This is a genomic window from Myroides oncorhynchi (genome assembly GCF_020905415.1).
GTDB lineage: Bacteria > Bacteroidota > Bacteroidia > Flavobacteriales > Flavobacteriaceae > Flavobacterium > Flavobacterium oncorhynchi_A.
The window spans coordinates 4,068,745-4,126,415 of sequence record NZ_JAJJMP010000001.1 but is presented as its reverse complement, the minus strand read 5'-3'; the positions used below and the strand labels follow the sequence as shown (position 1 = coordinate 4,126,415).

45 protein-coding genes and 1 pseudogene (2 of these 46 only partly in view) are annotated in these 57,671 nt (G+C 33.5%); 29 read left to right on the top strand and 17 right to left on the bottom strand.

The window, feature by feature from the left end; translation table 11 throughout:
• The 3 genes in view from LNQ81_RS18005 to LNQ81_RS17995 are tightly spaced (at most 28 nt apart) and all read right to left on the bottom strand, a layout consistent with a single transcriptional unit that may run on beyond the window.
• Window positions 1-432 carry the beginning of an ABC transporter permease gene (locus LNQ81_RS18005; RefSeq protein WP_229949161.1) on the bottom strand. It extends 645 nt beyond the left edge of the window, so only the first 432 of its 1,077 coding nucleotides appear in the window; it begins with the start codon at window positions 430-432; its stop codon lies beyond the left edge, outside the window.
• A 12-nt stretch (window positions 433-444) separates the two neighbouring features.
• Entirely contained in the window at window positions 445-1,545 is a 1,101-nt protein-coding gene (locus LNQ81_RS18000; protein WP_229949159.1) for a BT_3928 family protein, read from the bottom strand.
• 28 nt (window positions 1,546-1,573) lie between these two features.
• Window positions 1,574-2,119, bottom strand: coding sequence for a DUF1599 domain-containing protein (locus LNQ81_RS17995; RefSeq protein ID WP_229949158.1), 546 nt, complete (start codon window positions 2,117-2,119; stop codon window positions 1,574-1,576).
• Window positions 2,120-2,244: 125 nt separating this feature from the next.
• Here LNQ81_RS17995 and folP point away from each other — a divergent pair, with 125 nt between their 5' ends.
• Together folP and LNQ81_RS17985 are read left to right on the top strand one after the other, a co-directional pair.
• Window positions 2,245-3,069: a dihydropteroate synthase gene (folP, locus tag LNQ81_RS17990; protein WP_229949156.1), complete on the top strand. Its 825-nt coding sequence runs from the start codon at window positions 2,245-2,247 to the stop codon at window positions 3,067-3,069.
• A complete protein-coding gene (locus tag LNQ81_RS17985) occupies window positions 3,066-3,674 on the top strand; it encodes a hypothetical protein (protein WP_229949155.1) in 609 nt (202 codons plus the stop codon). Before folP ends, LNQ81_RS17985 begins: the two co-directional genes overlap by 4 nt.
• Window positions 3,675-3,739: 65 nt before the next feature.
• On the opposite strand, the gene rlmH is transcribed toward LNQ81_RS17985, so the two are convergent.
• The 9 genes from rlmH to LNQ81_RS17940 form a co-directional block, all read right to left on the bottom strand.
• Complete coding sequence (rlmH, locus tag LNQ81_RS17980) at window positions 3,740-4,213, bottom strand: 23S rRNA (pseudouridine(1915)-N(3))-methyltransferase RlmH (protein ID WP_229949154.1); 474 nt, start codon at window positions 4,211-4,213, stop codon at window positions 3,740-3,742.
• A gap of 133 nt (window positions 4,214-4,346) precedes the next feature.
• Window positions 4,347-5,039, bottom strand: a complete 693-nt coding sequence (locus LNQ81_RS17975) for a hypothetical protein (protein WP_229949152.1) — start codon at window positions 5,037-5,039, stop codon at window positions 4,347-4,349.
• A gap of 10 nt (window positions 5,040-5,049) precedes the next feature.
• The gene (locus tag LNQ81_RS17970; RefSeq protein ID WP_229949151.1) at window positions 5,050-5,946 is read right to left on the bottom strand and encodes a hypothetical protein; all 897 of its coding nucleotides are present in this window, start codon (window positions 5,944-5,946) and stop codon (window positions 5,050-5,052) included.
• The gene (locus LNQ81_RS17965) at window positions 5,943-6,605 is read right to left on the bottom strand and encodes a hypothetical protein (RefSeq protein WP_229949150.1); all 663 of its coding nucleotides are present in this window, start codon (window positions 6,603-6,605) and stop codon (window positions 5,943-5,945) included. Before LNQ81_RS17965 ends, LNQ81_RS17970 begins: the two co-directional genes overlap by 4 nt.
• Window positions 6,606-6,611: 6 nt before the next feature.
• Entirely contained in the window at window positions 6,612-7,310 is a 699-nt protein-coding gene (locus LNQ81_RS17960; RefSeq protein WP_229949148.1) for a hypothetical protein, read from the bottom strand.
• A gap of 6 nt (window positions 7,311-7,316) precedes the next feature.
• Window positions 7,317-7,922, bottom strand: coding sequence for a hypothetical protein (locus tag LNQ81_RS17955; RefSeq protein ID WP_229949147.1), 606 nt, complete (start codon window positions 7,920-7,922; stop codon window positions 7,317-7,319).
• A complete protein-coding gene (locus tag LNQ81_RS17950; protein ID WP_229949145.1) occupies window positions 7,919-8,569 on the bottom strand; it encodes a hypothetical protein in 651 nt (216 codons plus the stop codon). Before LNQ81_RS17950 ends, LNQ81_RS17955 begins: the two co-directional genes overlap by 4 nt.
• A 14-nt stretch (window positions 8,570-8,583) precedes the next feature.
• On the bottom strand, window positions 8,584-9,225 hold the full coding sequence (locus tag LNQ81_RS17945) for a hypothetical protein (protein ID WP_229949144.1): 642 nt from the start codon (window positions 9,223-9,225) through the stop codon (window positions 8,584-8,586).
• A gap of 26 nt (window positions 9,226-9,251) precedes the next feature.
• Complete coding sequence (locus tag LNQ81_RS17940) at window positions 9,252-9,587, bottom strand: PadR family transcriptional regulator (RefSeq protein WP_229949143.1); 336 nt, start codon at window positions 9,585-9,587, stop codon at window positions 9,252-9,254.
• Between the two features lie 314 nt (window positions 9,588-9,901).
• Here LNQ81_RS17940 and LNQ81_RS17935 point away from each other — a divergent pair, with 314 nt between their 5' ends.
• Window positions 9,902-10,483: a hypothetical protein gene (locus LNQ81_RS17935; RefSeq protein WP_229949142.1), complete on the top strand. Its 582-nt coding sequence runs from the start codon at window positions 9,902-9,904 to the stop codon at window positions 10,481-10,483.
• A gap of 233 nt (window positions 10,484-10,716) precedes the next feature.
• Here LNQ81_RS17935 and LNQ81_RS17930 read toward each other — a convergent pair whose 3' ends face one another.
• Window positions 10,717-11,397, bottom strand: coding sequence for a Fic family protein (locus LNQ81_RS17930; protein ID WP_229949141.1), 681 nt, complete (start codon window positions 11,395-11,397; stop codon window positions 10,717-10,719).
• Window positions 11,398-11,828: 431 nt separating this feature from the next.
• Here LNQ81_RS17930 and LNQ81_RS17925 point away from each other — a divergent pair.
• The 6 genes and pseudogenes from LNQ81_RS17925 (at window position 11,829) to LNQ81_RS17900 (ending at window position 18,494) form a co-directional block, all read left to right on the top strand.
• Window positions 11,829-13,263 (top strand): annotated as a pseudogene (locus LNQ81_RS17925) (IS4 family transposase).
• 77 nt (window positions 13,264-13,340) lie between these two features.
• A complete protein-coding gene (locus LNQ81_RS17920; RefSeq protein ID WP_229949140.1) occupies window positions 13,341-13,985 on the top strand; it encodes a hypothetical protein in 645 nt (214 codons plus the stop codon).
• 29 nt (window positions 13,986-14,014) lie between these two features.
• On the top strand, window positions 14,015-15,679 hold the full coding sequence (locus LNQ81_RS17915) for a hypothetical protein (protein WP_229949139.1): 1,665 nt from the start codon (window positions 14,015-14,017) through the stop codon (window positions 15,677-15,679).
• Window positions 15,680-15,715: 36 nt separating this feature from the next.
• Window positions 15,716-17,404, top strand: coding sequence for a hypothetical protein (locus tag LNQ81_RS17910; protein WP_229949138.1), 1,689 nt, complete (start codon window positions 15,716-15,718; stop codon window positions 17,402-17,404).
• A 50-nt stretch (window positions 17,405-17,454) separates the two neighbouring features.
• Window positions 17,455-18,084 (top strand): hypothetical protein, encoded by a 630-nt coding sequence (locus LNQ81_RS17905; protein ID WP_229949137.1) that lies wholly within the window; start codon window positions 17,455-17,457, stop codon window positions 18,082-18,084.
• 5 nt (window positions 18,085-18,089) lie between these two features.
• A complete protein-coding gene (locus tag LNQ81_RS17900) occupies window positions 18,090-18,494 on the top strand; it encodes a DUF2262 domain-containing protein (RefSeq protein WP_229949136.1) in 405 nt (134 codons plus the stop codon).
• 57 nt (window positions 18,495-18,551) lie between these two features.
• On the opposite strand, the gene LNQ81_RS17895 is transcribed toward LNQ81_RS17900, so the two are convergent.
• Complete coding sequence (locus LNQ81_RS17895) at window positions 18,552-20,072, bottom strand: class I adenylate-forming enzyme family protein (RefSeq protein ID WP_229949135.1); 1,521 nt, start codon at window positions 20,070-20,072, stop codon at window positions 18,552-18,554.
• Window positions 20,073-20,083: 11 nt separating this feature from the next.
• Entirely contained in the window at window positions 20,084-21,754 is a 1,671-nt protein-coding gene (locus tag LNQ81_RS17890) for an acyl-CoA dehydrogenase family protein (protein WP_229949134.1), read from the bottom strand.
• A 197-nt stretch (window positions 21,755-21,951) separates the two neighbouring features.
• Between LNQ81_RS17890 and LNQ81_RS17885 the strand changes: the two genes are divergently transcribed.
• From LNQ81_RS17885 to hisIE, 12 genes are all read left to right on the top strand, one after another.
• Window positions 21,952-22,995: a hypothetical protein gene (locus LNQ81_RS17885; RefSeq protein WP_229949132.1), complete on the top strand. Its 1,044-nt coding sequence runs from the start codon at window positions 21,952-21,954 to the stop codon at window positions 22,993-22,995.
• Between the two features lie 83 nt (window positions 22,996-23,078).
• Entirely contained in the window at window positions 23,079-24,470 is a 1,392-nt protein-coding gene (locus LNQ81_RS17880) for an aminopeptidase P family protein (protein WP_229949130.1), read from the top strand.
• A 235-nt stretch (window positions 24,471-24,705) separates the two neighbouring features.
• Window positions 24,706-25,173: a hypothetical protein gene (locus tag LNQ81_RS17875; protein WP_229949128.1), complete on the top strand. Its 468-nt coding sequence runs from the start codon at window positions 24,706-24,708 to the stop codon at window positions 25,171-25,173.
• Between the two features lie 901 nt (window positions 25,174-26,074).
• Window positions 26,075-27,298 carry a DUF6051 family protein gene (locus tag LNQ81_RS17870; protein ID WP_229949127.1) on the top strand — a complete coding sequence of 408 codons (1,224 nt, stop codon included), beginning with the start codon at window positions 26,075-26,077 and terminating at the stop codon, window positions 27,296-27,298.
• A gap of 346 nt (window positions 27,299-27,644) precedes the next feature.
• Window positions 27,645-28,502, top strand: coding sequence for an ATP phosphoribosyltransferase (hisG, locus tag LNQ81_RS17865; RefSeq protein ID WP_229949125.1), 858 nt, complete (start codon window positions 27,645-27,647; stop codon window positions 28,500-28,502).
• Between the two features lie 11 nt (window positions 28,503-28,513).
• The gene (gene hisD, locus LNQ81_RS17860) at window positions 28,514-29,803 is read left to right on the top strand and encodes a histidinol dehydrogenase (protein ID WP_229949123.1); all 1,290 of its coding nucleotides are present in this window, start codon (window positions 28,514-28,516) and stop codon (window positions 29,801-29,803) included.
• Window positions 29,796-30,836, top strand: coding sequence for a histidinol-phosphate transaminase (gene hisC, locus LNQ81_RS17855; RefSeq protein WP_229949121.1), 1,041 nt, complete (start codon window positions 29,796-29,798; stop codon window positions 30,834-30,836). The genes hisD and hisC overlap by 8 nt, the downstream gene beginning before the upstream one ends.
• Window positions 30,829-31,920 (top strand): bifunctional histidinol-phosphatase/imidazoleglycerol-phosphate dehydratase HisB, encoded by a 1,092-nt coding sequence (gene hisB / locus LNQ81_RS17850; protein ID WP_229949112.1) that lies wholly within the window; start codon window positions 30,829-30,831, stop codon window positions 31,918-31,920. Before hisC ends, hisB begins: the two co-directional genes overlap by 8 nt.
• Window positions 31,917-32,498 carry an imidazole glycerol phosphate synthase subunit HisH gene (gene hisH / locus LNQ81_RS17845; RefSeq protein WP_229949110.1) on the top strand — a complete coding sequence of 194 codons (582 nt, stop codon included), beginning with the start codon at window positions 31,917-31,919 and terminating at the stop codon, window positions 32,496-32,498. The genes hisB and hisH overlap by 4 nt, the downstream gene beginning before the upstream one ends.
• Window positions 32,495-33,208 carry a 1-(5-phosphoribosyl)-5-[(5-phosphoribosylamino)methylideneamino]imidazole-4-carboxamide isomerase gene (hisA, locus tag LNQ81_RS17840; RefSeq protein WP_229949108.1) on the top strand — a complete coding sequence of 238 codons (714 nt, stop codon included), beginning with the start codon at window positions 32,495-32,497 and terminating at the stop codon, window positions 33,206-33,208. Before hisH ends, hisA begins: the two co-directional genes overlap by 4 nt.
• Entirely contained in the window at window positions 33,202-33,954 is a 753-nt protein-coding gene (gene hisF, locus LNQ81_RS17835; RefSeq protein WP_229949107.1) for an imidazole glycerol phosphate synthase subunit HisF, read from the top strand. The genes hisA and hisF overlap by 7 nt, the downstream gene beginning before the upstream one ends.
• On the top strand, window positions 33,951-34,547 hold the full coding sequence (hisIE, locus tag LNQ81_RS17830) for a bifunctional phosphoribosyl-AMP cyclohydrolase/phosphoribosyl-ATP diphosphatase HisIE (RefSeq protein ID WP_229949105.1): 597 nt from the start codon (window positions 33,951-33,953) through the stop codon (window positions 34,545-34,547). The genes hisF and hisIE overlap by 4 nt, the downstream gene beginning before the upstream one ends.
• Before the next feature lie 170 nt (window positions 34,548-34,717).
• Here the strand turns inward: hisIE and LNQ81_RS17825 are convergent, their stop codons facing one another.
• A complete protein-coding gene (locus LNQ81_RS17825) occupies window positions 34,718-35,968 on the bottom strand; it encodes a response regulator transcription factor (RefSeq protein ID WP_229949103.1) in 1,251 nt (416 codons plus the stop codon).
• Between the two features lie 2,093 nt (window positions 35,969-38,061).
• Here LNQ81_RS17825 and LNQ81_RS17820 point away from each other — a divergent pair.
• The 6 genes from LNQ81_RS17820 to LNQ81_RS17795 all read left to right on the top strand — a co-directional run bounded on the left by LNQ81_RS17820 (window position 38,062) and on the right by LNQ81_RS17795 (window position 51,402).
• On the top strand, window positions 38,062-43,731 hold the full coding sequence (locus LNQ81_RS17820; protein WP_229949101.1) for a DUF11 domain-containing protein: 5,670 nt from the start codon (window positions 38,062-38,064) through the stop codon (window positions 43,729-43,731).
• Between the two features lie 33 nt (window positions 43,732-43,764).
• Window positions 43,765-46,332, top strand: a complete 2,568-nt coding sequence (locus LNQ81_RS17815) for a hypothetical protein (protein WP_229949099.1) — start codon at window positions 43,765-43,767, stop codon at window positions 46,330-46,332.
• Window positions 46,333-46,596: 264 nt separating this feature from the next.
• Window positions 46,597-47,214: a hypothetical protein gene (locus tag LNQ81_RS17810; protein ID WP_229949098.1), complete on the top strand. Its 618-nt coding sequence runs from the start codon at window positions 46,597-46,599 to the stop codon at window positions 47,212-47,214.
• A gap of 23 nt (window positions 47,215-47,237) precedes the next feature.
• The gene (locus tag LNQ81_RS17805) at window positions 47,238-48,485 is read left to right on the top strand and encodes a gliding motility-associated C-terminal domain-containing protein (protein WP_229949097.1); all 1,248 of its coding nucleotides are present in this window, start codon (window positions 47,238-47,240) and stop codon (window positions 48,483-48,485) included.
• Between the two features lie 10 nt (window positions 48,486-48,495).
• Window positions 48,496-49,428, top strand: a complete 933-nt coding sequence (locus tag LNQ81_RS17800; RefSeq protein ID WP_229949096.1) for a PorP/SprF family type IX secretion system membrane protein — start codon at window positions 48,496-48,498, stop codon at window positions 49,426-49,428.
• Between the two features lie 15 nt (window positions 49,429-49,443).
• Window positions 49,444-51,402 carry an OmpA family protein gene (locus LNQ81_RS17795; protein WP_229949086.1) on the top strand — a complete coding sequence of 653 codons (1,959 nt, stop codon included), beginning with the start codon at window positions 49,444-49,446 and terminating at the stop codon, window positions 51,400-51,402.
• 376 nt (window positions 51,403-51,778) lie between these two features.
• Here the strand turns inward: LNQ81_RS17795 and LNQ81_RS17790 are convergent, their stop codons facing one another.
• Entirely contained in the window at window positions 51,779-52,978 is a 1,200-nt protein-coding gene (locus LNQ81_RS17790) for a pyridoxal phosphate-dependent aminotransferase (protein ID WP_229949085.1), read from the bottom strand.
• A 208-nt stretch (window positions 52,979-53,186) separates the two neighbouring features.
• Here LNQ81_RS17790 and LNQ81_RS17785 point away from each other — a divergent pair, with 208 nt between their 5' ends.
• Entirely contained in the window at window positions 53,187-56,360 is a 3,174-nt protein-coding gene (locus LNQ81_RS17785) for a cytochrome c biogenesis protein CcsA (protein ID WP_229949084.1), read from the top strand.
• Between the two features lie 573 nt (window positions 56,361-56,933).
• A protein-coding gene (locus LNQ81_RS17780) for a hypothetical protein (protein WP_229949078.1) crosses the window boundary here: on the top strand, window positions 56,934-57,671 show its 5' end (the start). 1,005 nt of this gene lie beyond the right edge of the window; 738 of the gene's 1,743 nt are visible here — the first part of the coding sequence; its start codon is at window positions 56,934-56,936; the stop codon falls past the right edge of the window.

Below are 57,671 nucleotides of genomic sequence, written 5' to 3'. Positions count from 1 at the left end.
GCATATAGCTAAAGTTGCTAGAAGTATTGTGTTAGGTAAGGTCTCAGCAAGTATACTACTTACTTTCTTACCACTCTTCTGAAAGCTTTCTCTTAGGTAAGGTGTTTTTAGCATTAGATCATAGTTGCTAATGCTAAATAACACTGTACCTGTATATTTATTCTCTGCGTTATAGCTATAATCACCTGCTGTCTGACTGTGTATAGAGAGAGGAGATAAATCGTTTAGATATAAGAGATACTGTCTTCCTTTTGGTTGGTCAAAGCCATACTTCTTTTTGATAGCAAGTAGTTGTTCTGAATTCTCATTTTGGTCAAGCATCATTCTAGCAGGATCACCAGGTAGGACGTTAAACAAAAAGAACACTACCGTAACTACACCAAATAAAGTGAAGAAAGCGTATAATAGTTTTTTTAAAAAGTAACTTAACAAGGGTAGTTGTTCTTATTTTAAGTTTACAGATTCTCTGTCGTTCCAATGTTTTTTATCTACGATAACACCACTCTCTATCACTACGATACTAGGGTTACCACGTTCGATAGTCTTAAGTGTAGTCCCATCACAAGTGTAATATTCAAAAGGTAGTTTGTGCTTTTTGATTACTTGTTGGATAAGATCAGGACTTGATGCTGTCATACCTGCTACTACATATCCTTTTACGATTGCTTTATTAGCAAAGTCTCTCATAGCCTCTAGACCAGCTTCGTCTGCTCTCTTTAAGTCATACGAGATAAGCATGACTAGCTTAGGTTCTCCCATCATCATCGATAAGTGGTCTTCACCATCTTTATCCATTGTCAAGTCGTGGATAGGAGGTTGGTATCCTTCTGATACTAGCTTTTCTTCTCTTCTAAGGTATTTAGCACCTTCAGGAAGTTTAGTCAATTCTTTATCTGAGAACTTGCGTTCTTCTCCATTTACATCGTAGTAGAACGTGATATCATATACAGCACGTGGCGCATCTTCAGGTATATCCATTCCTTCAGGTATATTAGTACCTATTTTATACACTCTAAAGTCTTTAAGAGGAAGGTGATTAAGTACCCAGTATCCCATAAAACTACATAGTACTAAAGAAGCTAATATGATAATACCATTCACTTTAGACGAGAAGATAGGTTTAATTACTTGGTTATACTTCATAATGATAAGAATCAAGATTAAAAGTACAATGTCTTTCGTAAAAGAGCCCCAAGGCGTTAATGGTACAGCATCTCCAAAACATCCACAGTCTGTCACTTTATTAAAGTAAGCAGAGTAGAAGGTAAGGAATGTAAAGAACACAATCATTAAGAATAATAGCATCAATGTCAACTTTCTTGCATATCCTATTAATAGAGCAACACCTAAAATAACCTCAGCGATGACTAATATGACAGCTAAACTTACTGCGTAAGGAGTCAAGAAAGGAAGATTCAGAACTGCTTCTGAGAAATACTCTTCTAGTTTATAGGAGAACCCCATAGGGTCATTTAGTTTGACTAAACCAGATAGGATAAATAATACACCTACAAAGATTCTAGATAATTGAGCTATTATTTTCATAGTAATTTGATTGTGTTAGTATAGTGGTTTATTGGTTTGGCAACTCTAAGTGTATCAATGCGAATACAGAATAGTTCAACATGTCTTGATAATTTGCATCAATTCCTTCAGATACGATAGTTTTACCTTGGTTGTCTTCTATTTGTTTTACACGTAGTAGTTTTTGTAAGATAATATCTGTTAGAGAACTTACACGCATATCGCGCCAAGCCTCTCCATAGTCATGATTTTTGTCTTCCATCAGTTGTTTTGTTTCGGCTACCTTTTTGTCGTAAAGAGCAGTAGCCTCTTCTACTGATAAATCAGGATGTGTAGACACACCGATCTCTAGACTGATGAGAGCCATGATACAGTAATTGATGATACCGATAAACTCAGGTATTTCACCCTCATCTACTTTGCGTACTACATTATCTTGAATACTTCTAAGCCTAAGAGCTTTGATGTATATTTGATCAGTAAATGAAGTCATTCTTAAGATTCTCCAAGAACATCCATAGTCAGTCATTTTCTTGATATATAAGTTTCGGCAAATAGTAATTACTTGGTCGAATTGAGCAGAAGTCGTATTCATTTAGATTATATTTGTGTAATATTTTTTCAAAAATACTAATAATACTAGCCCTTTGAAAGAGGTCGAAGTATTTTTGATGTAATTAATAATATAAAACTACATAAAAAAGTAACGCATTGCACACAATGACAATAAATTGTAAAGGAGAATTAATTGATTTGAGTACTCCTAAAATAATGGGAATACTGAATATAACACCTAATTCTTTTTTTGATGGCGGACAGTATAAGACAGATAGTGCTTTCTTAGTTCACGCAGAGCAGATGATAAAAGATGGGGCAGACTTTATAGATGTAGGAGCTTACTCTAGTAAACCCAGTGCAGAGTTTGTCAGTGAGCAGGAAGAGATAGAACGCATTGTACCTATCATTGAGTTATTACAAAAAGAGTTTCCTAAGACACATTTATCCATAGATACTTTTAGAGCTGGTGTAGCAAGAGCTACTGTAGAAGCTGGTGCATCGATTATTAATGATATCGCAGCAGGACATCTAGATGAGCAGATGTTACCAACTATAGGAGAACTTCAGGTGCCTTATATTATGATGCATATGAAAGGAAATCCTCAGACAATGCAGTTGATGACTGACTATACTGACTTAGTGAAAGAAGTGAATATATACTTCTCAGAAAGAATAGCAAAAGCTAGAGAGTACAAGATAAATGACCTGATATTAGACCCAGGTTTTGGGTTCGCGAAGACCTTAGAACAGAATTATGAGCTAATGGGTAAAATGGAGTTGTTATCTTCTTTTGAATTGCCTATTTTAGTAGGTATATCTAGAAAGTCGATGATATATAAATTATTTGACATTACACCTCAAGAAGCATTGAATGGCACAACAGTATTAAATACTGTCGCTCTACAAAAAGGAGCACACATCCTAAGGGTTCACGATGTGAAAGAGGCAGTACAAACAAGAGAAATAGTAAAACAATTGAGTATATGAAAAAAGTATTATTATTAATTCCTGCTATCCTGTTATTAGCAAGTTGTAATAAAAAAGAGATGCAGTTAAGTCGTGCAGCTTTTATCGTGGAAGAAGGAGTGGATGATCATTCACCTATTTATTTTGAAACAGGAGAAGATGGGAAGGCTATAAACATCAATGAAGCAAATAGAATAGCAGGTACGAATTATGTTGTATCTATACAGCGTGATCTTAATGTAAAAGAAGTATTACAAGAGATTAAGCGTATCAAAGATCACAAATACGCAGAGGATAATATGCACAGAGATGAGAAGGGCGTATATCTTAGCTATGCTGATACCTTACATAAACACTTGTCTCTATTTCCTATTAAAGGTTTTGACTACGGATTCGTAGGGCCAACTACACTGGATAAGGTAGTATATCTTAAAGATGCTAATAACTTTTTAGTAGAAGGAAAGGCTGTAACAAAAGACCAATTATTAGAAGCAATAAAGGACAAGGATAGCCTACAGTTAGGAGTGAATAAAGATCTTACGTATGAAACTTATCTACAAACGCGTATTTTCTTTGTAGAAAAAGAAGTAGTAGACAAGTTTTTAAAGACAGATTTAATCTATTAGTAGAGTAGTAAAATCGTGAAACGGATTACTGTCAACCATTCACTGTAAACTGTTAATTATAAAACCTATTCGTGGTGATAAGGCTCATTGCGTAGGATAGTAAATCCTCTATAGATTTGCTCTATAATAAATAAACGAATCATCTGATGGGAGAATGTCATTCTAGATAATGATATTTTCCCTTTTGCATTTTTATATACGTCATCTGAGAAGCCATAAGGACCACCGATAACGAATACCAAGGTCTTGATACCCGAGTTCATCTTCTTCTGTAACTCATCGGCAAAGCCAATACTAGTAAACTCTTTCCCCTTGTCGTCTAGTAAGATTAATTGGTCAGTAGGACCTATTTTAGACAAGATTAGTTCACCTTCTTTTAGTTTCTGTTGCTCTTCAGACATATTCTTTGCATTCTTGATATCGGGAATAACTTCTAAGTCAAACTTCACATAAAAAGACAATCTCTTCATATATTCATCCATTAATGTTTGTAATGGTTTACTGTCTGTTTTACCGATTGCAAGTAATTTGATATTCATCTGTCTGATTTATTTTTTGCAAAAGTAGTTTTTTTCTGTAAAACTACCACAACAGTACTATAACCAATGTAATAAAAGGTTACAGATGTATAAGACTATTTTAGTTATAAATGCGATCATAGTGTGTAGTTGATTAAACCATTAGTATCTTATTTTTAATATTTTCTTTCTCTCGTTTTAGCTGAGGTGATATCACAAAGTGGGTAATATATAACCATAACCCAATGAACAATACGCTTAGCACACATAAATGAACAGAGTATCTAGAGATACCTGAGAGTATTGTGATGAATAACCAATAAGCAGTTATTGGAAATGCTAGAATAGATAGTCTAACCCTGTCCATTAACCATCTTTTATTCTCTGTTTTGCTTTCCCTTCTCGTTTGTACACTAACTATGATAAAATATATTCCTGAGATACTGACTGCTAAGAGACCAGTAATAGAAGTAATATCTCTTAGCTCAAAACTCTGTGATAAGTAAGCTATCACCAGGTATAACATATAATATAACCCTGCAGTCATAATTACTTTAGGCCAATGTAAGAAATGCACTATCTCTTTTAATATTAGTTTGATGTAATAGTTTTTTAAAGTACCTTCTTTTCTATCTACCACATCACTAAACCCAAATACCCCAAACTTCTTAAACTCTCTGTCTAAAGCTATTTCAAAGGTAAGTGAAGCATCCTCCCTCCATTGAGACTCTATTCCATTGGCTAAGTGATCGACTAGCTCCAGTTCGATATCATAGTATTCTACATAGTGTTTCTTTACGAAAGTGTGTAGAGCTTGTATTTGGTCAGTAGTTAGTGTTTTTATCATAATTTTACGCTTATTTAAAGGCTTCAGTAGCTTTCACTATTAATCTGAAATCAGTCCCCTCTATAGGTGTATCGGTTTTGTATGTGTATTCTAGGTTATTGTATTTAAAACGAATAGTTTTTGGAACTTCATTCTTGTTGACTATAAATTGAAAATAACCTGTATCATCAGTAGTAGCAACTATTATATTGTTATTTAGAACCTGTATGTCAGCTACACCTTTGTAATCTTGTTTGTCTATAACAGCTCCTAAAAAAACAAAGTCATTCTCTTTTAGAGTTACAATAGGATATTGCTTACCGATCTCTTCTTCTTTCTTTTTGTTTAGATTAGTGCTGTATCTCATAGTGCCATTAATCACTGAGAAATTAAGAATATTCATGTCTATACTGTTAAAAGCTTTCATTCTAGTGTCATAAGAAGCATATGGATATACTAATAACTTGCCATTAGGAAGTTCTATTACTTGACTACCAAAAGTCTGTAGTCTATTAGTATTTACATTTATCCTATCTATAAATATAAGATATTCGTAATTCTTTATTTTACCTGCTTTATAGTAGTGTAAAATAAAGTCTTTGTACTTTAATTGAGTTTCTAAATCAGCGTGTTGTAGTACTAAGAAACAAGTACTCCAACTAGTCTCATCTAATTTTAAATCTTCTCCATTAATTAATCGTTCTATTATAGGAAGTACTATCTCTTGGTTCTTCTTGTCATAGGAAGAGATAGTAGATGATAACTCTTTCTTAGCATTACTATCTTGTTCTTTATCGTATAGATTTCTATAATGTTGGTCTTTGTATAGTACATCGACTAGTATCCTATTTATATCTTCTGATATTTGACAGTAAGATATACTAGTGAATAATAATAGAATTATTAAGTTAATTGTTTTTTTCATCATACTTCAGTTTTGCTTAGTTGTTGTTTGTACGATTTATAAGTAAGCAGTGTCCAGGTTAATGAAAAAGGAACAAATAAAGCCCCTCCAATTATAAAACCTTGAGTGAAGCCTAGTAAATCGCCTTTTTTAAGTAAGTGTTGAAAGATTAGGATACTTATGAATAGCACTAATATTAAGGCATTATAAGAAGTTGTTTTTTTAATTCTCTTCTTTAGATAAACAGCATGTTCACTTGCTATCATTTTGATATAGTGTTTAAGCATAAATACTATATTCAATGAACCTAGAGCTAATAATATTGAAACTATAAAGTATAAACTATTTGAAAACACTAGAGCTGTCATTTGACAAACAGCAAGAATTATCCCCAATAAGATAGAGTTGTTTTTTATTCTACTATCTTTTTCAATCCAGTTTTTAGAGATAAAGTAGGGGGTGTTTTTATAGAGATGAAAAGGATCTGTTTTTAATAAAACCTTCCAGTTTATAAAAGTCTGTTCAAAAGCATCTCTATATTCATAACCTTCATTCATCAGTTCTTCTATCTCACAGGCAATATGATCAAGTACTTCCTCACGAGTATCTTGATATTTGATATTGTACTGAGTGATTAAGAACTCTTCTATTTCTTTTATTTGATCAATAGTAAGTGTTGCCATAAGTGTCTAGTTAATAGTTTTTAATACTCTATCTCTTTCATTTTGGTAGGCTGGCTTTATAATTTTAAGACCAACATAGATACTAAGTATAGTTAAGGTAATACCCGAAGCCATTAATAAACAATCTCCTATAGAGTCATAAGTAGTAGGTAGATTAAAGAACCTTTTGCCCTGCATAATGACATTAAAGAAGATTGTATTTGAGAGTAACGAAAAACTCATAACAGATGAATAAGTACTGTCTAATAGTAGTTTTGTCTTCACTTTTTTTCGTAGCACTAAATCTATTACATAAATATAAATGAATACAATTATAGGGCTCATCATAACTATCATAGTTAAGAATTTATACTCTTGACCTATCCAATGAAGTAATGCTGCAATTAGTAATACTATAGCTAAAACTGTAATTATTAAAGGAAATGTAAAAAACTCTTTTAAAGATTTGAAAAACATATGTTTATATTCTCTGAATTTTTGTTTCTCTCTACTTTCTTGAATAGATAAGAATTTATAAGGACCAAAGTTTTCATATTCTTTAGCTAATAGATATTCTAAGTTATTATTTTCACCTTCAGACCATTTCTCTTCTATAGAAGAAGCTAGGTGATCAGTAAGTTCTTCTATTGTTTCGTAATACTTCACATCTTTACTGATGATAAAGGCTCTTATCTCTTGTATCCGTTCAGTGGTTAGTGTTGTCATAATTGCTTAGTTAATAGTTCTAATATTTACTTTTTGTATTTCTGATATGTAGTAGAGTTGGTATAGAGTAAAAATAAACATCATTGGTAACAATTTGTAAGTAAAACCTCCCCAAAAAAGCAGAAGATAAAATAGAGAAATACCGCCGTAACCTAGTACATCTTTCTTTAGTTGACTTATCCTATATCCTTTGATTCCATAGTATCGGATAGTTATAAAAGTGCCCAATAAGATACTAGTTATACATAGAGAGTTACCTATTATATTGGCTAGATTGTATTCCTCTATTGTGTTTTTAAAGATATAAGGTAATCCTATTCCTATTATCATTGCTAGGATGATACTAAGTACATCTCTCTTAACCCATTGACGACCTAGATAAGAAGGTACATTATGATAACGAATAAACATATGTGGCGTTAAATCATTATGCCATTTATTAAAAGTGTTTTTGAATGCAGTGTCATACTCAGCCCCCTCATTTATCAGTTCTTCTATCTCACAGGCTATATGATCCAATACCTCATCACGAGTATCTTGATACTTGATGTTATATTGAGAGGTTAAAAACTCTTCTATTTGTTTTATTTGGTTGATAGTAAGTGTTTTCATAATTGTTGTATTGAAGGTGAGGCTTTAGTGTATTCTTTTTGGAGTTTTACAATGAAATATCCAATTGCACAACTCATAAACAATGCAAAGAATAACATTAAAGGGTTCACATAGACTAAAGCATTTGGATGTACATCTATATAAAGAATGAATACCATCATATCAATTAAGAAGAAGCTAAACCAACTTAATACAGTTATTTGTTCTTTACAATAGTCCGTTTTATAGTTAACTACTTTTGTTTTAGCATATTTTGTAACACCATATAACATAATATTGGAAGCAGAGAGTAAGAACGCAAGAAATATTAATGAAATATAATTTGATAGGAAAGAATAAGTACTAATCACACCTAATGCAGTTATACAGAAAAGTCCTGTTAACACTTTTACATCTTGTCTGATAAATGTATTTACTACTAGTCTAGGTGTTTTCTTCATTAGTAGTGAAGGTTTTAATTGACTGTGCCACTTAGCTATCGTTAATTTAAAGGCTTCACTAAAGTATGCACCCTCATTCATTAATTCCTCTACTTCACAAGCAATATGATCAAGAACTTCATCACGAGAGTCTTGATATTTGATGTTATATTGAGAGGTTAAAAACTCTTCTATTTGATTTATTTGGTCGGTAGTTAGTGTTTTCATAGCATTTTGTTTTTTTAAGCAATCTGTGTACGACGTTGTCTACTATTTTCTCTAGATAACACTATAATATTGATACAGTGGTATAGTGAAATTAATGATAGTAGATCAAGGTCTCCCATAGTAAAGCCGTTAATCATATATCTGTAAACTTTTGTACCAAGTATAAGAGTGAATACAAGTAGTGTACTACCAGATACCATAGATTTTAGAATCAAATAAGAAGCTCTATAGTTCTGTCTCTTGCGATTCTTCATGAATAGTAGAACAGATAATATAAGCCCTATCAAACTGATCGCAAAGAAGCTAATATTATGAGTGGTATGATCTAATTTTAAAAAGAGTGAATTGATTAAGGCAAATAAGAAAGTAATAACACCTGCTATTCTCCATCTGTTATCATCTCTACGATACCAAGTATTAGAGATAAAAGAAGGAACATGTCTATACTTAAAGTCTTTTCTAGGAGTCAGCATAGGATGCCATTTATCAAATACTTGTATAAAAGCTTGTTCAAACTCGTATCTTGTATGATATAGCTCTTCTATTTCACAGAAGATATGATCTGTCAATTCTTCTTTAAGATTGGCATAACGCACATTATATCTTGCTATCTCAGCGATAATTAGTTGTTGTTGGTTTATAGTAAGTGTTTTCATTGTGTTTTGTCTTTGGTGGTTGCCAATTATGTCAATTTTAGGTTGACAATGTTCTGCATATTGCGGATAAAGCTTTCAAGCTCTTCCATTTTAGAAGTAGTTTCTTTTACTCCAGACTCGGTGAGTTTATAGTACTTACGTACTCGTCCATCTACACGCTCTAGTTCTACATCTAAGAAGCCGTCAGCCTCTAGTTTATGGAGGGCAGGGTAGAGCGCTCCTTCCGTTAAACTCATTTCGCCTTCGGTTACCTCCTTTACCTTCTGTGTAATCTCATATCCATACATTCGCCCATTCTGATCAAGTAATTTCATAATGATGGCATTGAGACTTCCTTTATATAATTGTTGTTGCTTTTTCATACTTAAGATTCTTATGTATAACAAAACTATAAAAAATATTGATACCTCCAAATCTTAGGTATATACTTTTTGGATATTTTTTATATTTTGATGTTTAAATATTTGATAAATGTAGGTAATTGTTTGTTTTAATGTGTTTTTGTTGTTTTGTCTTAATTGAGAATATTGGAGCATTGGCATAATCTTAGTAAGTAATTGAACTGTTTTAGAAAGAAAAGGAGAAATAGTAGCGCTTAAAAAATAAGTTACTTTAATGAAGGAAAATCAAACTTCTTTGTCCATATTTGTACGATACAAACGATTTTTTAATAGGTATGAAAAGATTAAGTTTACTAGTTATTTTATGTGGAGGACTAGCATTGACTTCGTGTAAGAAAGAAAAGAAAATAGAGGCTATCGAACCTCTAGAAGAGGTAATAGAGTTTCAAGAACCTAAGGCTGATGCTTTAGGATCAGATGTGGTGTTAGGAGTAAGTAATTTTATTAAGAATGAGCTTTTGACAGATGCTGACTTGAAGACAATGACAGAAACTGATCGTCAGTTTAAGTTATATTCAATAGACTTAAATAATGATGGCAAAAAAGAGACTTTTGTAAGTTTACCAGGTTCTTATTTCTGTGGTTCAGGAGGATGTACAATGTTATTATTAGATTCGAACTATAAATTAATAACGAAGTTTACGGTAATGCAAGGAGCTATTTTTGTAGAACCTACTGTAGATAATGATTGGAAAATTCTAACTGTGAAATCAGGTGGAGAGTGGAAGTCATTAGTATATGCTAATGGAACATACCCATCTAATCCATCTGTGGTAGCTAAAGCATCTTATGATGCACCAAGTGGTCACGCTGAAGTTGTATTCGACGAGAAACAACTTGAAGTATATGAGTTTTAACTTAGAATCAATGTTGAACTAATCAGCCTCGAATAGATAATCCTATTCGAGGTTTTTTTGTTTTTAAAGGCGCTGATAAATGGGGTGTCATATTCTTGCGACTATCTATAATCATTGCCGAATGCCTGCCCTATGCGTGCAGTGTTGTTGCTGACAGAAGGGCTGTGAGCACGAATGGTGATATAAATATGCTGTTATTCAGCAAGAAGTGGGGATATTGTTTTATTTCGTAACTAATATTTAATTTCGAAATAGTCTAGGATGGCTTTGTACTGATCTTGAGCAGAAAGACAGGTGTCTAGCAGATATTCTTTAATAGTTGGCCATTCTTGTAAACCGCGATAATAAAACATTTTGATGTCATCTTCAATAATAAATGGAACAATATTATTCGCAAGACATTCTTTAAACATAATTAGACGACCTATGCGACCATTGCCATCTTGGAACGGACGGATTATTCCGAAGTGATAGTGGAAGTCTATGATGTCCTCTATTGATTTATTATCTATGTTGTTATAAGAGGTAATTAGTTTTCTCATTTGGTTAGAGACTTCCTTTGGATGACAGGTTTTATTGCCTCCCACTTCATTAGGGAGTTTCTTATAATCACATACATTAAACCACTCTTTACGTGCATCAGATGTACCAGATTTAAGTATGTAATGTAGTTCTTTAATAAGTGATTCTGTTAACTTCACTTTCGCTTTATCTATGATTAGATTTATACAGCTAAAGTGATTTGTCGTTTCTATGATGTCATCCACATTCACACTATCCTTAGTTGCACCTATAGTATTGGTCTCGAACATATATCGCGTCTGATCTTGTGTAAGTTTACTTCCCTCAATTCTGTTAGAATTATAAGTCAGATCTATCTGCGTACGATGATAGATACCTCCTTTTAACTTCATATCTTTTTGTTCTTTTAAGTGATTTAAAAGGAGATTGTTACTGAATTTTCTAGTTTGTGCTTTTTGTGGTATTGGAGCATCTGCTGGTATATTCCAAGTTTTGCCAGTTATAAAAGCCCCTTGTATCTTACCTGTGGTACAGTAGTTACGCGCTGTTCTCTCTGAGACATTTCATTTGATAGCAAACTCTTTAACTGAAATATAGTTCATAGGGTTATTCGTGTTTTGCCGATAACGGCAAGTATAGTCAAGCTGTAAAGACATATTTGATAGTATATGGGTGTGAAGTAATGAGGTATTGTTTAATTATGTAACTCAAGTTTCGCACCCCTATTTCACAGGGTTTAAAAGGATAAAAAAATAGCATGCAAACCAAGGGGGTTCCCTTGGTTTTATTGTATCTTTAAGTTACCACACACAAAGTACAAAACATGCTACAACACGAAGATATTACTAAAGTTGAAGAATTAAAAGGAAAGTTTAAAAAGGTTTGGATGAGTTCTGAATATCTACAGGCGCATCTAAATATTTTAGGATTCAATAAAATTAAAAACCAATTTAACTGGTGCAAGAAAGCGGGTTATTCTTTTGAACAATTAATCGGTTCACTCTTAGTCTTTTCTATTATTGGTATTCAAAGCATTAATGAACTTGTCAGTAGCAAAAACTCAGGTATAAGTTTATGTGGTAAAGATTCTTACTATCGACTTTTAGCAAATCAAAACATCAATTGGAGATCATTTCTATTTCAGTTTGTAAAACAATATTTACAAAAGGAGGAGCTTTTTACTTCAACAGAAAATGCAACGAAGTGTTTAATTTTTGATGATACAGACCTTCATAAAACAGGAGAAACTATCGAAGGTATCTCAAAAATATACAATCATGTTTCAAAGACATACTATCTAGGATTCAAATTACTAGTAGCAGGATATTGGAATGGGAGTATTTTTATTCCAATTGATTTTAGTTTACATCGTGAGAATAAAAAATCAAAACAAAAATATGGTTTAACAATAAAGCAACGTAAAGAGCAAAAAAAGACCACTAGATGCCCTAAAACGGTTGCTTCAAAAAGATATACAGAACTAAACAAAAAGAAGACGGATGTACTAATACAAATGTTTTCAAGGATTATAAAGCGTAAAATAGCAATAGATTATGTTTTAATGGATACTTGGTTTACTAGTATTAGTTTACTTAAAAAAATACGTAGTCTTGGCAAGACAATTCATATTATTGGAATGTATAAATACAATAGTAAAATTGAAGTTGAATCCAAAGTTAAGACCATTTCACAACTTAAGAAACAGCAACTTAAGCCTAAAAGATGTCGTAAACTTAATTACTATTATTATCACTACATATCTGAAATCGATGGACTTAAAGTTGCTGTTTTTATTTCAAAACGTGGTCAGAATGGTAAATGGCATACTTTAATAGCTACAGACACCGCATTAACTTTTATCAAAGCAATTGAAATTTACAGTATTAGGTGGTCAATTGAAGTTTTTTTTAAAGAAGCGAAGCAACTCTTTAAACTTGGAAAATGTCAGTCAACGAACTTCGATGTTCACATTGCACAAATAACAATTACAATGACTCAGTATTTACTTGCTAGTATTCGATACCGTATGGAAGCTTATGAAACCTTAGGCGGGTTGTTTAAAGATTTGAAACAAGACTATATTGAACACAAATTAAATATAAGGATATTAGCTGTTGTAAGTCTAATTTTGGAATTTATTGAAAAATTAGACTTACAACATTGATATTGTAGAGTTTACAGCTAAAGTAATATCAAGTATAGAAGATTTTGAACTCTTACTAAATACTGTTAACTTTAAACATCAACCACTTACATAATTTTTTTGAGGTGCGAAACTTGAGTTATGTAATATTAAAATGAGAATAACTATCTTTCCTCTTTAGAAAAATATTAAATGAACCAAATATATATTTCGTGTAGTTTCTCTATGCAACAGGAGTTAAGAGAAGTTACAGATATGATAAAAGAAGAGATAGAAGCTATAGGATATAAACCATTTGTGTTTATAGAACAGTATACATTTGCGCTTCATCAAGAGAAAGAGATGATGACTCAGGCGATAAAGGATATCGATGAGAGTTGTTGCTTATTGGCAGAGACAACAGATAAGGGTATCGGGATAGGAATAGAGGCAGGATATGCTAAATCACAAGGAAAGCCTGTGGTTTATCTACGTCGGGCAGATGCTTCTCACTCAACTACAATGTCTGGTCTCGCTGATTATCACATCCTTTATAAGGATATAGAGGACTTAGGTATTCAGTTACGAAATATACTGCCTCAAGTCAAGTTAGATGTTATGCTAAGACAGTATATATTAGATTTGCTAATTAATGGACAGCAGACTTTCACTGCTGAGGTATTAGCTTATCTAAAAGAGTATAGAGCTCAAGGAGGAAGGCAAAATAGAGCAATAGAAACATTGACTGCATTGGCGAAAGTATATGATATAGTGCCTGGTTGGAGAGATAAGATAGATGATGTATTAGATATGGTGACAGGGTATTGTAGCAAAGAAAGGAGAGTTTGGGAAGAGTAAGTATATTTGTAGATAGAAAAAAGTAAAAGATGACAATAGCACAGTTGTTAAAATTTGTAGAAAGAGCTACTGTAAGAAAAGCAGCCCAATTATCTATACGTGAAGTAGAGGAAGAGAGTAAAGGACACTGGATAGCGTTTGTAGATGATAAAGAGGAAAGTTACGATGTACAGATTGTAATTGATGGGAAACAAGTACTTAGTAGAAGTTGTGAATGTGAGATTGACAATATAGTCATGTGTTCACACCAAACTAAGTTACTTATGGCTATAGACGATACTTTAAAAGGGAAAAAGGCAGTGGGCAAATCTGTTCTTAAGAAACCTATTACCAAAAAGAAAATGAGTGAGAGCGCAACTGTCTTGCATGAAGCGAATCAAGAGGAAGTATATCTGTGGTTTGTGGAGTTGTTTGCAAAAGAGAAAGCAGTAGAGCAAGAGTTTCTCTTAAAGTTTAAGAAGCAAGAAGATATTGTATATACAGCAAAGCAGGTCAGAGATATTATAAAAAAAACGATATCTTCTTCTTTTGGGAAACGAAAGAGCGCGAGTGCTGATGATATTAAGAAGTTTGTGAATCTGCTTACTCTTACAGTTGAACCTATTGAGAAGTTTTTGGTTTTTAATATTAGTAAGCCTATAGCACTGGATATTTATGTGATTATTTATGAAGAGCTTTTACAGTTGAAATACACTGTAAAGTTCACAAGTAAAAGGCTTGGTACTTATGCAGAATCTTTAATTACTAATTTTATTTTGTCTTTGCTAAATGTGAATGATATAGAGGTAGTTCACAATAGTATACATTACTTATCTAAGCAAATAGTAGTTAATAAGCAGAATACTGTGTTGGCAATTTTAATAGAAATATTTCAAAAAATTTATGAAAAAGCAGATGTAGAAACTAAACTGTTTTGTGGGCGTGAAGTAGGTAAAATAATGGAAACAATTGTAGGTAGGAGAAGTGGATTCAGCACTTATATACTACAGATATTTTTAGATATTTTAGTAGAACAACAGTTATTTAAAGACTATCATAAGGAGTTCGAAATAAATGAATATGCTCCTGAATATAATTGTGCCTTATTAAATGCTTTACTTCCTATTGATGCTATTCTTGTCATAAAGCACTGTAAGGGTATGTTGAGAAAAAATTATGTTGATTGTGAGTCTGTGGGATATTGTGAGATATTAATCAGTGCTTATGAACTGCAAAATATGACTAATGAGTCCGCTCGTATAAAGATACAAGTATTCTTTTTTAACTACAAATTTGATGATTATGTATATATCTCTACCTATTTAGAGGATAAAGTGGACTTAGGTAAGTTTAAAAAGAAAGTATTAGAAAAATTTCGCAATAGTTATAACGAAGAAAAATTGGTGTATTTTCAGGTTTTAGAATATGAAGGGAAGTATAAAAAGATGGTGGAAAGCATTAGTTCTTCTACCTCTCAAGCCTTAGTTAATCATTTTAAAGAATTACTCTTTAAATGTGATAGTGATAAGTTTTTAGAACGAGTAAGCAGAGTAGGACAAACTAAGAGATTTAATGTGGCTAATATTGAAGAATTAGCTCAGTTTATAGTAGATAATTACCCTAAAGATATTATTCGAAAGATGTTTAAGAAAGATGAGAAAAATTACTATTCTTATTCTGGTAGTTTAAATGAATTGATAATAAGTTTGATATAAAGTAATAGCCAGAGCGTCTTAATAAATAAGTAAACAATGACCATAGCACAGATATTAAAGCAGATAGATAATAAAACAGCTATCAAGGTAGGGAAACTACCTATACGAGAAGTCGAGGAGGAGAAGAAAGGGCACTGGGTAGCATACATAGATGAAGGAAATGATAGTCACGATGTGCATATAATCCTTAAGGGGAAGCAGGTGGAGCAGACGCAATGTGACTGTGGAGTTAATGAAGAGCAAATCTGTCAACATAAGGGTAGACTATTAATGAGCATAGAAGATGCGTTAAAAGGCAAAAAAATAGTAGATAAACCAGTAGTAAAGAAGACCCTGACTAAAAAGAAGATGAGTGAGAGTGTGGCTTTACTTCATGAGGTTAATCACGAGGATGTATATGGATGGCTAGCAGAATTGTTTAAAAAGAACAAGGATATTGAGCAGGAGTTTGTACTGACTTTTGGTAAAGTAGAAGTTCGCGATTATACTGTAGAGGATGTCCAAAAGATGATGACGGATATCCTAAAGACTACAGTGGGGAGGAAGAAAGAAGTAGATGCTCAGACTGTAAAGAAGTTAGTGGATCTGTTTACATTAGCTTTAGCGCCAGTAAATGATTATCTGTTAGTCAATATTACAAAACCTATTGCTATTGCTATTTATGTTGAAATACTTTCTAAGCTTCATACATTTAGAGAGTCAGTATATTATACGAGTAGTCGTATGGACACTTTTGAAAAGAAGTTTATAGAACGTTTTTTACACATATTATTTAATGTAAAAGATAGAGGTGCATTAGAGGGACAGTTGACATTTATAAGAACAAAACTTCAGAGTGTACAGGATAATCTAGAGACTTTTATATTGTGGAAGTTGTTTGTTGAAATAGAAACGGCTAGTGATAAAGATAATCTAGAGTTCTTTATTTCAGAAATAATAGCATTAAAAGATTTCTATAGAGAACATGCCAATGCCTTTAGTTATAATAGAAGCATCAACCGTTTTTTATTAAATGTTATTATTAGAAATGAATTGTTTGATACTTATTATCACAGGTTAACTCCTGTTATGTATGATGATGAGTACAATGAATACATGATAGATAGAATAGTTGATATTGACTTGATATATGCAGAGAAGTTCTGTATAGAGATTATAGAAGAGAAATTCTGTTTGTTTAGTAATAACGATATAAAACGCACGTTAGCTGAAATACAACAGAAACTTGGTAAAGGTAATGAGGCTTTAGAGACACAAATAGACTTGTTTTTTAAAGATATTAATATCAAGGATTATAAGTCTATTATGAATAATATTAAGAATATAAAGCAGAAAAAGGTATTCAAAGCTAAAGTCAAAGAGGAACTACGAAGTATGAATCTAAATGGAGATAGAGCAGAGATTTATTTTGAGATATTGCACCTAGATAAAGAGCATAAGCTGATGTTGGATGTTATTGATTGTAATATACCTTTATCATTGGTTTTTAAATACGCTAGTAAATTATATCAAGTAGATGCTAAATTGTTATTGGATAGAATAATGTTACTTGGACAATTTCCTTACAGAATGTTTAGTAAGGGGGGGAGTAAACAGGAGGAATGTGTCGATTTTGTTTTACAGAAGTATAAACGAGGTGATATTATTAGTAAATTTAGTAAGTATAGTGCACCTAGTGGTAGTCTAAATAAGTTAATTTGGACAAAAATTGTTAGTAAACAATAGCGTATATGAGATTTGAAAATATACGTTAAGACAGATTTAATAGTGATATAATGAAACAAACTATACTAGATAGAATAAAGGCTCTAGGTGGAGATATCAGTCAGGTAAAAGGGAAGTCTTTAGCAGAGGATTTAATAGCAATTAAGTTTGATACTGTACTATATCCAAAACCTGAAGATACGCCTTGGGCAGAGGCTGATGATCAAGAGCCAATTTATGGAATAGAGGAGTATGTCGATGGGTATCAAGAGTTGATTGCTACTGATAAGCAGGCATTCTATAATAAGATGATCGCCCACTATTACATAGATACTGAAGAAGGAAGAGGACAAGTATTTTGGACAGCACTGCCCTTCACACCTTATAAAGAAGGAACTGAGGATTATGAGGAGTGGAGTAGTGATTTTCTATGTGAGGATGAGGTAGACTTTAGTGAGGTAACGAAAGCTACAGGATTAAAACACCCTGATATGATTCAGTTGTTTTTTAGTTATGGTTTTCCAGATCATTATTATATTTGTGTTGAAGATCCTAATCAAGAGAATCCTACACTGTTCGGTACAGACCATGAGGTATTCTTTAGAGAGGTGACGAATGAAGGGAGTTTAGAAGAGTTTATGAATACATTTATGACTCCACAGGAATTGATAGAAATAGTAGATAAAGCATTAAGTAAATAATAGATATGAAATTAACAGCAAAGGATTTTAAGGCATCTGAGTATGACGAAGAGACATTAGAAATGGAATATACTCTAGGTAACAAGGAGATAAACATTTCATTATACAATGGCAATGACGAGTTAGAAGAGATTCTAAAAGATATAAATGACGTAGTGAGTCAATTAGAGAAGTATGCTGGAGAAGGAAAGGATGTCATTGTAGAAGAGCTTTATGACGTTTATAGTGAAAAGAATGAGGGACTGACAGAAGATACTTTTAGAGAAGAGTTAAGCCTGTTGTCTTTATATTTTACAGGAGATACAGAGGTAGAATTCACTTATGAGGGAGGAGAGTATTTCGGAGGGCATTTCTTATCAATAGAGATGGCTAATGGAGAGTTTGAGTCTCACGTAGCCATGAATGGATAGTAATATAAATTTTTATAAAAAAAAGGCTTGAGGAGTAATCTTCAAGCCTTTTGTGTCTTAGTTATTTATATTTTCATACTGTTGTTTTAGCAGGAATTTCTGTGTTTTTCCTGTGGGGGTCCTAGGAAAATCTTCTACAAAGAAGTATTTTTTAGGAACTTTATACTTAGCAAGTTTTGAGGTAATATAAGCTTTAAGTTCATCTGCGGATAATGTCTGCCCTTGTTTAAGAATGATAAAAGCAGTGACTGTTTCACCCCATTCTTCGTGGGGAAGACCTATTACCGCAACTTCGCTAACAGCTGTACATTCTAAGATACAGTCTTCTATTTCTTTAGAGAATACATTCTCACCACCTGTGATAATCATTTCTTTTCTTCTATCTACAACGAAGATATAACCATCATCATCTATTCTGACTAAATCACCAGTCTTATAAAAACCATCAAGAGTGAAAACCTCCTTTGTTTCTTCTTCTTTGTTTAGATATTCTGACATTAGACTATCAGTTCTGAAATAAATCTCTGCTATTTCTCCCTTAGTAGCTACGTTACCTAGTTCATTAATCAGCTTCATTTCCACACCAGGCATACTGTTTTTCCCTAGTGAACCTGCTTTGGTTAGTTGTTCATATGGATATAAGGTCATCCCTAATGGACCTGTTTCTGTCATTCCAAATACCTGATAAAAATTGGTATTCTTATAAAGCGTCATTAGTTCTTTAGCTGTAGTAGGGCTAATAGGTCCTCCACCATATATCCATGCTCGTATAGAAGTTAGGTTATATTCAGCAAAGTTTGGAAGTTTTGTTGGCATAATTAGAGAGATCGGAGCACCGAAGTAAGCAGTTACTTTTTCCTTTTGAATATTTTCAAGCAATTCTTGTGGATGATATTCTCGCTGTAATACAGTAGTTCCTCCTACAACTAATGTAGCGCCGAACCAATTGTTTAAAGGGGATGAGTGCCATATAGGCATTGCCATTAGCAGTATATCTGTTGGTACAAAACTAAGACCAAGTGCAGCTATTAGAGCTGCAAAAGTTATACTGCTGTGCTTCATTACACATCCTTTTGGCATTCCTGTGGTACCTGATGTATACAATATTTGCGCAATATCATTATCTTGTAAATCATATGAGTAAAGAGAGAAATTATGCTTTTGATATAATGTTTCAAAGCAGTCAAAAGGTTGTGTATTTCCCTGTGTTGTTAGTTTTATACAAGTGTGATTTACTGCTTGTACAGTTTCTGCTAATTGGTTATCAAATAAAAGAAGTTTTGTATTACTATCTTTTAAAACAAACTCAAGGGCTTTACTTTTTAATTTATGATTAATAGGAACAAATATGAGTCCTAAGTCCCAGGCTGCAAACATTGAAAATACAAATGCTGGTGTATTAAAACACATTGCGGCAACAGTATCTCCTTTTTTAAGTCCAAGATTATCAAATAGAGAACTAACTTGCTTGATTATCTTGTATGCTTCTTCATACGTATATTTATTATTTTGATATATTAAGAAAGGTTTCGTAGGAAATTTATCTACATTAACCTTTAGTATTTTTAATAAGTTCATTTCACATAAAATTAAGAGTGAATAATTCTACTTAAAATAGCTTCGGTAGTCTCTATGTCAAAAGTATTAGAACCAATGAAATGCCCTTGTTTAGAATTGTTTGAACGAGAATTAAAGAAGGCTTCGAATACTAGTTTAGGAGAATATTTATACATTAAACAAGCTTGTATCGTTAGGATTAGTTGTTCAGTAAATAAGCGTGCTTTAGCTTCAAAATTGGCATCAAGGTTATCCTGAAGCCATTGCTCTAAATTATCAATATGTTGAATTAGTTTATTGTTGTTTATTACTAACTCTTTTAGGTATTTAAATACAAGTCTTAGGTCGTTAGGATCTTTTTTAATTGATCTAAGGACATCAAGACACATAACATTACCAGAACCTTCCCAAATGGAATTAACAGGAGCCTCTTTAAATAAACGTGCCATAATACCATCATTGACATACCCATTACCACCGAATACTTCCATTGCCTCAGCACTTACTTCAATACTCTTTTTGCAAATCCAATATTTAGCAGCAGGTGTGATTGTTCTCCTAAATGCTTTAGAGATTTCAGATGTTTCGCTATTCTCAAAACAGTCAGCTAAGAAAAGTGAGGTGAGTGTTGCAGATTCGTTTTCAAGAGCTAGTTCTGCTAAGACTGATCTCATAAGAGGTTGGTCAATTAGCTTTTTGCCAAATACCATTCTATTTAAGGCATAGCTATACGCTTGGGTTGTAGCTTGTCTAATTATAGCGGTAGCTCCTAGTATACAGTTAAGCCGAGTGAACGTTGCCATCTCAATAATCGTGGGAATTCCTCTACCTTCTTCTCCAATTAATATTCCCCAAGCATCTCTAAATTCTACTTCACTACTCGAATTACTATTATTACCTACTTTTTCTTTTAGACGTTGTATTTCTACCGGGTTTTTTTCATTATTTGGTTTCCAGCGTGGAACATAGAAACAAGCAAGTTGGTCATTGTCTTCAATGCGTGCTACTACAAGATGTGCGTCACACATAGGAGCAGAGAAGAACCACTTATGACCTGTCAGCAAGAATTCTTTATAGCCAGTGTTTAATGTGTCAATACGTTTAGCTACAGTAGTATTAGACCTAACATCCGAACCTCCTTGCTTTTCAGTCATACCCATACCTATCCAGATTGATTTTTTCTCTAAGATAGGTAAGTCTCTTTCGTCATATTCTCTGCTCAGTAATTTATCTTGCAGTTCTTCCCAAAGTCTATGTTCTTTTTGAATTAGTGGAATAGATGCCTGTGTCATAGTCGCAGGGCATAAAGCACCCGGTTCTACCTGTGACTGTAAAATGAAATTAATTGCAGAAAATACCCATCTACCTTTTTTGTTATTCTCATACGCATATGAAATTAGACCTGTCTTTTTAGCCTCAGACATAAAGTGATGCCAGTCCGGATGAAACTCCACTTGGTCAATTCTATTACCTCGTCTATCGAATGCTTTTAAAGTTGGGGAATATAGGTTACATCGGATTCCTTTTTCAAAGGACTCTTTAGTTCCTAATACTTCACCTGTTTTTTTAAGTTCAGAAATATATTCTTCTAGATGATGGTGCTGTAGATATTCATTCATCACTGTGTCAGTAGAAAATAAATTGTAATCTTTTAATTCATCAAATTGGTTAGTGACTTTATGAGTCTTCCATGAATCTATCATAATTTTTGTGTTTTTTGGTTAAGTGTAAGATAATGAATATTTTGTAATGAATGAGTTAATTTTTTTAAATAGATAATTATAGAATATAAAATATGAGAAAAGTGTAATAAAATGACATATATGACGTTGAAATGTAAAACTCAATATTGCTATTTATTTTTTATGTTACTTTGTCCTTATAATAAAAGATGTACACTATGAAAATATCAGAGTTAATTACTTCTGTTAGTCAAAAAGATAAGAATAAAGCCCTAAAGTTGCCTGTGAGAGAATTAGAACAAGAGAGTAAAGGGCATTATGTTGCTTTCGTTGATGAAGGAGAGTTAAGTCATGATGTACAATTGTTTATGTTGGCTTCTAAAGTGACTGAAGTTACCTGTGACTGTGTTAATGCTGAGAACCTATGTGTGCATAAAGTAGCTGTACTCTTAGCGATGGATGGAACTAAAACTACGTCTAAAACTAAAGCTGCTTCTATAACTACTAAGAAAAAGAAGAAGTTAACAGAGACAGAGGAGGTAATGCTACGCATGGATAAGGATGCTATTACGAATTGGTTAACGGAGGTGTTTAAAAAGAATAAACCTTTAGAACAGCTATTTTTACTGACATTCTCTACTGAAGAGAAACAATATACTACAGCACAAGTACAGGAGATAATGGAACAGACTATTAAGTCTGTAGCGGGACGTAGAAAAACGTTAGAAGGAGCTAATGTCAAGAAGTTAATGGACTTAATGGCTATCGCTTTAGAACCTGTGAATCATTATGTAACGTTGAGTCTTAATAAGCCAATTGGACATGAGATATTTGCAACTGTAATAGAAACAATGAATGCTTTTGAAAGACGTATCCGTACCTACAGTAAGAAGATAGAATTATTCTATGAGGATTATGTCAATTGGTTTGCTTTGACTATTAATAATATTCAAGATAGAGCTGTGTGGGAAGAGGTGATTAAGAAAACTATTTATATAACGTTTGAACATGTTTTTGTTAAAGAGGTTGAAGCAAGGACGTATAATGATGATGTAGTAAAAGCAGTATATCACAATGGCACCAAGGAACAAAAACTGTTTATTGCAAAGGAGTTAGTTCACTCCATTAAAAGTATTAATGTGAAACGCAATTATTTTGATTTTACATATGTATTGTTCTTAAAGGAGGTGGCTTTAGATCAAGGTGTTTATGATCAAGTACAGGAGTTCTTTACGATAGATATTTACAACAATAGGCTTTGAGTTAGTAGAGAAGCAAATATTAAATAAATAATGAAAATATATTAGACAAAGTTGTTATCTTGTGATGATCAAACAACAAAGCCATGTTTAGTACAGAAACTTATAAGAGAAGAAGAGAATCTCTTCAAAAAAATATACAAGCAAAGGGGATACTATTATTCTTTGGAAATATAGAGAATCCAATAAACTTTGCGGATAACACTTCACATTTTAGACAAGATAGTACATTCTTATACTACTTCGGTATTCAAGAGCCTCACTTAGCTGCAATTATTGACTTGGATGAGAACAAGACGATTGTGTTTGGTGATGAGATGTCTATGGATGCTATTGTATGGATGGGGCGCCAAGAGACTTTAAAAGCGAAATGTGAGAAAGCAGGTGTAGTAGAAACAAGATCGTATGCTGATTTAGCTATTTATTTGGCTACAGCAATGAGTGTGAAGAGAAATATTCACTACCTACCGCCTTACCAATCATTCAACAAGATTTTACTAAGTGAATTATTACATATTTCTATTGCTGACTTTAAACCATCAGTGCCAATGATACAAGCTATCGTAGCGCAACGTGAAATTAAAGAAGCTCAAGAAATCGTGCAGATAGAGGACGCTTTAAAAGTGTCAAATGAAATGCACTTGCTAGCGATGCGTATGGCTAAGCCCGGCGTGAAGGAGTATGAAATAGTGAGTGCTATTCAGAATGTGGCAGGAAGTCATAACTGTGAGTTAGCCTATAATTCTATTGTGACGGTAAATGGGGGTATCTTACATAATCACTATAAGATGAATACTCTAGAATCAGGAAGGTTATTACTAAATGATTCGGGATGTGAGACAGCGATGGGATATGCATCTGATTTGACGCGTACTTATCCTGTAGATAAGACTTTCACTCCAGAGCAAAGAGATTTGTATAACGTAGTATTAAACTCTTTTGAAGGAGCTAAAGCAGAACTTAAAGCAGGTGTGAAGTATAAAAATGTACACTTAAAAGCCTGTGAGATATTAGCAGAAGGATTAATTGACTTAGGATTTATGAAAGGGAATGCACGGGATGCAGTAGCTAATCACGCACATACGATGTTCTTTCAGTGTGGATTAGGACACATGATGGGACTTGATGTACACGATATGGAAGATTTAGGAGAACAGTATGTAGGATATACATTAGATGATCCTAAGGATACCAAGCAGTTTGGTATTAAATCATTGCGATTAGGTAAAGAGTTAAAAGCAGGACATGTTCTAACAGTAGAGCCAGGTATTTACTTTATCCCTGAGTTAATCGAGATGTGGGATGCAGAGAAGAAGTATGCGGAGTTTATTAACTATGATAAAGTGAAACAGTTCGCTCATTTTGGTGGTATTCGTATAGAAGACAACTTCTTGATTAAAGAAGATGGTTACCAATATTTAGGACCTGAATTAATAAGAACAGTTGCTGAAATAGAAGACTATAAGGCAAAATACTAAGAAGCTATTTTTTTATTTAATAAAGAGCCAATAAGTTATTAGAACTTATTGGCTCTTTTTAACTCAGAATCAGCGATAGAGATATAAACGAAAAGTAATTATACAAGATAACTCTAAACTTATGAAAAAAGCATACAATAGTATGGTTTTAGAAGAAGTGAAAGAGGTATGAAGTAGTATTTCTTTGTAGTATTTGGCTAATGCTGATTTTGGGTTTAAAGTAAACGCGAAAAGAATGAAATTAGATCAGACTACAGGAAGTGTGTTTTTAGATGAATTGAATTGTACTATTCACAAAGGGATGAAGTTAGATGAGCTTAAAGAAACAGCTTTTTATAAAGCTAATTTTTCTAGTTTTAGAGATGTAAAGACAGGTTATTTCTGGTATGGGTTTAATCATTTTGTTTGGGAAGGGTACCATGTGTATTTTAACCTATGTTTTTTTGGTGATTCCCTTGAGAGTATGTATTTAGGTACTTGGGAACCAACTGATACTACATCTTGGGATGATTGGACAGAAAAGAGCGAGATGAAAGTGTTCGAACGCAACAATGCGTTTATGCGCAAGTTATCAGGAGAGAAAGGAAATAAAAGTAAAGACCCCTATCCACGATGGAATGATATTTATGAATGGGGAACTTTATGGTCTGTGTATGACCCAAGGAGTGCAAGTAGTATATCAGGTTTGTCTTATAATAAATAGAAGAAAAGTAATAAGTAAAATAGAACTGTTTCTATTTTACTTATTACTTCTTAAAGCCTCTAAGTGTTTTATTGGATCAAAATCTTTAACAATACCACTATCCAAACCTTCTTGAATTGCATTCTTTAGTCTTTCAACTTTTTTTATTCTGTAAGCAATGCAGATTTTACCTGTATAACCTCTTTATTCTCTTTGTACTTAGTCATCACTTTTACGATTTTTTCAAAGTTACTATTACTATGTTGTTTTAATGTAAAATAGCTGTAATGTTTTTAAAAAGAATGCTTTATAGCGTTGAAATCATCTTAACTTTATTAGTTTATGGCAACTTAGATTCAAAACAACAAGGGTGTAGTAAAATATTATATTTTTAATATGTGTATTTGTAAACTACTGAACGTTAGTGTTCAGTAGTTTTTTTGATCAATCTTCTAGGTCAGTTTATATGAAATTTCCACAATTTATTATTAGAGCTATATAAAAGGCAATCTTTATGCGATCTTGGTTTGGATGAGTCCATAGTGAGTCCATTAAAAAGCTTATTTTAATGGACTCACTATGGATACACGATGCTGTCAGTATACATTCATACAAACGGAGATAGTAACAACTTTAGCAGAAGCTATTAATAAAGTGATTTTAGAGTGGGATAGAGTAAAATAGATTTAATCCTTATGAGTTAGGATCACTGATTTCTAATGAAATAGATATTAGAATATGAGGCAAATTTACGAAACTAAATTGAATGTAGGAGAATGAAGGGTGGTCTAAAATCAAGATAACTTCAGTAAATAAACATAGTTGTCTGTTTCTAGTACTTTTTGTGTAATAATATTGAATGCTTTTGCGTTAATACTATGCATACATAGTATCTTTATATAAACCTATTAACTAGCCAATTATGCATTACTATCAACTACATGAACAGTTAAAGAACTTATTCCATACTGAAGGTGATTATCTAAAAAGTGAGGAGTTAGGTATTGAACTGTTTAAATATGACTTTGAATCTACACAAGCAGCTAATGTATTATGTGGATCGGATACATTGCATTGTGATATACATAATGAGGATTTTGAAGATACTTATAGCAAATTGACCACAGATACAGATCATTTGCTTGATATCTCAGATTATGGTGTCAGTGAAAATAAGAGGTTTAAGGTTACAATATTGAAAACACTTACTGAAGAGGTTTCTACAGATGTTATAGTTATGTTTCATGGGCTTAATGAGAAGAAGTGGGATAAGTACTTGCCGTGGGCTTATGAACTCGCTAAACGTACTAAAAAAGCCATTGTGCTTTTTCCTATTAGTTTTCATATGGACAGAGCTCCATTAGAATGGTCTGACCGTAAGCTAATGTTCGAAGTTGCACAACAAAGAGCTAAACACTGGCAAGAGAATTCTGATACAAGCTATGTAAATGCAGCATTGAGTACGCGTATGGAAGCTAATCCACAGCGTATGTTTTGGTCAGGATTACAGACGTATTACGACTTTGTTCAGTGGGATAAACAGTTGAGAGAAGGGAAATTTTCTTGTGTATCTCCTTCAGCTAACATTGATTTGTTTGGTTATTCTATTGGTTCTTTTTTGGCGATTATCCTATTGATGGCTAACCCTAATGGGATATTAACTAAAGCTAAATTAGTATGTTTCTGTGGGGGGATGACCATAGATCGTATGTTTCCAGTATCGAAGTATATTATGGATGGCAAAGCAACTATTATGATGCAAAAGGTCTTCGCCCAATTATTGACTACTAAGTTTATAGCTGAGTCAAGACTTCATCATTATCAATCATGTGAGTTACATCCAGGAGAGAGTTGGTTTAAGACAATGTTGAGGTATAATCACTATCAAGAGGAGCGAGAAGTTCGTTTAAAAGAATTAGAAAACCAAATCTACTCAGTCAATCTTAAAGAGGATGAAGTAGCTCCTGCTGTAGAAGCTTTAAATATGCTAAAGGGACCTTATAGAGACGTGCCTATTGGTGTAGATATTCTAGATTATCCTTTCCCGTATAGTCATATGGTTCCTTTTCCTTTAACAATCAAAAATGCGGAAGAAGTAGATATTCACTTTAATCTGACAATGGCTAAAATGGCTAATTTTTATTGATAGTTTTTATTAAGCTAAAAGTCATGCTGTCATTGAGTTTGTATGCTGTTTTAAATAAAGAATATTTGAAAAGTATAAGAAATAGATAAAAATAATTAACCAAGTGTATTAAAATTATATATACATTTGACCTATCAAATAAACAAAAAAGACATGTATCCAAGTCAATTACATCATCATCATCATTTTACTTGCACTCTTACGAGCTGGTAATGATATGGTGTATTTGAATCCAAAATATCTATTTATCCCGTTTGAGTAAATCAGACGGGATTTTTTGTTTTTAAGCGTATTGCTATTTGATACTTCCTATCGATTTACTCAAACATTTTAATCAAAAAATATCATGAGTAAATTAAAAATTGCAATTCAAAAAAGCGGACGTCTTAGTGAGAAATCCTTAGAATTATTAAAAGAATGTGGTATCAAGTTTCCTAATGGCGGAGGTAAACTGATTGCCGAAAGTAAGAACTTCCCTATTGAAGTACTGTTCTTACGTGATGATGATGTGACTAAGTATGTAGAGCAGCAAGTTGCTGACATCGGTATTGTAGGGGAGAATGTATTCTTAGAAGCGAACCTTCCTGTTACTATTCTAGAATACTTAGGTTTCGGTAGCTGTCGTTTGAGTTTAGCTGTTTCTAAAGAAGTTGATTACCAAGACATCAATTACTTTGAAGGCAAAAAGATTGCTACTTCATATCCTTTCGTTTTAGAAAAATACTTAAAAGAACAGGGCATCAATGCTACCATAGAGTTTATTTCAGGAAGTGTAGAGATAGCACCTAGCATAGGGCTTGCTAATGGAGTTTGTGATATTGTGAGTAGTGGGTCTACACTAATGTCTAATGGACTTAAAGAAGTAGAGAAGGTACTAGACAGCCAAGCAGTCTTAATTAGCAATCAAGCTTTAGGGGAGAAGAAACAAGCTTTATTAGACAAGCTGTTATTCCGTATCAAATCTGTACTTAATGCTAAGGAACGTAAGTATATCTTACTAAATGCCCCTAATGATAAACTTGACCAAATCATATCTATACTTCCAGGAATGAAAAGTCCTACTATCTTACCCTTAGCAGATGAAGGTTGGAGTAGCCTACACTCTGTTATCCAAGAAGACCAATTCTGGGATATCATCGACGAGTTAAAAGCCTTAGGGGCTGAGGGAATTCTAGTAGCTCCAATAGAAAAAATGATTTACTAAAGCAAGAAGCTATGATAACAGTATATAAACCTGCAAGAGAAGAATGGATAGGGTTAACAAAGCGTCCTATTATCACGACAGAAAGCCTAAATGAGAGTATCAGTACAGTACTTAAACAAGTCAAAGAAAGAGGAAATCTGGCTATTCAGAATTATGCTTCATTATTTGATGGAGTACAGTTAACAGACTTCAGAGTAAGTAGACAGGAGATAGCAGAAGCCGCTACTTTAGTCAATCAGGATATCAAAGATGCCATAGCTATAGCAGCATCGAATATTAGAAAGTTTCACCAGTCTCAATTATCTACAGAAGATAAAGTAGAGACTACAGATGGAGTGACTTGCTGGAGAAAGTGTGTAGGAATAGAGAAAGTAGGACTTTATATACCAGGTGGTACAGCTCCGTTATTTTCCACATTGTTAATGTTGACTATTCCTGCTCAATTAGCGGGGTGTAAGGAATTAGTATTGTGTACACCATGTAATAAACAAGGCAAAGTAAACGAAGTAGTTCTTTATGCGGCTCAATACTTAGGGATAGAGACTATCTTTAAGATAGGAGGTGCTCAGGCAATAGCTGCTATGGCGTATGGTACAGAAACAGTTCCTCAAGTCTATAAGATATTTGGACCTGGTAATCAGTATGTAACTAAAGCTAAAGAGTTAGTACAGACACAAGGCGTAGCTATCGATATGCCAGCGGGGCCTAGTGAAGTATTAGTCATCGCAGATCAAGAGGCTGATGCAGATTATATAGCAGCAGATCTATTGTCACAGGCAGAGCACGGAACAGATAGTCAAGTAGTATTTGTGACCACAACGAAACAGAAGATAAGTGAAGTAGCTGAGGCATTGGAGAAACAACTAGAAGAACTACCTCGTAAAGACTTAGCAAAACAGACACTGAACAATAGCTTGATGATAGAGTTCTCTACTATAGAAGAATGTATTGTTTTTAGCAATGCTTATGCTCCTGAACACTTAATTTTAAATATAGAGAATGCTGAGAAGTATATAGACTTAGTAATCAATGCAGGTTCTGTATTCTTAGGAGCTTATTCTTGTGAGAGTGCTGGTGACTATGCCAGTGGTACTAATCACACACTACCTACGAATGGCTATGCAAAGAGCTATAGTGGAGTATCAGTAGACAGCTTTGTAAAGAAGATTACTTTTCAAAAGCTAACGAAACAAGGACTAAAGAACATTGGTAAAACAATAGAAGTAATGGCAGAAGCAGAAGAGTTAGTCGCTCACAAAAATGCTGTGAGTATCCGCCTTAAAAAGTTGAGCAATGAGTAATAATAAAATAAATGAATTAGTTCGTCCGAATATTAAGGTTTTATCCCCTTATATAAGCGCACGAGATGAGTACAAAGGAGATAAGGGAATATTCTTAGATGCAAACGAGAATCCGTATGGTACAGTGAATCGCTATCCTGATCCTTATCAATGTGAATTAAAGCAAGTGATTAGCGAGATAAAAGGAGGTGCTCCTGAGCAGTTATTCTTAGGAAATGGAAGTGATGAAGCGATTGATTTGGCTTACCGAATATTCTGTGAACCCAATAAAGATAAAGCTATCGTATTTACCCCTACTTATGGGATGTATGAGGTCTATGCTAATATTAATGCAGTGAAACTAATCACACTTCCTTTAGATAAGGTGTTTCAGATAGAAGAGGGATTAGTAGAACCTTATTTAGAAGACCCTACTGTGAAATTGATGTTTATCTGTTCGCCTAATAACCCTACAGGTAATTTGATTGAGAAAGAGACGATAATTTCATTGCTCAAAAGGTTTAAAGGAATAGTAATTATAGATGAAGCGTATATAGACTTTAGCAAAGAAGCTTCGTGGTTAGAAGAACTGTCTCAGTATGGTAACCTGATTATCTTACAGACATTGTCTAAGGGATGGGGAATGGCAGGACTTCGCATCGGTATGGCATGGATGAGTGAGGAGGTACTTTACTATTTTAATAAAGTGAAGTCTCCTTATAACTTAAGCATTAGTAACCAACAGCAAGCTATCGAACTACTAAGTGACACTTTAGGTTTTAAAGAGAGAATAATAATCCTTTTAAACGAGAAAGAAAGGCTAATTAGAGAATTAAGCACACTCTCGATGACACAGTTTATTTATCCTTCAGAAGCTAATTGTCTCTTAGTCAAATTTGATAAGGCTGATCAGTTGTATCAAGAGTTAATAGATAGACAAATCGTTGTGAGAAATAGAAGTAAGGTCGTAGAGAACACTTTGCGTATCTCAATAGGTACACCAGAAGAAAACAACCAATTAATAACAGCATTAAAAACGATAGATCGTGAGTAAGAAAGTATTATTTATAGATAGAGATGGAACTATTATTAAAGAACCTGAAGACTTTCAGATCGATAGTTTTGAGAAGTTAGTATTCTTGCCTAAGGCTATTTCTAGTTTGTCTAAGATAGCTAGAGAGTTAGATTACACTTTAGTGTTAGTTAGTAATCAGGATGGGCTAGGGACAAGCTCTTTTCCAGAAGATACTTTTTGGCCGGTGCAGAATTTTATATTGGACACACTAGCAGGAGAGGGAGTAGTATTCACAGATATTTATGTAGATGACTCTTTAGACTATGAGAATAGACCTACTCGCAAACCTGGTTTAGGGATGTTAGGGAAGTATGTGTATGGAGAGTATGATTTGGCTAATTCATATGTATTAGGTGACCGTCAGACGGATATACAACTAGCAGAAAACTTAGGAAGTAAAGTAATCTATATTAATGAGGTAGCAGATGAGCGTGCAGCACTTAGCACAATAGATTGGGAAGATATCTATCAGTTCTTAAAACAAGAACCTCGTATAGGTAAAGAATGCAGAAAGACAAATGAGACTACTATTGATATAGAGGTGGATCTAGACAGTGCTAAAGACTGTGTCATCGAGACAGGCTTAGGATTCTTTGATCATATGTTAGAACAAGTCAATAGACATGGTAATATAGGTCTAAAAATAAAGGTCAAAGGTGACTTACAGGTAGATGAGCACCATACGATAGAAGATACAGCTATAGCATTAGGTACAGCGTTTAAACGCGCATTAGGCAATAAGAAAGGAATAGAGAGATATGGCTTTTTACTACCGATGGATGAGTGTCTAGCTCAGGTAGCTATAGACTTCGGAGGGAGAGCATGGCTGATGTGGGACGCAGAGTTTAAAAGAGAGAAAGTAGGAGATATGCCAACAGAGATGTTCTATCACTTTTTTAAATCTTTTGCCGATGCAGCGAGTTGTAATCTGAATATAAAGGTAGAAGGAGATAACGAACACCACAAGATAGAATCTATCTTTAAAGCTTTTGCTAAAGCAATAAAGATGGCAGTAAGTAAAACAGGGAATTACAATATACCAAGTACTAAAGGCATACTATGATTGCAATCTTAAAATACAATGCAGGTAATGTACAGTCTGTACAGAATGCTATAGAACGACTAGGCTATAAGACTGTGGTCACAGATGATTTAGCGCTACTTACTACTGCAGATAAGGTGATCTTTCCAGGAGTAGGAGAAGCTTCTTCTGCGATGAGGTATTTAGTAGATAAAGGATTGGATAAGGTTATCGTAAGTTTAAAACAACCGGTATTAGGGATTTGCTTAGGTATGCAATTACTGTGTCATTCTAGTGAAGAAGGAAATGTAGCAGGACTAGGTGTTTTTGACAATGAAGTAAAGCTCTTTCCTTCCACAGATATTGTCCCTCATATGGGATGGAATAATTGTAATATGATACAAGAAGAGACCTTGTTTAAAGGGATTGAAGAATTAGATAATTTCTACTTTGTACACAGTTATTATGCTACCTTATCTAAGGATACTATAGCTGTTAATAATTATATAGTGCCTTTTTCGGCTGCCTTAGCTAAAGGTAATTTTTATGCAGTACAGTTTCATCCTGAGAAGTCAGGTAAAGTAGGAGAACTATTATTAAAGAATTTTTTAGAATTATGAGAATCATACCAGCGATAGATATAATAGGAGGACAATGTGTTCGACTATCTAAGGGGGATTACAACACCTCTAAAGTGTATAATACAAGTCCCGTAGACGTGGCTAAGCAGTTTGAAGATGCAGGAATTAAGTATCTACACGTAGTGGATCTAGATGGGGCTAAGTCAAGCCAAATAATGAATGCCAAGGTATTAGAGAAAATAGCTGCTCAGACAAACTTACAGATAGACTTCGGTGGAGGTATTAAGAATGACTCGGATATCATCACTGCTTTTAACAGTGGAGCTAAGCAAGTAACTGTAGGAAGTATAGCAGCGACTAAACCAGAGTTATTCTTAACATGGTTAGAGCGATACGGGAGTGAGCAGATTATATTAGGAGCAGACTGTAAGCAGCGCAAGATTATGACCCAAGGGTGGTTAGATTCTGCGGATACAGATGTGCTAGAGTTTATCCAATCGTATGAACAGAGAGGAGTGTCTTATACTATCGTTACTGATATAGAAAAAGATGGAATGCTAAATGGCCCTGCCATAGAGTTGTATAAGGAGATTATAACGAATACGGAGGTTAAACTGATTGCTAGTGGAGGGCTAACTACGGTAGCAGAATTATATGAGTTAAAGAAGATAGGTTGTGAAGGAGTGATAATCGGTAAGGCTATTTACGAAGGTAGAATTACCTTAAAAGAGTTGAGTGCGTTATGCTAAAAAAGAGAATAATAGCCTGTATGGATATACAGGATGGAGAGGTAGTGAAAGGGATTAACTTCGTTGATATACAGCGAGCTGGTAATCCTATCACTTTAGCTCAACGCTATGTAGTAGAAGGAGTAGATGAGTTGGTCTTTCTGGATATTACAGCTACAATAGAGAATAGGAAGACGCTGATTGGTTTAGTCAATGAGATTGCGAGTCAGATTAATATCCCTTTTACCGTAGGTGGAGGTATTTGTACTAAAAAACAAGCGATAGATTTAGTGAGAGCAGGCGCAGATAAAGTAAGTGTAAACTCAGCCGCTATCAAGAGACCTGAGTTAATACAAGAGATTGCTCAGGCATTGGGAAGTCAGTGTGCAGTAGTGGCTATAGATACAAAGTACGAAGAGGGAGAATGGTGGGTATACAGTGCAGGAGGGCGTATCAAGACTGACTTAAAGACTATCGATTGGGCTAAGCAAGTAGCTAGTTTAGGAGCGGGTGAGATACTGTTGACTTCAATGAATAATGACGGTACTAAAGCTGGCTTTGCTATAGATATTACCGCTGAGGTTGCTAAAACGGTAAATATACCTGTGATAGCATCTGGAGGAGCTGGTAATAAACAGCACTTTGAAGAGGTATTTACACAGACTAAGGCTACAGGGGCATTAGCGGCAAGTATCTTTCACTATGGAGAAGTTAGCATACCAGAGTTAAAGCAAGTTTTAAAAATGAATAACATTAATGTAAGATGAGACTAGATATAGATTTTAATAAAGGAAATGGATTAGTACCTGTCATTATCCAGGATAAGAATTCGATGCAAGTATTAATGCAAGGGTATATGAATGAGGAAGCTTACCAAAAAACAATACAAGATGGAAAGGTAACTTTCTTTAGCCGTACCAAGAATAGATTATGGACGAAGGGAGAAACTTCTGGTCATTACTTATTAGTAAAAGAAATTTTGACAGACTGTGATAGGGACTGCCTATTGATACAAGTAGAAGCTATAGGAGCTACTTGCCATACAGGAAGTACTTCTTGTTTTGGAGAGATTGGTGATAAAGGTTTTGTTTACACTTTAGAGAATATCATCAGTGAGCGTATTGATAACAATGTAGAATCGTCTTATACCAATCAACTATTTAAGAGAGGAATTAATAAAGTAGCTCAAAAAGTAGGAGAGGAAGCAGTGGAAGTAGTTATCGAGGCCAAAGATGATAATGATGACCTATTTAAAAGTGAAGCTGCAGATTTGTTGTATCACTATTTGATCTTGCTAAAAGCTAAAGGGTTTTTGATGAGCGATATAGAGTCTGTGTTAAAAGAAAGACATCTTAAATAAACACCCAAATACTTGAAGATGTATAGTATTTCTGAGATTCGGATATTTCTGTTTAGGAAAAAATATTTTCTAAATATGTGAATTTCAAGATATATTACAAAGCCTTATAAAATAGACCTGCCTTAAAGCAGGTCTATTTTTTAAAATCTAATACTTTTATACAAGTTTTATTACCAATCCTTAAGAGCAAATACCTGAGAGCGAGAGCTTACATTTAGTTTTAGATAGATATTACTAATGTGATACTTTGTGGTACTTATGGTAATACTCAGTTTATGGGCTATCTCTTTATTTGTAAGTCCATCCCAGATAAGATAGAGTACATCTACTTCACGTTCAGTTAGTTTGTAGTTGTTCTTTAGATAATAGGATAGGTCTCCTTGATGATCTTTTAAAGAAGATATTTCAGCAGGTTTGTTAGTTTGTGCATTTTTTTCATTCAATAACAACTTGTGATAGTTCTTTAGCATTAGTACATATTGAAACATAAAGACGCGGTTGCGTACATTGTGTTTTTGTGTTTTACGTACTAATACATAGTTGTTTATGATACTGAAAATGATAATCACTATAACAAATAGTTTTAGAGAGTTCATTGTTTGGTTATATTCTACTAGAGATTGTTTAACTTCCATATTTGTAAAACAGATACCATATAATAAGCATAGTGATAGTAACAGAATTACATATAAGTAATATCTACTTCTTCTCTTAAGAATACGGCTGATATACTGTGTCATAATAAATAATGCAATGACTGTAATATCTAATAGTAATAAATGGCCTTCACCATATATATAACTAGAGAAGTATAGTACTAAAGCTACAATAGAAGAGATTGAGTATATATTCAATTCGTTTTTATACATAAATCTCTTAGCACTAAATGGGTAGTATGTAGAAATTAGCATACCAGTAAAAAGTAGAGAACTAGCTACGATAGTGGCTCTAAAGAAGCTCTCTATAGCTGTTATATCTAGGTGAAGTAGGTTTAGGATATCACTGTAAATAAAGCAGGAAAAGACTAATAACTGTATTGATAGGTAGCTTACCCACTTCTTTTCTTTAAAAATAAGATATATTATTAAGCTGGCTATAAATCCTAAGAATGCCATACCATAAAATATCCCTGATATGAAGTAGTTTAAAGAGATCTCTAAGTGATTCGCAAGATTATGATGTAGTGATATATGTGATACTGGATAAGTAGTTGTTAATTGATTAATATTTATATTGTTAATTATTTTGTTTTGCAATATTTGTGGTGTAAGATCACATAATATAGTAGCAGTTTGTGCTAAATAAAAATTAGTTAGTATAGTTCCTATTTTGATTAAGCTAGAAATAGAAAAATAGCTTAGTATCATCATAATAGGCACTGTGCTTATAATGATATATTGTTGTTTTTTTTTCGAATCCATTGTTTTTTTTTTAACCATAAATAATCTGTACTAAAGCTTCCATGAAGGGGATGAAAAATGTCTTAGCCCAAAACATTATATCAATACATCGCAGTAGTACTACCTTAAATTTGCAACAATTATTTACTGAGAATTAATTCTACTTTACATAGCTGACTTAGCTCTAAAATCACATTATAGTGTGTTTTAATTACTAATCTTGCTCTGTTTTGTACAATTCATTCGCATTTAAATGTTATCTACATATTTATGATATTAATAAGTGTCTTCTATTTCTTTAGAAGACAACGTGATAAAGAATATATAATCCTATATGCGAGTTTACTTGATTATATTATTATTTGTTTTTTATCTATTTGTGTAAGAGATATTACTGTCTAAAAGAGAGGTTTATCTCTAAATCTACTTTTTTAATAATGTTAAATGTTTTAGAAGATGAGCTTCTAGTAAGAATGGTTAGGTATTCCATTTTATACATTGAATGGACAGGTTTTTTGTTTTTAACTTTTTGATAGTTAGGAATGTATGTGATTTGTGGCATTGTATTTGTTGTTTTGTTTTGTATATACAAGATATACGTTAATGCTGTGAATTATACTATTATAAAGTATAGTTCTTTGTTAAATATTATAACAGTTTTGTCTATTACACCTATACTTTAGTAGTGCATATTGTGATTAAATATAAGTAGTTAGATTGCATTGACATTAATTAACAGTTGTATTTGTCTTCTATTTAGTTTAACCACCTTTTATATTGTGATTTTAATAGAGAGTTGTATAGGTATTTATTAAAGCTTTAAAATATGTAGGATTTTTTTGTCCGTAGTGTCATGGTATTACTTGGAGAGGGGTGAGAGGCGGTAAGTGACTTTTATTATGTTAAATGGTTGTAAGTATTATTTATCTAATAGCAGATATTATAGGTCGTGATAACTAAGATAATATTCGCTATTTAGTGTATGAACTTCACTGTTAACCTTTCTTTATCCTATACTCTTCTTCTTATTTAGTGATTAGAATTACTTTTTTACTATAATCACATTTGTTTCATTTTACAATTTTCGATAATGTTTAATTTCACTTTTTTATTTCTTGTATGTACTTTATTCTATACATAGTACTAGTTCTTTTTTAATATACTAAGTTATTGATATACTTATAATTAGTTTTTTGAAACTTCTTTTAGTATAGTATGGTAATGTTTCATTTTAAGAGTGTTAACATTGGTACTAGGTTTCTATTTATGATAAAAACCATTCTTAAGTATAGGCTTTGTGCTGAACATACTATTTAATTTTGTTTATGAATTTGTATAGAGATAGTATACTGGTTTACCTAAAAAGGATTTGGCAGTTTTTTAATTTGTGGGGACAATATAATGCTGTTTAACTTTTTTATTTTATTCTACTTGTGTTTTGCAATTGGCAATAAGATTAAGGAGCTCTTTTTTAAACTCAAATAGATTAGGATGTACATTTAATTTCTATACAAATTCCCTTACTAACATTTTTATTATAATCATGATTCTATGGATAATCTATAGGGTGTGCTAAAAGTTTATTAACAAGAACTAACTAGGGAGACCTAGGTGTATTAAAAAAGTGTATTGAAGTACACTTAATCTTCAAACTTGTATTTAGCCCAATATAAGTTTGTGTTTTAATTAATATCAAAAAAAGCAGAATGTTAACCGGTCTAATTATGACTGGATAATGTTTTGTAGAGGTAGTCTTTATCAATTATGAAAAAGTAAGTATGGGAATAAAAAAAAAGTAAGAATAAAAGGTTTTGAAACTAGGTTTTGAAAACTTCGCCAAAGATGGTGATAGGATAATAAATTAAAGAGCTTAATACCTTTTATTCGGAAGAATTACTCATAAAGTCAATCTTATCGTTTAAATGTGTTAACACTAGATAAAAACTAGTGTATTATAGTGCATACAGCAAAACTCACACTCGCTGCTATCACTAGATTTTTTCTCGAAATTAATATCTCAATCTCATCTTAGTAATTAATGTGACTATTACTCTAAACTCGCAATCAGAGTAATAGCACAGAGACAATTTAAAAACACAATTAACAAACAACAAATGAAACAAAAAACTACTTTTTCTCTTTGGAAGAGGTTACTACTTTTGCTCGTCCTGTTAGTGCCACTGGTGCAGTCCTTGGGACAGCCCCGTGTGGATGCTAAATTAGAAGATTATGATAAGAATGTTGCTGGTGGTTTATTAGGGATAGGAGCTACTCCTGTTGTAGAGAATCCTCAGAATGTAGATCAATTTGATAATCAATATGCTCGTTTAAAAGCTTCACCAGGTTTAGCTGTTACTTTGGGGTCTTTTACTTCATATATAGAATTAAAATTCCCTACGATGTTAAAAGCTAAACAAACTTCTTATATCCGTCTTCAACAAGATGGTAAATTATTAGAAGGATTGTTAGGTGGGAATCTTGGAGAAGCTTTAACAAAACTTCTTGGAGGTGTTTTAACAGGTAATCAAGAATTTGATTTAAGTGTAGCAGCTGGTAATACTCCAATTCTTTCAGGAAGTAGTATGACTAAATTTAATACTATAGAAGGGATTGTTAATGTGGTAAGGGATAATAGTAACAATTACTACTTGTCGATTACTCCAGATAAGGCGTACGACCGTATAAAGTTAACAAATAGAACAGGTGCCCTGTTAGGTATAGGGGTTGTTAAGAATTTAGATGTTTTCCATGCTTTTACATATGATGAAAAAGGAGAAGACTGTGGAAGACCTGTTTTTACTTCTTTTGATGGAGGAGGAATAAATCTGAAAGTATTAGATCTAAAAGATCAAAATTTAGGTCATGCTATAGATAATGATCTTACGACTTACTCACTTGTATCACCAGGAGCTTTATTAGGGGTAAATGTAGGTGGTTCAATGTCTCAGATATTCTATTTCCCTACTACATCAGATGAGAAAGCTACTGTTAATATTAAATTAGCTGTAGGGAGTACAGGAGTATTAGATTTAAATCTATTAGGTGGAGTAGAGGTATTAGGTTATAATGGTAAAAGTCAAGTATATCAAAAGTCATTATCAGGAGGGTTAGTTTCTGATTTGAATTTATTAAACTTAATTAAGTCTGGAAAAACTGTTGATATTACTGTAGCACCTGGCAAAGCATTTGATCGTTTAGAAGTCCGACTTAAAGCACCTGTAGGTGTTGATTTATTAGGAAGTTCTGTTCGAATCTTTGATGTAGAGCGTTTTGATGGTATTACTTGTAAGAATCCTTTAATTACTATTCTTGATGCAACAGCTCAACCTTTTGAAGTAGCCTCATGTTCTACTAAATTAGGAGTTTTTGATAACGTAGATTTTCCATATAATACAGTTGATGGAAATAATGAAACATATGCTTCATTAGTAGCTAATAATGGTAGTTTACTTGTTTCTTCTTCTCAAAGCGGGAGAATACAAATGAAATATGATAATGCTTTACCAGCTAATAAAACATCTTATATCCGTATTGATGCAGAAGAAGGTATGCTAAATGCATTGTTAGGTGGTACATTAGGAGATTTGATTGCTAATGTAGGTGGTTTAGTGTTAGGTAATCATATATTTACAGTAGAGGCATATAATGCTGCTGGTACTTCTGTTTTAAAAAGTTCAAGTTCAAATCACTTTGAAGGAACTACAAATGGAGCAGTTAAATTAGTACAAGATAATATTGGTAGATATTACTTAGCAGTAACTCCAAACCAGACTTATCAAAGTATTATAGTATCAAACAGTGTAAGTAGTTTATTGCCTACAGGAGAGATTCGTACACTGAAAGTGTATAATATGTGTACTGATGTAGGTACAGATTTATGTTACCCTGCTCAGTTTACTTCTTATAGTCAACAAGGAATTAATTTAAGTCTTTTAGATTTAGGAAAAGCAGGAGTTAAGAATCCTTATCATGCGATTAGTGGTAACTCATCTAATTATTCTGAAATTAGTACTGGTTTAATTGCTATAGCTGGTTTAGTAAAACAAACAATATATTTTAACCAACCTTCTCAAGTGAATGATGAATTAAAAGTAAGATTACAATTAGATCCAAGCTCTACTTTATCTGTTCAATTATTAGGAAACTATAAAGTGGTTACTTATTTAGGAAATGAACAGAAAGAATCGTTTACACTTCAACAAGGTTTAATTAATAACCTGAATCTATTAGATTTATTCAAGTCAGGAGGAGTACAAACATTGACTTTTGATACTAAACAAGTTTTTGATAGAGTAGAATTACAAGTAGGTAATTTAGTGAATGTAGCTTTAACTCCTTCTATTCGTTTATACGATGTCAAACGTGTAAGTTCTACTTGTCCTGAAACTACTACAGTATCACCATTCATAAAGCCTGTATGTGCAACAGAAGTAGTCAGTGCTTCTAATGCAGATGATATTGATAACATCTTCAGTGATAACTTTGATGCATATGCTACTTTGAATTCAGGAGCTGGTATTTTATTAGGTTTAGGTGATAAACACTCTGGTCATATCGAGTTAGGGTATGTTAAAGAAATACCTGCTAATACAACATCTTATGTACGCATTGATTTTGATGAGAAGATGTTGAATGCTTTACTAGGAGGAAGTTTAGGTAATGTAGTTAATGGGTTACTAAATGGACTTATTTTAGGAGATCACTTCTTTGAAGTTGAAGTAAAAAATGCTGCTAAAGTTGTTATTCTTGATTGTAAAAGTAACGTGAGTAATAATGCAGCTAAAGGTGCAGGTACTATTAGAATTGTAAAAGATAGTTTAGGTCGTACTTATTTAGCAATTACTCCTACTGTCCCTTACCAATCGGTACGGATTACAGATAAAACTAATAGTGCTTTAGGTCTGTTAGCTAAACCTAATAGCATGAATGTTTATGGTATGTGTTATGAAAGTGATACGAACTCTTGTGCTCCTTCATTTGCAACTTCATTCGAATATAACGGATTGGCTCTTGATGTAAAAGATTTATCAGGAGGAGGAGTTAAAAATCCTGAGCGTGCTATTGATAACAATACTACAAATTATTCTGAAATATCTTCAGGGACATTAAATATTGCTGGAGCAGTTAGACAATACATTTACTTTAATAGTGATGCAAAAGCTGGTGAAGAAACCTTGATTAAGTTTAAAACTCAAGGAGGTCAAGTAAATGTTGATTTAATAGGCGCTTTAGAGATTAAAGCTTATAAAGGAGAGAAAGAAGTAGATGCTTTGTCAAGCTCGAACGGATTAATCAATGGAATCAATGTTCTTGATTTGTTAACTACAGGTCAAATGGTAGAACTTCCTTTTAGACCAAAGGCAGCTTATGATCGTATTTCTATAGGGATGAAATCATTAGTAGGAGTAAACGTAGGAGCAAGTATACATCTTTATGATGTTGCGCGTACCTGTAGAGTAGTTAATCCTAATCAAGCATTAGTTTCTTGGAAATCATATAAAGTTAATAATGATGCTACAATCAATACTGTTAAAGGTGGAGAGGTAGTAGAATATACTATCCATGTACGTAATGAAGGGTCTACTCCGATAGCAGATTTTATTGTAAAAGATAAGATGCCTAAAGGTGTGAAGTTAAAATCACAAGTAGGCGGCGTTGTAAATGCTGATGAAGTAGTCTTTACTCATAAAGGAAGTTTAGCTCCTGGTGCTATCACTATATTCACATTTACTGTAGATGTTGCAAGTGATTTGACAGGACTAGTTGAAATTAAGAATATCGCTTATGTAGGTGAAGCAGGGCAAGAAGCAGGTAAGGAAGTATTCTATCCTTCTTACCCCCCTGTAGATAATACAAATCCTACACAACCAAACGGAACTAAAGCACCTGGTACTGTGATTAAAGTAGAGAGCGCATGTTCTTTACCAAAAGCTATTATCACATCAACTGTAGCAAATGGAAATGTTTGTGAGGGTACCGAGGTTGTGTTAGAGGCAGATGTTATAGCAGATACTTACCAATGGTATTTAGATGGCGTAGCGATTACTACAGGAGATCCAAGTAATAAATTAGGAACAGAAAAAACATTAAAAACATCAACATTAGGTAATTATACCGTAGTATACACTAAAGGTAAATGTGTGTCTGATGTATCTGAAATTTTCACTGTTACAATTTTGGAAGCTCCAATTATTACTATTACAGGAAATACATTCTTTACAGTAGTAAAAGGAGAAAAGATTGTTTGGCCAATAATTAGTGTTAATGAGGGAACATTAACGTATGCTGACCAAAATAATGTAACAATTCCAAATTTACCAGAATCTCTTGATACTGCAGGACAAACATCATTTATCATTACAGCAACAAATACTAATGGATGTACTTCATCAGAAGTAATAACAGTAACTGTATTGGATAATTCAGATTGTCCACCAGCAATTCAACGAGTATATGCAGATGGAGATACTTCTTGGGGGTCTATTATTACAGGTGGAGTTACAGCTAAAGAAAATGCTATTGATAACAATCCTACAACACATTCACGACTTGTAACAGGATTAGGATTATTAGGAATTGGTACAACTTGGCAAAATATCAATTTTGATCATGTCATTCCAAAAGGAACTCCAGTTACAATCAAATTAGGAAAAGAGTACAGTGGATTAACATTAGCAGGAGGTTTATCTGTACAAGGATTAGATGAAAAAGGAAACGTTATTGGTCCGTTGAAAACAGTAGCAGGAGGACTTTTAGATTTGCTTTCTGCGGATAATGTAAATGAATTCACTTTTGTTCCTTCTAATATAAAAGGTATTCCTCAGGATTATAAGGGAGTTCGTATTTCTCAAGGCTCTTTACTTGGTGTAGCACAGATAGCTAAAGTCTATAGTGTTTTCTATACAAAATTAGGAAGTGTTAGTTGTAATGCAGTTACAACTGATATTCATAAGAATGTAGAAGATGTTTATCATGGAGTCGGAGATATAGGTTTAGGAGTTGCAAGTAGTGTATCTGGTGTATACAACCCTTGGAGAGCTGTGGATAATGATCCTGATTCTTATGCTACTATCTCGAGAGTTTTAGGTGTAGCAAATCAAGCGCATATGACAGTGGTATTTAAACAACAAACTATGCCTACAGATGAGCTACATATTATTACTGAAATACCAGGTAATCCTGTATTGAGCTTAGAAGTGATAAAAGGTTATAAGGTACAACGCTATTTAGGAAGTAAGAAAGTAGGACCAGAAATAGAAGGAAGCAAAACTAACTTTTTAGACTTAAAGTTGTTAGGTATTAATTATAAGAACAAGTATAAGTTTATAGTTCAGGCTTTTGGAGAACCGTATGATAGAGTAAAAATAACTTACACCACATTAGTAAGTGTAATCGGTGATTTTGTAAACATTTATGATGTGAATATTGTACCTAAAGTTGATCCAGGATATGAAGTTGGTAAAGTGTCTAAAGATATGTGTCTTGGAGGAATCTTAGAGTTGTCAAGAATCGACGCTTGTACAGATTACGAAGTTTTTAAATCAGTAGATGCAGTAGCTCCTATTGTAAAAACAGGTAGTACAAGTTTTAAACTACCGAACGACTTAGAAACAGTTGAGTTTGAAGAAGAAGAAAATGGAGTAACTAAAAAAGTAACATACCATGTAGTTTATGTACAGGTTTACAGAAATGGTTGTGAAGCTGGAGCAAGGCTACCTATTTACTTAGACATGAAAAACTGTTCAGTTAAATCAAACCTGAACATCACACACAAAATCAAATAATTAGAAACAACAATATTTTATATATAATAAGACATGAAAAAAATCACATTATTAGCGGCATTATTAACAACAACATATTTCGCAAACGCACAGGTAGGGATCGGTACAGCTGATCCTGCTACCGCTGCAGAACTTGATATTGTAGCTAAAGCTGGCGATAAAGGTATCTTAATCCCTCGTGTTACATTAACAGCAGAGACTGTATTTGCACCTATTAAAGGAGCTCAAATAGAAAGTTTATTAGTATATAACAGCACAACATCAACCAATATGCCTAAAGGGTTTTACTACTGGGATGGTGCTAAATGGAATAGAATTATTGGCAAATCAGAATTTGATACTGTAATCAAAAACTTAGGAGATAATATTACCAATATCACTACTAAGTTAGAAGGAGATGTGAAAAACCTTCAAGCAGTAGTGAACTACATATTACCATCTAACCCTGACAATAAAGATAAAGATGGTAAACCAGTAGTTACTGAAAAGCATACTACTATCGTTTATAATCCTGAGACGAAAGAGATGTTCTATGTTACTTTCAAAGGTGATAAGTATACTACTCAAAAGATTGACCTAACTAAAATGGTTCAAGGGGTAGAAACTAATACTTTCTTTAAAGAGATCAAAGACACAAATGGTAAAACAACAGGATATGTGTATTTCAACGAGAAAACCATTGTAGAAGCTATTGGTACAGAAACTGATCCAGTTAAAATAAAAGAGATCTTAGATAAGTTAGATGGGAATACTCCAGGGGCTATCAAGATTGAAGTAAAAGAAACTGTAGTAAACAACATCCAAGATATTTTAGAATCACCTGTGAATATCGTTATCAAAACTACAGAGGGAGATAAAACTTTTACTACAGTAGAAGAGTATTTACAGTACATCACTCAGTTCTCTGATGGTAATGTAATCTATAAAAATATCAGTACTGATCCTACTAAACCTAATTGGGTATTCCAGTACTATGATAAGGCTACAGATAAATATATAACAATTACTTTACGTGATTTAGTGGCAGGAACAGAGACTAAAACTTTCGTAAGAAAAATTGAAGAAAATGCTAAAGTAACAGGGTTTGTTTATTTCTCAGAACAAACAATCATTGATTGGTTAGCCGTTGATAAAGCAAATACAATTGATAACATCCCTAACAATGCAAAAGGAGCTATTACTGTTGATGTTAAAGGAACAGTGGTAAAAAATATTCAAGAGATCTTAAAATCTACAACTTCTATTACAGAAGGTGGTAAAACTTTTACAACAGTAGAACAATACTTACAGTACATTTCTCAGTCTGCAGAGGGGAATGTAATCTATAAAGATATCAGTACTGATCCTACTAAAGAAGAGTGGGTATTCCAATACTATGACAAGACTACAGGAGAGTATAAGACTATCATTTTACGTGATTTAGTAGCAGGTGCAGAGTCTAAAACTACGATTGTTACTTATAACAATAAACAATACTATTTATCAGAAGCGTATATCATAGCAGGTGGAGAACTTGATTCTTCTAAATGGACAGCAGTGCCAGCAGGAGCTATTCACGTAGATGTAGTAAGTGGAGTGATTAATAATATCGAAGAAATACTTACTACTAAAGGAAATATCACTATTAAAGTAGGTGGTAAGGATATGAGTTTTACTTCTGTAGAAGAGTATTTACAGTACATCACACAGTTCTCTGAAGGTAACGTAATCTATAAAAACATCAGTACTGATCCAGCTAAGCAAGAGTGGGTATTCCAATACTTTGATAAAACTAAAGGAGAATATGTTACTATTAAGTTAGAAGATTTAGTAGCTGGTTTTGAAACTAAAACTAATATCCTTAGAACAGAAGCTACAGCAGATGGTAAACTAGAGGCTTATGCAGAAGCAGTGGCTCCAGTAGAAACAGCTGTTAAAAAGGGAGAGATCTTCTATAAATATAATAACGAAGATAAAAAAGAACAATTCATTAATATGACTGCTGATATCATCTCTTCTATCAATAATAATGAAGAAGTGAAGAATGCACTGACTAATATCTTAAACCAAGGTGGTAATGTGTACTTCGGTGATGTGAAAGGTAAAGAAGTATTCTATACAATGAAGATTGTTAATGGTAAAGAAGAGAAGACTCCTATCGAATTACCAGCTTCTTTCATTTTAGATATTATAAATAAGTATAAAGATGTAGTTAAGAATGCCTTAGGTGATCATATTGATAATACAAATACTATCGTTAACACGGGTAATACATATAATGGTAAGATGGTATTCTTAGCAAAAGGTAAAACTACTGTTGGTAAAGTAGAAGGAGCTGATAAATACCCATCTCCATTGACTACAGGAGTTGAACTTGATTTGTCTAAAATAACAGGTTTAACTTCTATCCAAGATGTATTAACTGTATCTATCCTTAAAGATGGTAAAGTAGTAGCGTCAACTGTAGCAGATCTTGTAGCAGCAACTAATAAACTTACGTTCGCTATCGGTACAGGCGCATTCTACACAGCATTGCCTTATGGAGATTACGAGGTCGTAGTAGAGTTCACAGGTAATTTATCTCCTATGACTCCATTAGTTCCTGCAACTCCTAAACCATAATTTAAACCCAGAATAGCGATAGGCATATCAACGAAAAGTTATTATACAAAATAGGTCTGAATTAGAGATAAAAGCATACTGTAGTATGGTTTTGGAACTAGTGAAAGAGCTATGAAGTAGAATTGCTCTGTAGTATTTGGCTAGCGCTGATTATGAGTTAAAACAACAACAAACAACAATTATAATTCTTTTCTAAAAGGGAAGAGCCACAGCCAAACTCACATTACCTGGCTCTTCCCTTTTTATTAAATCAAAACTCACATTATGAAAAAAATATATTTAAGCCTAGCCTTTTCTTTCCTTGCATCAGCAGGGTTCGCACAGACTAAAATAGGTGTAGCAGGTAAGAGCACTGCAGATGTAAACTCTAATGCTGTATTAGAATTAGATGCTAGTGACAGAGGTCTTTTATTACCTCGTGTTGAATTGATTGAAACAGGTAAATCAGCACCATTAAAAGCTCACGTAGCAGGTATGACTGTTTATAATACAGCTAAAGTAGCGGATGTAGTAGAAGGTTTTTATTATAATGATGGTACGAAATGGCAACAGATGGTGACTTATGATAATAAAGCTGTGAAGTTCTTCTATATGCCGACTATCACTTTTGATACTAGTGTACTTGGAACCGGAACTAAAGAGTTGTATGCAGAGTATGCTAAGCAGTTCTCTATGAAGAGTGGACATGCAGTAAAGAGTAATGGTGCTCCTGATGCTATCCCTCATTATCCAGCAGCTATTGATCTATACTATTATGTCACTGACTTTGACGATGCAGTATTTAAAGATATTAAGATTGATGAGAATGGTGTAATGACTTACGAAATCATCGGTACGGGTACTCCTACATCTATTATGAATATTGTATTCGTAGTAAAATAACTAACTAGTAAAAGTGATTCACTATGGTAATTAAAAGAACACTCCTAGTAGTAAGTGGTTTATGTTCTGCGGCATCTATGGCACAGACTGTAAACAAGGGAGGGCTATATATTAGCCCTAAAGGGGTAATGTCTACACATTATACCTTAGAGAACAAAGAAGCTGCTGATTTTAAGAACAATGGTACACTATACGTGTATAATGATGTAGTTAATAACGGTGCTTTCTTTGATTATAAAGGAAAAGTAGCTCAAGGGACTACAATATTTAAAAGTGATAAAGCACAGACTATCTCTGGTAATACAATCAGCAAGTTTAATGATGTAGTATTGGATAACAGTACAGAAAACATTGCTTTTAATGTTGTAAACGATATCGTAATACAAGGGAAAGTTGACTTCCAAGACGGTATTGCTAATATCGATCAAACCAAAGGTTCATTTACATTCTTAAAAGATGCCAAAGCTGTCAATGCTAGTGATAATAGCCATATCGAAGGTGCTGTTGATAAGGAAGGTAATAACGAATTTGTATTTCCGATAGGGGATAAGAAGTATTATAGAAACGCTACGATTACTGCTCCTAAAGATGAGAAGGATGTATTTATCGGGAAGTATAACTTAGATGATACGAACTTCTTTAACTCTCATAAGCACAAGTCTGGTGTAGTAGAGTTGGTAAATGGCAGAGAATATTGGCTAGTGGATCGCAGTTCTAATGCCAAGAGCGATGTTATCTTAACATTAGGTTGGCATGATGATACAACTCCAAAGGAGCTATTAAAAACGGCAGAAAAGAACCTGCGTATTCTTCGCTGGGATGCTAAGGATCAGCACTGGGTAGATGAGGGAGGTATCGTAGATGTTGATAATAAAACTGTAACGACACCCACTTCTGTACGTGGATATGGATTCTTTACTTTGGGTACAGTGAATACTGATCTAATATTAGATGGAGATGTAGTGATTTATAACCTTGTATCGCCTAATGGTGACGGAGAGAATGACTTCTTCTTGATTGATAATATTAATCGCTTCCCAAGAAATAGAGTTGAGATCTATAACCGTTGGGGGGTGAAGGTATATGAGACTAAGAGCTATGACAGTAATAATAACGTGTTTAGAGGATACTCAGAAGGACGTGTTACAATTAACTCAGGAGAGAAATTGCCTACAGGTACTTACTATTACGTGATTAGTTACGATTATAATAATGGTACAGAGTCACGTACGATCAAGAAATCAGGGTATCTACATTTAGAAAACAACTAAGCTTTTAGGAATGACAATTAACAAAACAATAAAAAATATAAGTGTATGTATGTTGACTCTTTTAGGAGTACAACAAATACAAGCACAACAAGATCCTCAGTTCACACAGTATATGTATAATGCCTCTAACATTAACCCTGCTTATGCAGGGTCTAGAGGTAATCTAAGTATCTTCGGTAATTACCGTACACAGTGGGTAGGACTAGATGGGGCGCCTAAGACAGCTAATTTATCTGTTAATACGCCATTAGGAGATTCAAAATTAGGACTTGGGGTGAACTATATGAATGATAGAGTAGGTGCTATGGATGAGAATAATATCTCTGTAGATTTATCTTATACTATCGACTTAAATCACGAATATAAATTGGCATTTGGATTAAAAGCTACAGCTAATTTACTCAATGTAGATTACACTCGACTAAACAGTTATAGTAGTAAAGATCCTGTAGCAGCATCAAATATTAATAATCAATTTTCACCTAACATTGGTGCTGGTCTTTATATGTATTCTGAGAAGTCATACTTAGGGTTGTCTATTCCTAACTTTTTGACTACAGATAGATATGATGATAACGAGGTAACGACTATGCGTCAGGAGGCTCACATTTATTTAATGGGAGGATATGTATTCGAACTTAATCCAAGTTTGAAATTCAAGCCCGCTTTCTTAGCTAAAGCTGTATCAGGTTCACCCTTACAGTTAGATTTGACAGCTAACTTTTTGATTGTAGATAAGTTCACAGTAGGAGCAGCATATCGTTGGGATGCATCTGTAAGTGCATTAGCAGGATTCCAAGTAAATGACAATTTGTTCATAGGGTATTCGTATGATGCTGATACGACTAAGTTGGCGAATTATAATTCAGGTTCTCATGAGATATTTATGCGTTTTGACTTGTTTAGTAATCGCACGCGTATGAATACACCAAGATTCTTTTAACGTAAACTATAAAGTATGAATAAGAAGGTTATTAAGTTTTTCTCAATAGCCTCTTTTTTCTTAATCTCAGTAGCAGGTATTGCTCAGACGGGTAAAGAGAAGAAAGCAGATAAGAGCTTTGACTACTACGAGTATGTCAATGCAATCGAAATCTATGAGAAAATCATCAATAAAGGTTTTAAGAGTGTCAATACATTAACCAAATTGGCAGATGCTTATTACTTTAAAGGAGAGCTTAAAACTGCTCATAAGTGGTATGAAGAACTCTTTAATTTTGCAAAACAAGAAGGAACGAAGCTTCCGTCAGAATATTATTATAGATATGCACAGACACTGCGTTCTGTCGAAGATTACAAAGCGGCTGATGCCTATTCAAGTCAATTCGCTGAATTAGAAAAGAACGATAGTCGTGGTATCTTGTTTGAAGAAAAAAAAGATACTTATCTGAAGGAAATTAACTCTATGATACAGCGTTATGACCTAAAGGCATTACCTATTAATAGTGTGTATTCTGATTATGGATCTAGTATATTAGGAGATCAACTAGTCTTCGCCTCTGCTAGAGAAACAGAAAATGGAGGTAAAGTACACAAGTGGACAAATGAAGCATTCACTAGTCTATACAGTACGGTTATCGGTGTGGACGGTAGCTTTAGTGATCCTGTACCTGTAGATAAATCCGGTAAGGCTAAAGTGAATGTTGCCTCAGCAGTGTTTACTAAAGATGGTAAGACGATGTATTTCACAAGTAACAATTTTAAGAAGAATAAGAAAATTCACAATGAGGAGTTTTACATTCTATTGAAGTTGTATAAGTCTTATTTATTAGAAGATGGTACTTGGTCAGAAGCTACAGAATTACCGTTTAACTCTAATAATTATAATACAGCCCATCCAGCTCTTTCTCCAGATGAGAAGTGGTTATACTTCGCATCGGATAGAGGTGGTACGCTAGGTGAATCGGATATATTTAGAGTATTTATCGAAGAGGATGGTAATTATGGTATTCCAGAGAATCTAGGTGCTAGGATTAACACAGAAGGACGTGAGACATTTCCATTTGTATCTAAGGATAATTATTTATACTTCTCATCAGATGGTAGACCTGGACTAGGAGGATTAGATGTGTATATGGCTAAGATTAATGTAGATAATACCTTTGGTAAGGTAGCTAGTGTAGGTGCTCCTATTAATAGTCCAGCAGATGACTTTGCGTTCTATATCAATGATAACAATAGAAAGGGGTTCATTAGTTCTAACCGAGATGGTGGAGTAGGTGGTGATGATATTTATTTCTTCCAAGTAGTAGACTGTAAACAGCAGATAGAAGGACAAGTATTTAATACTACGACTAAGCTTCCTATTGCTAATGCTACTGTAGTACTATATAATAACGAGTATAAAGAACTAGTAACTATTACTACAGATGCTCAAGGACACTATATTACTGATGCGCTAGACTGTAATCACAAGTTTAGACTGAAGGCTAGTGCTGATAAATATTTGACAACTGAAGTAGCAACGGTATTAGGTCGTGAGTTTAATGTTGCGAAGACTGTTAATATAGGACTAGATCCAGTAGAGGAGAAGATAGAGAAAGACGATGACTTATTTAAGAAGTTAAAGTTAGATCCTATTTACTTTGACTTTGATAAAGCGGCTATCAGACCTGATGCAGCTGTAGAGCTAGCCAAGGTAGTTGAAGTGATGAATATGTATCCTAAATTGAAGATAGACGTGCGTTCGCATACAGATAGTAGAGGAAATGATGCTTATAATATGAAGCTGTCAGATCGTAGAGCTAAGTCAACTGCTGCCTGGATGATAACCCAAGGAATTGATGAATCTAGAATTACAGGACAAGGATACGGCGAATCTCAGTTAGTCAATAAGTGTGCAAATAAGGTACCGTGTACGATACTGGAGCACCAAGAAAATAGAAGAAGTGAGTTTATTATTCTAGACATAGAATAACACTATTTCGATTAAGTAGGAATTTTTTTTAAACCAGTTTACATTGTGTAGACTGGTTTTTATTTTACGTATAATAGAGGTTTGGATTCTTCAAGAGTGCAACAAGACCTCTTCACAATTGGTTCAACAAAAAGCTTGTTTTATAGAGCAATCTTGAGGAATGATGAAGAAGTGTTGAAGGAGTTGGCATTAAGCTTTGTGTTTTCTAGCATTAAGCGCTATTGTTGTTTTTAGTATAGTTGTATGTTGAGTATAGAGGTTTAATTATGTACTATAAAGATTAGTTTGTTTATAGAAGAGGTATATGTTGTCATATTGTCTAAAAGACATAAAAAAACCACCCCTATAGGGTGGTTTAGGATGAAAAGTAGTTAGACTACTTTTCTATAACTTGATACGCTTTAAGCGCTTCTTTTAATATCTCTGCAGAGCGGATTAAGTCTTCTTTCTTAAGAACGTAAGCCATACGAGCCTCGTCTAATCCAACACCTGGTGTAGAGTAGAATCCGGCAGCAGGAGCAATCATTACAGTTTCTCCGTTTAGGTCATATTCTTCTAATAACCATTTAGCGAAGTTGTCCGCATTTTTGATAGGAAACTTAGCTACACAATAGAAAGAACCGTGAGGCATAGTCACTTGTACTCCTTCTATTTGTTGAAGAGCAGTGATAAATACATCTCTTCTTTCTTTATATTCCGTGATTACTTCATCGAAGTAAGATTTAGGAGTCTCAAGAGCAGCTTCAGCTGCGATTTGTTCAAAAGTAGGAGGAGAAAGACGGGCTTGAGCAAACTTCATTGCTGCAGCCATAAGGTCTTTGTTTTTAGAAACGATACATCCTATACGTGCTCCACACATACTGTAGCGCTTAGATACAGAGTCGATCATAATAGCGTGGTTAGCTAGTTCTGGAATGCTCATCACAGAGATGTGTTTATATCCATCATAAGCGAACTCTCTATATACTTCGTCAGCGATTAAGAATAAGTCATGTTTAACAACTAACTCTGTTAACTGTTTCATCTCTTGTTCAGAATATAGGTACCCTGTAGGATTACCAGGGTTACAGATTAGAATAGCTTTAGTCTTAGGAGTGATAAGTTTTTCAAATTCTGCAATAGCAGGTAATGCAAATCCGTCATGGATAGAAGACATGACAGGAACTATATTTACACCATTAGAAGTAGAGAACCCATTATAGTTAGCATAGAACGGCTCAGGGATGATGATCTCATCTCCGTGATCCATCGTACTTCCTAATGCAAAAAGTAGCGCTTCTGATCCACCAGTAGTCACGATAATATCAGCTACATCTACATTAAGATTTTGGTCTTTATAGTGTTTTGATAGTTTTTTTCTATAGCTTTCGATTCCAGCAGAGTGACTGTATTCTAATACTTCGAAGTTAGCATCTTTAACAGCTTGTAGTGCTCCAGCAGGAGTTTTGATATCTGGTTGACCTATATTTAAATGGTATACATGGTGTCCTTTTTGTTTTGCAACCTCTGCAAAAGGTACTAATTTTCTAATTGGTGATTCAGGCATTTGAAGCCCTTTGTTTGAAATCTTAGGCATAGTTTTGAAATTTAAATAAACATAGTAAGCAACTAAATCACTATTGGTTTGAAATCAATAATTCTATAGAAAATTACTAAGGCAAATGTAACTTATTTTATGTGAAATTATACAACAAATCGATTACTAAATATTAAGTTAAATATACTGAATTACTGACGTTTTTGGTTATTTTTGTTGCACTATTAAAACAACATATTAACATCTCATGGATAAAAAAATAATATCTTTTTTTTCTTCGACTCGGTTAATGGCTGTTCTTTTTATCGTTTATGCTATCGCATTAGCGGCAGGGACATTCATTGAAGATCGATATAACACAACTACTGCACGTATTCTAATATACAATACCAAATGGTTTGAGTTTATTATGTTCTTTTTCCTAATTAACTTTATTGGGAATATTAAGAGATACAGATTATTGAGTAAAGAAAAGTGGGCTACCTTACTGTTACACGTTTCATTTATCTTGATTCTTATCGGAGCATTAATTACGCGTTATATTAGTTTCGAGGGAATGATGCCTATTAGAGAGGGTGAGACTGCAGATCAGATTTTTTCTGATAAAACATTCCTTACTGTGATGACTGACGGTGAGTATGAAGGAGAAGCTCGTAGACGTACTTTCGAAAAACCTATTCTATTCTCATCAGTAACGGACAACCATTTTAAAATGAAAGAAGATTTTAATGGCGTTCCTTTTGAAATAGAATATAAGGATTATATCATGGGAGCTCAAGAAGCGATAGCAGAAGATCCTAATGGAACATTATTCTTAAAATTAGTAGAATCAGGTGATGGTGAACGTCATGAGCATTATCTTAAAGAAGGAGAAGTAGCGAGTATTCACAATGTATTGTTTTCATTTAATAAACCTACGGATGGAGCAATCAACATTATAAAGGAAGGGGATAACTATTTTATGGAAACTCCTTTTGGAGGTACATTTATGAGGATGGCTGACCAGTCAAAAGGCGACGTGATGGCTGGTACTAAATCACCACTAAACTTTAGATCATTATATAATATGGCTGGTACACAGTTCGTACTGCCAGATATGCCTATTAAAGGTAAAATGATTCTGAAATCAGACGGTGATTTTAAAAATAAAAGAAATACAGATGCTCTAGTACTTACTGTTCGTTCTCAAGGGAAAGAGGAGGAAGTAACTCTGATGGGTAAAGGGGGAAGAATGGGAGAGCCTCAGTCATTTAAATTAGGTGATTTAGAATTTACATTATTATATGGTAGTAAAGTATATACTACGCCATTCCAGATAAAACTAAACAAGTTTATAGCTGAGAAATATCCTGGTACAGAGAGTAGCTATGCGTCATTTGAAAGTCAAGTGACTGTATTAGATGGAGCGGAGAATTTCGATGCGCGTATCTATATGAATAATATCTTAGATCACAAAGGGTACCGTTTCTTCCAAGCAGAGTTTGACAGAGATGAGAAAGGTACTATCTTATCAGTTAACCACGATTTCTGGGGAACATGGATTACTTATATTGGGTACTTCTTATTATATGTAGGAATGTTAGCTATATTATTTGACAAGAATACTAGATTCGGAGATTTGAAAAGAAAACTTGATAAAATAAGAGAGAAGAAAGCTTCTATGCTTACCATGTTATTACTGTTCTTATCAGTAGGAGCTTTTGCACAGCATAATCACGATACACCTATGCGTCCAAGTCAGGTGATGATTGATTCTTTAGTAAAATCAACTGCTGTAGATAAAGAGCATGCTGCTAAGTTTGGTGAGCTAGTGATTCAGGATTTCGGAGGACGTATGAAACCTGTGAATACTTTTGCATCAGAATTATTGCGTAAAGTATATAAGGGAGAGTCTTATCTAGGACTAAATCCAGATCAAGTATTCTTATCGATGACACAGTTTACAGTAGCACAACAAATACAAGGAGCACCTAACTTCTGGTATTATGCTCCTATCGTGCAACTACCAAGAGGAAATGAAAAAGTATTAGAAGTACTTAAGTTACCTAAAGGGACTAAGTATGCTGCATTTATAGATTTTTTTGATGATAATGGTAATTATAGATTAGCCAAAGTAGTAGAGGATGCAAATCACGAAACTGTAAAGAATAAGTTTCAGACAGACTTTTTAGACTTAGATTCTAAGATGGCATTATTAAATGCTGCTTTTACCACACGTATGTTAACGATATTCCCTGTACCTGGGCATGATAATGATAAGTGGGTATCTCCATTAGAGTTAAATGAAGTAGGTCTTAAAGGAATGGATTCTACCTTCACGAAGAGTATATTACCTAGAATGTATGTACCAGCTTTATTTGAGGCAAAGGAGACAGGTAACTATGCGAAGGCAGATGAATATTTACAAAGTTTAAAAACATTCCAAAATGCTTATGGTAAAAAAGTAATACCATCAGAAGATAAGATTCAATTTGAGATAAAATATAACAAGTATGATATCTTTAAGACATTATATAGTTATTATATGTTAGCAGCTATTTTGTTATTCATATTTATTATATCAGAGATATTAAAACCTAGACGTATTAATAAGACAATGATAAAAGTAGGTAGCTGGGCTACGGTTTTATTATTTGCTATTCATACTTTAGGATTAGCAGTAAGATGGTATGTATCAGGGCATGCTCCATGGAGTGATGCGTATGAGTCAGTTATTTATGTAGCATGGGCTACAGCATTGTTTGGATTGTATTTCGGACGTAAGTCAGAACTTACGATAGCCTCTACAGCATTTGTAGCAGGAATGATTTTATGGGGAGCACACTTAAACTTTATGGATCCAGCTATTGCGAATTTGCAACCTGTACTTAATTCATATTGGTTAATCATTCACGTAGCTGTTATCGTAGGAAGTTATGGACCATTTACTCTAGGGATGATTTTAGGGGTAGTGACATTATTATTAATGATCCTTACAAATGACAAGAATAAGAAAAAGATGGATCTTAATATTAAAGAGTTGACGTATATTAATGAGATGGCTCTTACAGTAGGTCTGGTCTTATTAACTATCGGTAACTTCTTAGGAGGTCAATGGGCTAATGAGAGCTGGGGACGTTATTGGGGATGGGATCCCAAAGAGACGTGGGCGTTAATTAGTATTATGATTTATGCTTTCGTTATCCATGCTAGATTAGTACCTGCTATGCGTGGGACATGGATATATAATGTATTTAGTGTAGTGGCTTATTATTCGATCATGATGACGTACTTCGGAGTGAACTTCTACTTAAGTGGATTACATTCTTATGCTTCTGGTGATAAAGTAATTACACCTACTATTATATGGTGGTCATTAGGTTTTGTAATAATATTAAGTGTGTTATCATTTTTTAAATATAAAAAGTACTTGAAGAAGTAGTTGCTCAAGATAATATATAAACGGATGCAAAAAAAAGCTCAGTTTCTGAAAAGAGGCTGAGCTTTTTTTATGCTTTAGAATTAAGTAATTCTTAAAAAAAAGAGTAGAACTTCTTGAATTAAAGGGGAAAAATATAGATAATTGATTCTTTTTATTAGTATATTGTTAACTAAAATGTATAAAAAGTATTTAATTAGTATAATTTAAGTTTTTAAGTTTCTTTTATTTGCTTATTTACGCTTTATAACTGAATAATTGTTTTAAAAAACAAAATAGATGAAATAGAATTGTGAATATTTTACAGCTAAATAGGGTAAAAATTACATAAATAGAGCGAATTATCTTTAAAAGTATATATATGTTTAAATAAGGTTAATTTATATGTATAATAATGAAATTTTAACATTTGATGTTTGTTAAGTTGTTTTTTTTATAACTTTGTAGTACAAAATGTTTAAGATTTAAGCTATGTCTTATTCTGAAAGCAAGTAATTAGGGATTGATTAACAATTTTGAAATCGTTTAATCACTCCATTACAATTAGTAAAACATTTAAAATAAATTTTTTTAAACATGAAAAAGAAAATTACTACTCTGTTTTTGTTAGCTCTAGGAGCAACTACGTATGCACAAACACCAGGTGTTGGTATTGGGACATCCCTACCACATGGTGCTGCAATGCTGGAAATTAAATCGCCTAATAAAGGGGTGTTAATTCCTCGTTTAACTGTTGGGGATTTAAAAACTTTTGGTTTAGATGGTGAGGCGGTAGAAGGAGTACTTGTTTACAATATTACAGCAAAAGCTGGTAGTACTACAGCTCCTATTACTGAAGAGATAAAAGTAGGATTCCACTATTGGTCAAAAGCGAATGGTGGTAAATGGGAATTAATTACTTCTCAAACTCAATTAGATAATGTTATTAGTAATGTAACTAATGAGTTTAATACTAAAATAACAGATATCAATACTAAAATTGATAATATTATTGATGGTGGAACTAAGCCTGGTGATACTGATAAATCTTTTATGGTTGTATTTAAACCAGAGACAGGTCAAGGCGCGAATCCAGCAAAAGGTGAATTACAGTATTTGATTCCAACAAAAGATGCCGCTACAGGATTAGTAACTTATGCTAAACAAGCGATTTCTTTTGGTGAGTTAGTTCAAGGTTCAGAAACTGAGACATTTATTATGGCAACAGATGCTGCAGGAGTTTATACAGCTGACCCTAAATTGGTTAAATTATATGTTTACTTTGGTGAGAAAGCTGTTCGTGATTGGAAAGGAAAACAAGCTAATGCTGGTAAA

Coding starts and splice junctions, on each gene's coding strand:
- LNQ81_RS17885 (WP_229949132.1), top strand. CDS start 21,952: ATGAAAATATCAGAGTTAATTACTTCTGTTAGTCAAAAAGATAAGAAT.
- LNQ81_RS17800 (WP_229949096.1), top strand. CDS start 48,496: ATGACAATTAACAAAACAATAAAAAATATAAGTGTATGTATGTTGACT.
- LNQ81_RS17795 (WP_229949086.1), top strand. CDS start 49,444: ATGAATAAGAAGGTTATTAAGTTTTTCTCAATAGCCTCTTTTTTCTTA.
- LNQ81_RS17820 (WP_229949101.1), top strand. CDS start 38,062: ATGAAACAAAAAACTACTTTTTCTCTTTGGAAGAGGTTACTACTTTTG.
- LNQ81_RS17870 (WP_229949127.1), top strand. CDS start 26,075: ATGCATTACTATCAACTACATGAACAGTTAAAGAACTTATTCCATACT.
- hisA (WP_229949108.1), top strand. CDS start 32,495: ATGAGAATCATACCAGCGATAGATATAATAGGAGGACAATGTGTTCGA.
- LNQ81_RS17975 (WP_229949152.1), bottom strand. CDS start 5,039: ATGATAAAAACACTAACTACTGACCAAATACAAGCTCTACACACTTTC.
- LNQ81_RS17920 (WP_229949140.1), top strand. CDS start 13,341: ATGAACCAAATATATATTTCGTGTAGTTTCTCTATGCAACAGGAGTTA.
- LNQ81_RS17875 (WP_229949128.1), top strand. CDS start 24,706: ATGAAATTAGATCAGACTACAGGAAGTGTGTTTTTAGATGAATTGAAT.
- LNQ81_RS17940 (WP_229949143.1), bottom strand. CDS start 9,587: ATGAAAAAGCAACAACAATTATATAAAGGAAGTCTCAATGCCATCATT.
- LNQ81_RS17965 (WP_229949150.1), bottom strand. CDS start 6,605: ATGGCAACACTTACTATTGATCAAATAAAAGAAATAGAAGAGTTCTTA.
- LNQ81_RS17905 (WP_229949137.1), top strand. CDS start 17,455: ATGAAACAAACTATACTAGATAGAATAAAGGCTCTAGGTGGAGATATC.
- hisG (WP_229949125.1), top strand. CDS start 27,645: ATGAGTAAATTAAAAATTGCAATTCAAAAAAGCGGACGTCTTAGTGAG.
- LNQ81_RS17895 (WP_229949135.1), bottom strand. CDS start 20,072: ATGAACTTATTAAAAATACTAAAGGTTAATGTAGATAAATTTCCTACG.
- hisIE (WP_229949105.1), top strand. CDS start 33,951: ATGAGACTAGATATAGATTTTAATAAAGGAAATGGATTAGTACCTGTC.
- hisD (WP_229949123.1), top strand. CDS start 28,514: ATGATAACAGTATATAAACCTGCAAGAGAAGAATGGATAGGGTTAACA.
- LNQ81_RS17825 (WP_229949103.1), bottom strand. CDS start 35,968: ATGGATTCGAAAAAAAAACAACAATATATCATTATAAGCACAGTGCCT.
- LNQ81_RS18000 (WP_229949159.1), bottom strand. CDS start 1,545: ATGAAAATAATAGCTCAATTATCTAGAATCTTTGTAGGTGTATTATTT.
- LNQ81_RS17970 (WP_229949151.1), bottom strand. CDS start 5,946: ATGATGAAAAAAACAATTAACTTAATAATTCTATTATTATTCACTAGT.
- LNQ81_RS17935 (WP_229949142.1), top strand. CDS start 9,902: ATGAAAAGATTAAGTTTACTAGTTATTTTATGTGGAGGACTAGCATTG.
- LNQ81_RS17945 (WP_229949144.1), bottom strand. CDS start 9,225: ATGAAAACACTTACTATAAACCAACAACAACTAATTATCGCTGAGATA.
- LNQ81_RS17950 (WP_229949145.1), bottom strand. CDS start 8,569: ATGAAAACACTAACTACCGACCAAATAAATCAAATAGAAGAGTTTTTA.
- LNQ81_RS17930 (WP_229949141.1), bottom strand. CDS start 11,397: ATGAAGTTAAAAGGAGGTATCTATCATCGTACGCAGATAGATCTGACT.
- LNQ81_RS17995 (WP_229949158.1), bottom strand. CDS start 2,119: ATGAATACGACTTCTGCTCAATTCGACCAAGTAATTACTATTTGCCGA.
- LNQ81_RS17810 (WP_229949098.1), top strand. CDS start 46,597: ATGAAAAAAATATATTTAAGCCTAGCCTTTTCTTTCCTTGCATCAGCA.
- hisH (WP_229949110.1), top strand. CDS start 31,917: ATGATTGCAATCTTAAAATACAATGCAGGTAATGTACAGTCTGTACAG.
- rlmH (WP_229949154.1), bottom strand. CDS start 4,213: ATGAATATCAAATTACTTGCAATCGGTAAAACAGACAGTAAACCATTA.
- LNQ81_RS17785 (WP_229949084.1), top strand. CDS start 53,187: ATGGATAAAAAAATAATATCTTTTTTTTCTTCGACTCGGTTAATGGCT.
- LNQ81_RS17955 (WP_229949147.1), bottom strand. CDS start 7,922: ATGAAAACACTTACTATCAACCAAATAAAACAAATAGAAGAGTTTTTA.
- LNQ81_RS17960 (WP_229949148.1), bottom strand. CDS start 7,310: ATGACAACACTAACCACTGAACGGATACAAGAGATAAGAGCCTTTATC.
- LNQ81_RS17985 (WP_229949155.1), top strand. CDS start 3,066: ATGAAAAAAGTATTATTATTAATTCCTGCTATCCTGTTATTAGCAAGT.
- LNQ81_RS17910 (WP_229949138.1), top strand. CDS start 15,716: ATGACCATAGCACAGATATTAAAGCAGATAGATAATAAAACAGCTATC.
- LNQ81_RS17890 (WP_229949134.1), bottom strand. CDS start 21,754: ATGATAGATTCATGGAAGACTCATAAAGTCACTAACCAATTTGATGAA.
- LNQ81_RS17815 (WP_229949099.1), top strand. CDS start 43,765: ATGAAAAAAATCACATTATTAGCGGCATTATTAACAACAACATATTTC.
- hisF (WP_229949107.1), top strand. CDS start 33,202: ATGCTAAAAAAGAGAATAATAGCCTGTATGGATATACAGGATGGAGAG.
- hisC (WP_229949121.1), top strand. CDS start 29,796: ATGAGTAATAATAAAATAAATGAATTAGTTCGTCCGAATATTAAGGTT.
- LNQ81_RS17805 (WP_229949097.1), top strand. CDS start 47,238: ATGGTAATTAAAAGAACACTCCTAGTAGTAAGTGGTTTATGTTCTGCG.
- LNQ81_RS17880 (WP_229949130.1), top strand. CDS start 23,079: ATGTTTAGTACAGAAACTTATAAGAGAAGAAGAGAATCTCTTCAAAAA.
- LNQ81_RS17900 (WP_229949136.1), top strand. CDS start 18,090: ATGAAATTAACAGCAAAGGATTTTAAGGCATCTGAGTATGACGAAGAG.
- LNQ81_RS17790 (WP_229949085.1), bottom strand. CDS start 52,978: ATGCCTAAGATTTCAAACAAAGGGCTTCAAATGCCTGAATCACCAATT.
- LNQ81_RS17915 (WP_229949139.1), top strand. CDS start 14,015: ATGACAATAGCACAGTTGTTAAAATTTGTAGAAAGAGCTACTGTAAGA.
- folP (WP_229949156.1), top strand. CDS start 2,245: ATGACAATAAATTGTAAAGGAGAATTAATTGATTTGAGTACTCCTAAA.